At 40.1% G+C, this 45,924-nt stretch carries 51 protein-coding genes; 42 read left to right on the top strand and 9 right to left on the bottom strand.

The annotated features are described in order from the left end of the window. Positions 1–172: 172 nt before the first annotated feature. From VK179_14255 to VK179_14220, 8 genes are all read right to left on the bottom strand, one after another. Positions 173–718: a 2-oxoacid:acceptor oxidoreductase family protein gene (locus VK179_14255; GenBank protein ID HLO59906.1), complete on the bottom strand. Its 546-nt coding sequence runs from the start codon at positions 716–718 to the stop codon at positions 173–175. Between the two features lie 12 nt (positions 719–730). After that, on the bottom strand, positions 731–1,540 hold the full coding sequence (locus VK179_14250; protein HLO59905.1) for a thiamine pyrophosphate-dependent enzyme: 810 nt from the start codon (positions 1,538–1,540) through the stop codon (positions 731–733). A gap of 2 nt (positions 1,541–1,542) precedes the next feature. Next, the gene (locus VK179_14245) at positions 1,543–2,613 is read right to left on the bottom strand and encodes a 3-methyl-2-oxobutanoate dehydrogenase subunit VorB (GenBank protein HLO59904.1); all 1,071 of its coding nucleotides are present in this window, start codon (positions 2,611–2,613) and stop codon (positions 1,543–1,545) included. 10 nt (positions 2,614–2,623) lie between these two features. Continuing rightward, positions 2,624–2,854 carry a ferredoxin family protein gene (locus tag VK179_14240; protein HLO59903.1) on the bottom strand — a complete coding sequence of 77 codons (231 nt, stop codon included), beginning with the start codon at positions 2,852–2,854 and terminating at the stop codon, positions 2,624–2,626. A gap of 130 nt (positions 2,855–2,984) precedes the next feature. Beyond that, positions 2,985–4,301 (bottom strand): pyridoxal phosphate-dependent aminotransferase, encoded by a 1,317-nt coding sequence (locus VK179_14235; GenBank protein ID HLO59902.1) that lies wholly within the window; start codon positions 4,299–4,301, stop codon positions 2,985–2,987. A 10-nt stretch (positions 4,302–4,311) separates the two neighbouring features. Then, positions 4,312–5,613, bottom strand: coding sequence for a phenylacetate--CoA ligase (locus VK179_14230; GenBank protein ID HLO59901.1), 1,302 nt, complete (start codon positions 5,611–5,613; stop codon positions 4,312–4,314). A 4-nt stretch (positions 5,614–5,617) separates the two neighbouring features. Beyond that, positions 5,618–6,043 (bottom strand): hypothetical protein, encoded by a 426-nt coding sequence (locus VK179_14225; GenBank protein HLO59900.1) that lies wholly within the window; start codon positions 6,041–6,043, stop codon positions 5,618–5,620. Between the two features lie 132 nt (positions 6,044–6,175). Then, positions 6,176–8,233, bottom strand: coding sequence for an acetate--CoA ligase family protein (locus tag VK179_14220; protein ID HLO59899.1), 2,058 nt, complete (start codon positions 8,231–8,233; stop codon positions 6,176–6,178). 115 nt (positions 8,234–8,348) lie between these two features. Between VK179_14220 and VK179_14215 the strand changes: the two genes are divergently transcribed. The 9 genes from VK179_14215 to VK179_14175 all read left to right on the top strand — a co-directional run bounded on the left by VK179_14215 (position 8,349) and on the right by VK179_14175 (position 15,945). Beyond that, entirely contained in the window at positions 8,349–8,918 is a 570-nt protein-coding gene (locus VK179_14215) for a pentapeptide repeat-containing protein (protein HLO59898.1), read from the top strand. Positions 8,919–9,380: 462 nt separating this feature from the next. Next, positions 9,381–10,061, top strand: coding sequence for a hypothetical protein (locus VK179_14210; protein ID HLO59897.1), 681 nt, complete (start codon positions 9,381–9,383; stop codon positions 10,059–10,061). Between the two features lie 7 nt (positions 10,062–10,068). Then, positions 10,069–10,629 (top strand): hypothetical protein, encoded by a 561-nt coding sequence (locus VK179_14205; GenBank protein ID HLO59896.1) that lies wholly within the window; start codon positions 10,069–10,071, stop codon positions 10,627–10,629. A 170-nt stretch (positions 10,630–10,799) separates the two neighbouring features. Then, positions 10,800–11,780: a carboxypeptidase-like regulatory domain-containing protein gene (locus VK179_14200; GenBank protein HLO59895.1), complete on the top strand. Its 981-nt coding sequence runs from the start codon at positions 10,800–10,802 to the stop codon at positions 11,778–11,780. A gap of 153 nt (positions 11,781–11,933) precedes the next feature. Beyond that, on the top strand, positions 11,934–13,166 hold the full coding sequence (locus VK179_14195) for a transglycosylase SLT domain-containing protein (protein HLO59894.1): 1,233 nt from the start codon (positions 11,934–11,936) through the stop codon (positions 13,164–13,166). A gap of 673 nt (positions 13,167–13,839) precedes the next feature. Then, positions 13,840–14,445, top strand: coding sequence for a hypothetical protein (locus VK179_14190; protein HLO59893.1), 606 nt, complete (start codon positions 13,840–13,842; stop codon positions 14,443–14,445). Between the two features lie 170 nt (positions 14,446–14,615). Further along, the gene (locus tag VK179_14185) at positions 14,616–15,074 is read left to right on the top strand and encodes a hypothetical protein (protein HLO59892.1); all 459 of its coding nucleotides are present in this window, start codon (positions 14,616–14,618) and stop codon (positions 15,072–15,074) included. A gap of 351 nt (positions 15,075–15,425) precedes the next feature. Beyond that, positions 15,426–15,671, top strand: coding sequence for a hypothetical protein (locus tag VK179_14180; protein HLO59891.1), 246 nt, complete (start codon positions 15,426–15,428; stop codon positions 15,669–15,671). Next, positions 15,658–15,945: a type II toxin-antitoxin system RelE/ParE family toxin gene (locus tag VK179_14175; protein HLO59890.1), complete on the top strand. Its 288-nt coding sequence runs from the start codon at positions 15,658–15,660 to the stop codon at positions 15,943–15,945. The genes VK179_14180 and VK179_14175 overlap by 14 nt, the downstream gene beginning before the upstream one ends. A 198-nt stretch (positions 15,946–16,143) precedes the next feature. Here VK179_14175 and VK179_14170 read toward each other — a convergent pair whose 3' ends face one another. Continuing rightward, positions 16,144–16,779: an SDR family oxidoreductase gene (locus VK179_14170; GenBank protein HLO59889.1), complete on the bottom strand. Its 636-nt coding sequence runs from the start codon at positions 16,777–16,779 to the stop codon at positions 16,144–16,146. 423 nt (positions 16,780–17,202) lie between these two features. Here VK179_14170 and VK179_14165 point away from each other — a divergent pair, with 423 nt between their 5' ends. From VK179_14165 to VK179_14005, 33 genes are all read left to right on the top strand, one after another. Next, positions 17,203–17,838, top strand: a complete 636-nt coding sequence (locus tag VK179_14165; GenBank protein ID HLO59888.1) for a hypothetical protein — start codon at positions 17,203–17,205, stop codon at positions 17,836–17,838. Positions 17,839–18,086: 248 nt separating this feature from the next. Further along, complete coding sequence (locus VK179_14160; GenBank protein HLO59887.1) at positions 18,087–18,677, top strand: fibrobacter succinogenes major paralogous domain-containing protein; 591 nt, start codon at positions 18,087–18,089, stop codon at positions 18,675–18,677. A 190-nt stretch (positions 18,678–18,867) separates the two neighbouring features. After that, the gene (locus VK179_14155) at positions 18,868–19,737 is read left to right on the top strand and encodes a hypothetical protein (GenBank protein HLO59886.1); all 870 of its coding nucleotides are present in this window, start codon (positions 18,868–18,870) and stop codon (positions 19,735–19,737) included. 48 nt (positions 19,738–19,785) lie between these two features. After that, on the top strand, positions 19,786–20,535 hold the full coding sequence (locus VK179_14150; GenBank protein HLO59885.1) for a GNAT family N-acetyltransferase: 750 nt from the start codon (positions 19,786–19,788) through the stop codon (positions 20,533–20,535). A 59-nt stretch (positions 20,536–20,594) separates the two neighbouring features. After that, complete coding sequence (locus VK179_14145; GenBank protein ID HLO59884.1) at positions 20,595–20,948, top strand: hypothetical protein; 354 nt, start codon at positions 20,595–20,597, stop codon at positions 20,946–20,948. 123 nt (positions 20,949–21,071) lie between these two features. Continuing rightward, positions 21,072–21,548, top strand: a complete 477-nt coding sequence (locus tag VK179_14140) for a hypothetical protein (GenBank protein ID HLO59883.1) — start codon at positions 21,072–21,074, stop codon at positions 21,546–21,548. Positions 21,549–21,887: 339 nt separating this feature from the next. Then, the gene (locus VK179_14135) at positions 21,888–22,835 is read left to right on the top strand and encodes an alpha/beta hydrolase-fold protein (protein ID HLO59882.1); all 948 of its coding nucleotides are present in this window, start codon (positions 21,888–21,890) and stop codon (positions 22,833–22,835) included. A gap of 85 nt (positions 22,836–22,920) precedes the next feature. Then, on the top strand, positions 22,921–24,036 hold the full coding sequence (locus VK179_14130; GenBank protein HLO59881.1) for a redoxin family protein: 1,116 nt from the start codon (positions 22,921–22,923) through the stop codon (positions 24,034–24,036). Positions 24,037–24,092: 56 nt separating this feature from the next. After that, positions 24,093–24,560 (top strand): TPM domain-containing protein, encoded by a 468-nt coding sequence (locus tag VK179_14125; GenBank protein ID HLO59880.1) that lies wholly within the window; start codon positions 24,093–24,095, stop codon positions 24,558–24,560. A gap of 22 nt (positions 24,561–24,582) precedes the next feature. Beyond that, on the top strand, positions 24,583–25,317 hold the full coding sequence (locus tag VK179_14120) for a hypothetical protein (GenBank protein HLO59879.1): 735 nt from the start codon (positions 24,583–24,585) through the stop codon (positions 25,315–25,317). Between the two features lie 16 nt (positions 25,318–25,333). Further along, positions 25,334–26,782: a family 43 glycosylhydrolase gene (locus VK179_14115; GenBank protein ID HLO59878.1), complete on the top strand. Its 1,449-nt coding sequence runs from the start codon at positions 25,334–25,336 to the stop codon at positions 26,780–26,782. An 86-nt stretch (positions 26,783–26,868) separates the two neighbouring features. Beyond that, complete coding sequence (locus VK179_14110; GenBank protein HLO59877.1) at positions 26,869–27,654, top strand: hypothetical protein; 786 nt, start codon at positions 26,869–26,871, stop codon at positions 27,652–27,654. Then, a complete protein-coding gene (locus VK179_14105) occupies positions 27,651–28,259 on the top strand; it encodes a hypothetical protein (GenBank protein HLO59876.1) in 609 nt (202 codons plus the stop codon). Before VK179_14110 ends, VK179_14105 begins: the two co-directional genes overlap by 4 nt. Positions 28,260–28,298: 39 nt before the next feature. After that, a complete protein-coding gene (locus tag VK179_14100; GenBank protein ID HLO59875.1) occupies positions 28,299–28,826 on the top strand; it encodes a hypothetical protein in 528 nt (175 codons plus the stop codon). After that, positions 28,804–29,496, top strand: coding sequence for a hypothetical protein (locus tag VK179_14095; GenBank protein HLO59874.1), 693 nt, complete (start codon positions 28,804–28,806; stop codon positions 29,494–29,496). Before VK179_14100 ends, VK179_14095 begins: the two co-directional genes overlap by 23 nt. Before the next feature lie 128 nt (positions 29,497–29,624). Further along, positions 29,625–30,191: a dihydrofolate reductase family protein gene (locus VK179_14090; protein ID HLO59873.1), complete on the top strand. Its 567-nt coding sequence runs from the start codon at positions 29,625–29,627 to the stop codon at positions 30,189–30,191. Positions 30,192–30,289: 98 nt separating this feature from the next. Further along, positions 30,290–31,639 carry an ATP-binding protein gene (locus tag VK179_14085; protein ID HLO59872.1) on the top strand — a complete coding sequence of 450 codons (1,350 nt, stop codon included), beginning with the start codon at positions 30,290–30,292 and terminating at the stop codon, positions 31,637–31,639. A gap of 24 nt (positions 31,640–31,663) precedes the next feature. Continuing rightward, positions 31,664–32,326, top strand: a complete 663-nt coding sequence (locus VK179_14080) for a DUF1361 domain-containing protein (GenBank protein ID HLO59871.1) — start codon at positions 31,664–31,666, stop codon at positions 32,324–32,326. 5 nt (positions 32,327–32,331) lie between these two features. Further along, positions 32,332–32,709 (top strand): diacylglycerol kinase family protein, encoded by a 378-nt coding sequence (locus tag VK179_14075; protein ID HLO59870.1) that lies wholly within the window; start codon positions 32,332–32,334, stop codon positions 32,707–32,709. Positions 32,710–32,766: 57 nt separating this feature from the next. Beyond that, a complete protein-coding gene (locus VK179_14070) occupies positions 32,767–33,342 on the top strand; it encodes a DJ-1/PfpI family protein (GenBank protein ID HLO59869.1) in 576 nt (191 codons plus the stop codon). Between the two features lie 10 nt (positions 33,343–33,352). Continuing rightward, positions 33,353–33,784: a DUF3795 domain-containing protein gene (locus VK179_14065; GenBank protein ID HLO59868.1), complete on the top strand. Its 432-nt coding sequence runs from the start codon at positions 33,353–33,355 to the stop codon at positions 33,782–33,784. An 80-nt stretch (positions 33,785–33,864) separates the two neighbouring features. Then, positions 33,865–34,653 carry an alpha/beta hydrolase gene (locus tag VK179_14060; protein HLO59867.1) on the top strand — a complete coding sequence of 263 codons (789 nt, stop codon included), beginning with the start codon at positions 33,865–33,867 and terminating at the stop codon, positions 34,651–34,653. 47 nt (positions 34,654–34,700) lie between these two features. Continuing rightward, positions 34,701–35,909, top strand: a complete 1,209-nt coding sequence (locus VK179_14055; GenBank protein HLO59866.1) for a hypothetical protein — start codon at positions 34,701–34,703, stop codon at positions 35,907–35,909. A 66-nt stretch (positions 35,910–35,975) separates the two neighbouring features. Continuing rightward, positions 35,976–37,142, top strand: coding sequence for an alpha/beta hydrolase-fold protein (locus VK179_14050; GenBank protein ID HLO59865.1), 1,167 nt, complete (start codon positions 35,976–35,978; stop codon positions 37,140–37,142). A 289-nt stretch (positions 37,143–37,431) separates the two neighbouring features. Further along, on the top strand, positions 37,432–37,833 hold the full coding sequence (locus VK179_14045; protein ID HLO59864.1) for a VOC family protein: 402 nt from the start codon (positions 37,432–37,434) through the stop codon (positions 37,831–37,833). 92 nt (positions 37,834–37,925) lie between these two features. After that, positions 37,926–39,038, top strand: coding sequence for a hypothetical protein (locus VK179_14040; GenBank protein ID HLO59863.1), 1,113 nt, complete (start codon positions 37,926–37,928; stop codon positions 39,036–39,038). Between the two features lie 60 nt (positions 39,039–39,098). Further along, positions 39,099–39,446, top strand: a complete 348-nt coding sequence (locus VK179_14035) for a hypothetical protein (GenBank protein ID HLO59862.1) — start codon at positions 39,099–39,101, stop codon at positions 39,444–39,446. 154 nt (positions 39,447–39,600) lie between these two features. Beyond that, on the top strand, positions 39,601–39,876 hold the full coding sequence (locus VK179_14030) for a T9SS type A sorting domain-containing protein (protein HLO59861.1): 276 nt from the start codon (positions 39,601–39,603) through the stop codon (positions 39,874–39,876). A gap of 54 nt (positions 39,877–39,930) precedes the next feature. After that, entirely contained in the window at positions 39,931–40,488 is a 558-nt protein-coding gene (locus tag VK179_14025; protein ID HLO59860.1) for a class I SAM-dependent methyltransferase, read from the top strand. A 54-nt stretch (positions 40,489–40,542) separates the two neighbouring features. Then, positions 40,543–41,115, top strand: coding sequence for a TMEM175 family protein (locus VK179_14020; protein HLO59859.1), 573 nt, complete (start codon positions 40,543–40,545; stop codon positions 41,113–41,115). 19 nt (positions 41,116–41,134) lie between these two features. After that, positions 41,135–41,761 (top strand): HAD family hydrolase, encoded by a 627-nt coding sequence (locus tag VK179_14015; protein ID HLO59858.1) that lies wholly within the window; start codon positions 41,135–41,137, stop codon positions 41,759–41,761. 63 nt (positions 41,762–41,824) lie between these two features. Beyond that, the gene (gene ggt, locus VK179_14010) at positions 41,825–43,519 is read left to right on the top strand and encodes a gamma-glutamyltransferase (GenBank protein HLO59857.1); all 1,695 of its coding nucleotides are present in this window, start codon (positions 41,825–41,827) and stop codon (positions 43,517–43,519) included. Between the two features lie 180 nt (positions 43,520–43,699). Next, positions 43,700–45,823 (top strand): hypothetical protein, encoded by a 2,124-nt coding sequence (locus VK179_14005; protein ID HLO59856.1) that lies wholly within the window; start codon positions 43,700–43,702, stop codon positions 45,821–45,823. Positions 45,824–45,924 lie beyond the last annotated feature (101 nt).

The following is a 45,924-nucleotide window of genomic DNA, read 5'->3' as shown; positions in this document are numbered from 1 at the left end:
AAGAAAAGCTGTCTGAGTCCGATTCCTGCGGACGAGTTCTTTTCTTTTAGCGTAGTGAATTAATTTTTAGCGATTTTTTCAGCAGCGGCGGCATTTTTTGCTTACTTTTTTTTGCTGCAGAAAAAAAGTAAGTCAGGGCTTGGGGCTGAAAGCCCCAATTAGTTTATAGCAATCAAATAACCTTCTTCACGATCTCCATTCCCCTCTTAATCGCATCCTCATTAACCGGGATGAGATGGTGATGCCGGGCAGGCAGTGAATCTTTTAATCCGTGAAGTATGTTTTCAATGGCCACAAGAGGCTTGATTTTCAGGTAAGCCCCCAGCACAATCATGTTAAACGTTTTTGAAGTCATCATACGGGCCGACTCTTCAGCAGCCTCAACAATATATATCCGGATATCCTTTCTCTGCGGATGACGCGTAATTCCGTTTGAATCATATAACAACAGACCGCCTGGTTTCACCGAGGACTCAAATTTGTCCATCGACTGCTGATTGAGAATGATAGCCGTGTCAAACCGGTTCAGGATGGGACTGCTTATTCGTTCATCGCTGAGGATGACGGTAACATTTGCCGTTCCACCGCGCATTTCGGGACCGTAAGATGGCATCCAGCTGACTTCCATCTCCTGGAGCATTCCGGCATAAGCCATTATTTTACCCATTGATAAAACACCTTGTCCGCCGAATCCGGCTATGATGATTTCTTCATTCATGACATTAAAAATTTATTCAGCTTTTGCCGTTTTGGTTACCATTTCACCGTTGATCTTGATATCTCCCGGTGGAAAGAAAGGAAACATATTCTGCTCCATCCATTTATTGGCATCATTGGGCGTCATTTTCCATCCTGAATTGCAATTGGATACCACTTCAATAAACGACACACCTTTATTCAGCTTTTGATTTTCAAAAGCCTGTCGGGCTGCTTTTTTGAATTTCCTTACTGCCAGCGGTGTGTGAACTGAATGCCTTGCCACCATATAGGTACCGGGAAGCATGGCAACCAGTTCGGTTATCTTTAACGGATTTCCCATCAAGGCCACATCACGTCCGTATGGCGTTGTGGACGACCGCATACCCGGAAGAGTTGTGGGAGCCATCTGTCCGCCTGTCATACCATAAATACCATTATTCACAAAGAAAATGGCGATGTTTTCGCCCCTGTTGCAGGCGTGAATAGTCTCTGCCGTTCCTATGGCAGCCAGATCACCGTCTCCCTGGTAAGTGAAAACGAATTTTTCAGGCCAGCATCTTTTTATACCGGTAGCCACGGCAGGAGCACGGCCATGTGATGCCTGCTGCATATCGATATTCATAAATTCATAAGCCAGTACCGAACAGCCAACCGGCGCCACACCGATGGTTTCAGCCTGGATTCCCATTTCTTCAATCACTTCCATGATTACCCGGTGAGCCACCCCATGTCCGCAGCCCGGACAGAATGAAAGCGGTTTCTCAGTCATCAGCGGGGTTTTCCTGTAAACCAGGTTCTCCGGGCTGACAATCTGTGCATATAATGAATTCTTATCTTCCATAATTACTTAATTGAAAAGCTTTTTATCATTGCGTCTACCACGTCCTCAGGGGAAGGTACCATACCGCCCATCCTGTTATGCAGCGCCACCTTTACCTTACCGTCAACGGCGAGCCTGACATCTTCGATCATTTGTCCGGCGCTGAGTTCAACGGTGAGAATACCATTCAGCCTCGGCGCTTTTTCTGCCAGTATTTCCGAAGGAAACGGGAACAGAGTGATCGGCCTGATAAGTCCGGCCTTTATGCCTTTCGCCCGTAACAAATTCATCGATTTCTGGCAGATACGGGCACAAGATCCGTAGGCCACCATGATATAATCCGCATCATCACACTGAATAGCCTCATAACGGACCTCATTTTCACGCATCTTCTGATACTTTGCCTGAAGCATAATATTATGCCGCTCATGGCGGGCCGGATCAAGGTCGAGTGAGGTAATTATATTTCTTTCACGATCAGCTGTTTTGCCTGTAGTTGCCCACGACTGATCAAATTCTGTGAACCGGGCCTGTTGGGGGAACATCTCCACCTTTTCCATCATTTGTCCGATGATCCCATCGGATAACATGGTTACAGGATTCCGGTATTTGAAGGCCAGCTCAAAACCGAGCTTCACAAAATCAGCCATTTCCTGCACCGAAGCCGGGGCAAGCACGATCATCCTGTAATCGCCGTGTCCTCCGCCCTTTGTAGCCTGAAAGTAATCGGCCTGTGAAGGCTGAATGGTGCCGAGACCAGGACCTCCCCTCATTACATTGAGGATAAGGCATGGAAGCTGACTTCCGCATAAATACGACACACCTTCCTGCTTCAGGCTGATGCCGGGGCTCGAAGAGGATGTCATCACCCGTTTACCCGTTCCGGCTGCACCGTAAACCATATTAATGGCGGCCACTTCACTTTCGGCCTGAAGCAATACCATGCCCGTGCGCTTTTCAGGCTGCTGAACAGCCAGGTACTCCATAACTTCTGATTGCGGAGTGATGGGGTATCCAAAATAGGCATCACAGCCCGACCTGATGGCCGCTTCAGCAAATGCCTCATTTCCTTTCATTAATTTCTTATCACCCATAGTGGAAATTTTATTCGTCAAACTTCTTCCGGTAAACCGTTATAACCCCGTCGGGGCATACTACAGCGCAATTCGCGCAGCCGGTACAATTTTCAGGATGCTCTGCATAGGCAAAATGATATCCCTTACCGTTAACTTTCTTTTCCATCCTGATGACATCAGTGGGGCATGAAACAAGACAAACCTCGCATCCTTTGCACCTTTCAATATCAATTACAATAGCTCCTTTTATTTTTGCCATGATATTTTTCCATTATAAAAAGAACAAGTTCAAGAACTTAATTCTGGTTTCTTCAAATTTCTGAATCCGGTCTTAAAAAAAACAGGCTTAAAATCAGTATTTGTCAGAAAAATTCCAAAAATAACAAAATTCATGAATGATCCTTGTGAAATAGCTTTAACCTTTCTTCCAGAACCGGAATATCTGCCGTTTTGAACTGCGAAACACAAGCCCGTAAGCCCTCGGTTCGGGTACTTCCGGTGATACCCAGGGTAATGGCGCTGATGCCATAGCGTACAAGCTCATCCAGTAAGGCGGGCCCTGAAAACCCGGGATATGAAATGGTGAAATAAAATCCATCCGCTATGGGCTCATTCAGGTCCATATCATACACGATCCTGAATCCGTATTTCGTAAACAGGTCTTTCATAGCGTGTGCATTCTCACCATAGGCCTTAATGGCCTCAAACGGATTGTGTACGCCATCATTAACCGCTTTGAATAATGCCGCCAGGGCAATTTGTGCCGAATGAGAGGCCCCGGCCGACAGTGCGTATAAAGCGCCATATATAATGGTATGCCCGAGGACATCCGAATTGAAATACCGAAGCAAATCAGGATACCTTTTATTGAACAGCTTATCCGATACAGCCATCATAGCGAGTCGCTGCCCAGCAAAACTGAAGATTTTTGATGCCGAAATGAGCAAGATATAATTCCCGGTATACTTTGCCACAGTAGGCTGAAACGGAGCCATACCGGGTTTCGATATATCTCTCCTGAAATCCATGCCAAAATAGGCAAGATCTTCCAGAACCACCACGTCATATTCGTCGGCAAGCTTGCCGATAAGGGCCAGCTCCTCTTCATTCAGGCAAATCCATGACGGATTGTTGGGATTCGAATACAGCATACTGCTTATCTTCCCGGTGTCCAGATAGCTGCGAAGTTTGGCTTCAAGCTTTTTGCCGCGGAAATCGTAGATGTCGAACGACTGAAAATCGTGCCCGAGAACATGACACTGCTGTTTGTGAACCGGGAACCCGGGATCAATGAAAAGCGTTCCTTCTTTCGTCCTGTCCGTACGGTTCACGGTCAGGAATCCCGCGCATGAACCCTGCATGGATCCGCAGGTCGGAATGCATCCCTCAGCCTTAACATCCACATCCAGGAAAAGCTTGATAAAACGCGATGTTTCATTTTTAAGATCAGCCACACCTTCAATAGGCGGGTAAATAGATGAAACCCCTTTCTTAAGCGCTTCAATTTCAGCGTGTGTGGCAATTTCAGGTGCTTTAAGCCCGGGCACACCGAACTCCATGCGGATGTATTTTATTCCCGTGGCTTTTTCTACCAGGTTGACAAGATGCACGATTTCACGTATTGAAGCCCTGCCGGCCGGAGGAACTCCTGCTTCGGAAGCAATTTTTTGAATCAGTTCCCCGGCGATTGGAAGTTTATCCATCATCCTCTGTGCTTTAAAATTTCCTTTTATCGATCACCCTCTTCGATTTTCCTTCGCTTCGTTCTATCGTCTTGGGCTCAACCAGGTTCACCTTTATACCCAGTCCAAGGGCGCTTTCAAGATTTGTCTGGATTTTATTCCTCAGGTTCTGCAACTGGCTGATCTTGTCCTGGAAAAACGCCTCATCCACTTCAACCTGCAATTCCAGTGTGTCAAGATTGTTCACCCTATCGACAATCAGCAGGTAATGAGGTTTGATCTCGCTCATTTCAAGGATCACACTTTCAATCTGTGACGGGAACAGGTTAACACCCCTGATGATCAGCATATCATCACTCCGGCCGAGGCATTTTTCCATGCGGACCATGGAACGGCCGCAACGGCAACGTTCATAATTCAGGCGGGTAAGGTCGCGTGTCCTGTACCGGATCAGCGGAAGTCCTTCCTTTGTAATGGTTGTGAAAACCAGCTCCCCGGTTTTGCCCTCGGGCACAGGCTCAAGTGTTTTCGGGTCAATGATCTCAGGGAAAAAATGATCCTCGCTGATATGAAGCCCTTCCTGCATGAGGCATTCGCTTGCCACACCAGGACCGATGACTTCACTCAGGCCATAAATATCGATAGCTTTTATATTCAGTTTCTGTTCAATTTCTTTGCGCATATTTTCAGTCCATGGCTCCGCACCGAAAACCCCTACCCTGAGTTTCAGGTCTTCCCTTTTAATATGGGCTTCTTCAATGGCTTCTGCAATGAACAAGGCGTAGGAAGGTGTACAAGCCAGAACGGTGCTGCCAAAGTCAACGAGCAGTTGTAACTGCCTGATTGTATTTCCGCCTGAAACAGGGATAACCGAAGCCCCTATTTTCTCGCCGCCATAATGCAAACCGAGTCCTCCCGTAAATAATCCGTAACCATAGGCCACATGAATGAAGTCGTTTCTGTCAGCTCCGGCACAGGTCAGAGTGCGGGCCATCACTTCCGACCAGGTGGCGATATCCCTGCGGGTATATCCAACAACCGTGGATTTGCCTGTAGTTCCTGATGAGGCATGTACCCTTACAATCTCGCTCATGGGAACGGCAAAAAGACCGAAAGGATAATTGTCTCGCAGGTCCTGTTTTGTTGTAAAAGGAAGCTTATGCAGGTCATCAATGGTCTGTATGCTTTCAGGGCCGATTCCGGCCTCCTGCATCTTATTCCTGTAATAGGGAACATTGAAATAAACCCGTTCAACGGTTTCCCTGAGCCGTTCACTCTGAACCTTCCTGAGTTCAGTGCGGTCCATACATTCGAAATGCCTGTTCCAGATTTCCATGTTGCTATAGTTTATAAAGATCACTGGCTTTAATGAGATCCATTTCATGATCCTTCAATGCCTGAATAGCGGTTTCGGTATTGCTGCAACGCAGGATGATCACTGATTTTTCACCTACTGAAAAGGCATATGTATATTCAATGCTGATATCCCTGTCGGAAAGAATCTTCAGAACCATGGCATAATACTTGGCCTCATTAGGGGCCATTATCGAAATCACATCCGTGATATTCACCGTAAACTGTCGGTTTTTAAGCACTTCCTTGGCCCGGGCCGGATCCGAAACGATCATGCGCAGAATGCCGAACTCGGTTGTGTCGGCAACACTCAGGGCGGTGACCCTTATATTTTCGCCACCCAGTGCTTCAAGCACTTCGGTAAGGCGTCCCGATTTGTTCTCGAGGAAAACGGATAGCTGGTGTACAATCATGATTTTAGCTGTTTAGCTGTTCAGAGGTTTGGATGTTTAGATGTTTAGATGTTTAGATGTTTAAAAGTTTGGAGGTTTAGCGGTTCGAATATATATAAAATTGGATTGCATTGATTCAAAAAAATGAGTTTATCACTTTTCGATCCTTATCCGGGAGTCCACCACTGTGATATCTTCGGGATTACCAATAAGGGGATTCAGGTCCATTTCCTTAATTTCGGTGGCAAACCGGAGTAAAGTGGATAATCTTACAATGATTTCAGTGAATTTCTTTTCATTGATTCCCGGCTTTCCCCGGGTTCCCTGGATAATCCGGTAAACCCTCAGGCTCCGGATCATCGATTGGGCTTCATCAAAGGTAAGCGGGGCAAGTCCCGAAGAAATATCCCCCAGCACTTCCACAAAAATTCCACCCAGGCCGCACAGGATTACGTGGCCGAATCGCTTTTCATAGCTGGCGCCGATAAAAAGCTCGGTGCCGGTGAGCATTCTCTGCATGAGCACACCTTTTACATCCTTAATCCTCATCATGCGCTTAAACTCCGCCTGCAGGTGGGCTTCAGATTTTATGTTCAGCGTAACACCGCCCACATCCGATTTGTGCACCGGACCTACCACTTTGAGAACCATGGGGAATCCGATTTCCTTTACCGCTTTCTTTAATTGTGCAGGCCTCGATGCCACCTGTTCGGTCACCATGGGAATGCCGGCTGCACCAAGCAATTGCTGTATACTATGTGGCTCCAGGTAACCATCGGATGCCTCATCGATGATTTTACGGATGGCTTTCAGGTCAATATCCTCAAACATGATCTTTTCCTCGGCCGGGTAAGGCGTATTGGCAATACGGGTGAGAGCCCTGCCGAGAACAACCTCGTCGGGAAAATTCACGTTGCCGAGATTCATAAAAAATTCAAGTTCATCCCGTGAACTTGTAATGGAAGGAAGAATAGGCAGTACAGGTTTATTGCATTCCCTGATCTTTTTATGCAGAAGCTCGTAAATCTCGCGTATATCGATCATTCCGTTGCTGCCAAAAATAACGATTATGCTGTCGATTAACGGCAGCTGTTTGTCGGCATATTCAATCACGTTACTGAGTTGCTCGGGAGTGGCTGTGGCAATAAGGTCGATCGGATTATCAGCCGATGCACCCTGGTACATCATCGATTGAATGATGTCATGGTCTTTCCCTGTGATGCGTGGAATGTTCAGTCCGCCTGCCGATAGGGCATCGGTAAGCATCACAGCCGGTCCGCCGGCATGGGTGATGATGGCAATATTCTTGCCTTTAGTCGGCTTATGAGTAAACACGGAAGCCACCGTGGTAAGTTCTTCCCGGCCAAAACAGCGGACAATGCCCGCTTTCCTGAAAAGAGCTTCTACAGCTGAATCAGCAGATGCCAAGGCGCCTGTATGTGAAGAGGCGGCGCGGCTGCCGGCTTCGGTAGTTCCGGCCTTTATGGCTGCTATTCGGCATCCCTTGCGGATTAGCGATGAAGCATGATGCAGCAGTTTATCCGGGTCTTTTATATTTTCAATATAAAGTAGTTTTATGGGCGAGCTGATTCCTTCTCTGTAGCTGCTGTCCCAATACTCCAGGATGTCCTCAATGCCGGTCTGTGCGCTGTTCCCGACTGAAAAAACACTCGAAAAAGTCAGTCCTTTAGGCAATGATGATTCAATGATAAACACAGCCGTAGCGCCAGATCCGGATGCAAAATCACAACCTCTTTCACTAAGCCGGGGAACAGGGGAGGTAAAAACACCATTATAGGCGGGGGTTATCACACCGATGCAATTGGGACCGATAAGGCAGCCACCGGTTTCATTCACAATATCCACCACTTCTATTTCCAGTCGTCGTCCTTCTTCATTGTCCTCGCTGAAGCCCGCCGAAAGGATGATAAAAGCTTTTGTCTTTTTTGTTCCGGCAAGAATCCTGACAGCTTCGGGACAGTTGGGTGCAGCAATGGCAAGAATGGCCAGGTCAACTTCAGGGAGATCGTAAACGGAGGCGTGGGTTTTAATACCCTGCACTTGTTCGTCCTTCGGGTTGACAATATAAAGGTTGCCTTTGTAATTTCCCGAAAGGATATTCTGGACAATACGGCCACCCGGTTTCCGGAGGTTATTGGAACCGCCGACAACAACAATGCCTGACGGGTTCAACAGTGATTCGTTAATCATAGGCTTTTATGCATGGTAACCAAATTTAGGAATTTGAACCGTGAACATGAACGATAATTATCAGGTAACGACATGGTAAAAAATCAGGATTGCCGAAATATTTTATTTTTGCATTATGGGCTATATAGTTGACGAAAAATTCGAAAAAATCATTTTTAGCGAAAAACCGCTGAAACCAGGTGAATATGAAGAATGCACATTTGACCGGTGTGATTTCTCAAATGCCAGGCTGGCTGAGTTCCGGTTTATTGATTGTGAATTCAGGGATTGCAATTTGAGCCTGGTTGTATTAAACAACACGACCTTCCGCGATGTAAAATTTGTCGGCTGCAAGATGCTGGGATTGCATTTTGAAGATTGTGATTTGTTGGGATTTACAGTCTCGTTTGAAAACTGCAAACTGCAGAACTCGACATTCTTCAAAGTAAAAATGAAGAAAACGGTTTTAAAGAATTGCGATTTGAAGGAAACCGATTTTTCAGAAGCCGAAATGTCAGAGAGTATTTTTGATAACTGCGATCTTCACAGGGCAGTCTTCGATCACACCAACCTTGAAAAAGTCGATTTCCGTACCGCTTATAATTATACCATCAACCCTTCTCAAAACCGTATCAAAAAGGCCCGGTTTTCATTACCAGGGCTGCCGGGGTTGCTGGCGGAGTATGGGATTGATGTCAGCGATTAAGGAATTATGAGACCTATGGGACCTAGGACTTATACGACTGCCTCACTATCCCCTATAGAATGCCGCAGGCATTTCTTAGTGCCTTGAAGTCTATCAAACTCAAAAAAACTTTTCGTGTTTCGTACCTTCGTGGCTATATTTTATCTTTGTGTGCTTCGTGTGCTTTGTGAGCTTCGCGTGCTTCATGTTAATATGCCAAAATGCCGCAGGCATTTAATTACTGCCTTAAAGCGTAATTCAACAACACTTTTCGTATCCTCGCTGGTTATAAGGTTCAATCACAAAAATTCTTTGTGCCTTGGTGCCTTTGTGGTTGATTTTTTGCTATCTTTCGGAAAACACTCCATAACAAACTGCCAGTCAATTCAGTGAGGGCGATAGGGGAAAAGAGGTTGAAGTAAGCAATGGGACTGACGGTCGCTGTGCGCACCCGGAAGTGAACAAAACCACAAACAGTAAAATTTGAAAACACCATTTATTATATTGATGCTAATCTTATTTAATGTGATCGCTTCATCGCAGGATACTATTATAAAAATGAGTTCTTTTAAGACAGTTCCCAACTGTACCTTTTCACGAGATGATGTATTATTTAAGATCATAAAAGAAAAGGAATTCGATTACTGGGAATACAGATATGTATATGAAACACAGGTTAAAGATTGTCCAATGGATTCAATTGATTGTGTCCCACCTGTCCTCTTTAAATATGAGGTTCTTGAAAAAGGCAATTATAAGCAGGTTAATGATTCAATAGAGATTGGCAAGATTAATTGTAAAAAAGGATTTTGGTGGATTCCTCCTTCAGGTGGTGAACTTTATGTAGTGACAATAAAATCAAATCAACCTGATTCTATTGTGAATAAGGATGATTTATTACACTTGATATTGCCATTTAATTCCCTTGATAAGATTAAACTATATTATGACAATTATAAACCTGTCAGGTATTTAAGAAACAAGGATAATTTTGAGTTAATAGTGTATGATCAGGATAAACCCATCAGGTATTATGAGAATAAAAGAGGCAAGTTTAACGTTTTTGAAAAACTTTATCTTCGAATATATGAAGACGGGAGACTTTATAAAAAAAGCATCGGTGAATATCATTTAAAAGTGACCGAGCCAAATATTATAATTTAAGTATCCAATGAAAATTATATTGGCTTTATTATTCGTTATTTTCGAAATTAATAGTGCTGCACAGCATAAAGAGTTTAAACCAGATACTTCAATATCCGGAATAAAGTTGCAGGATTCAATTTCAATAAGATCAATTATTCCAGATTTCATAAAAAAAATTGATTATACTGGTACCGGTGCAAAAATAACTTTGGTAAATAAACATAAAACTGAAATAGCTACTTTAATCTTTCATTCAGGTTCAAATGCTGATTTAATCGCAGAGATCAACCTTAGTTCATTCATTGATTCCTTATATAATATGGACAAGACAATTAATGTGAATATAGATTATTTCACAACTGAAAGTAAAATTAAGTTAGGAATTTCAAAGGCCAAATTAATTCAGATTAAAGGGCAAGCTTTAAGTATTGAGAATTACGATGAGACAGAAATCCTCAAATACCGAATTGACAATTACAAAACATCTGCTTTCTTGATGCGATATAATTATCCAACCTATTATTCCATATATCAATTCAAAAGAAACAAATTGGAACATGTTTCATTTGGTTTTGAATACCCATAGTTTTCATAGAATCCTGTATTTATGCACCTTTTATGTTGGGTGTTATGTCAAAAAACAAAAAATTCCTTATATTACTTGATTTTAAAAAGGGAATTATCTATTAGATGGTTGTGTTATTACCTTTTACCGGACTTATGTCGCCTGAAGAATATGAAGTATTACATTATCAGATGAAAAAGATTATTACATTTTTATTTTGTTTTTCCTGTTTTATTACATCCAATTGTCAGATAATTAGAGGTACAGTTAAAGATATTCAAACGAAAGAACCTATTGAATTTGCCTCTGTATATTTTAGCGGGACATTCGCAGGTAAAACTACTGACCAAAATGGTAATTTTACTCTGAATGTATCCAAATACAGTACTATGCCATTGACCATAAGTGCCATTGGCTATTATTCTTCCGAAGTTTCGGTTTATTCGGCAGATTCACTGCTTAAAATTTATCTGAAGCCTAAGGTTTACGAGATCGAAGAAATAGTTATTCATGCGGATTCAATAATTAAGAAAAGAGAAGAAAATTTGAAACTATTCAAGGATGCTTTTCTTGGCACAACAGAAAATTCTGAGAACTGCAAGATCATCAATGAGGCTGATATATCATTCAATTATTTCTCCGATGAGGATACCTTAAAAGCATTCACTGTAAAACCATTACTAATTGAGAACAGATCATTAGGTTACAATATAATCTATTACTTAGACTTGTTTGAATACTATAAAAAAACTGAGCGTATTTACTTTTCTGGCAGAATTCTTTTTGATGATTCCCTGACATTTAAAGGTAGATCACAGCGGTACTATGACAGGCAAAGAAAATTAACCTATCTGGGTTCCAGGATGCATTTATTCAGAACACTATATTCTGAGGATTCTACGTCTACCGGTTTTACAATAGTTGATTCCACCAATCGAAAACTTAGTTTTAAAAACATAGTCATGCAGGAAACCAAAGGCCAGAAATATATTTGGAATTTGGGAAATTTAAGAATCCATTATTATCAAAAATTCAGCTTCATGAATATTCTGACTCCAAAACTATATTTTGATTTTAACGGTTACTTTGACCCCCAATCGGTTCAATGGTACGGAGAACTGGCTAATAAACGAATCGCTGATTGGTTACCCTACGAATATAAACTTGAATAATCACAATCCCTGACATTAAACGGCGACCAGTAATCAGTTTCAGGCCGGATCATTGAAAACGAAAAAACTTTAACATTTGGAATCATAACCTAATCCACGCGCCTTTCGTAAATATGCTTATATTGAACCCGTTTTTCAACTATTCGCATGTCCATGAAAAAAAGATCTTTAGCCCTTTTCATCGCTTGTTTACTTTTCGTTTCCTTTTCAAAGGCGCAATCTGAAAGCGATTCCCTGTTATCCAGGATCGATTCCATTCTGTTTTCACATACTGATACCTTGTTTACCAATAATGATACATTGGGTTTTTCGGACAGCCTGTTTCTCCTTACTGAAGGCGACCAGTTCATTCCCGGTTCCTATATCCCGGACTCCATTTATATGAAGCGGTTGAGCGCATTGCCGTTCACTTTTGATATGACGTATAACCCGACAGTCAGACGATTTATTGAACTCTATACGGTTAAGCTCCAGGACAAACTCGGTGTGATGCTGGGTTTAAGTTCGTTTTATTTCCCGATTTTTGAAGAGGTCCTCGATAGTTTTAACTATCCACAGGAATTGAAATACCTGCCGGTTATTGAATCTGCATTGAACCCCGCAGCCACTTCAAAGGCTCATGCAGCCGGTTTATGGCAATTTATACGAAGTACAGGATTGCAACATGGATTGGTTATTAACGGGTACATGGATGAGCGGCGTGGAATCCAGGAATCTACCGTAGCAGCAGTCAGGTACCTGGGTGATCTGTATGCACAGTTTAACGACTGGCAATTAGCCTTGGCTGCCTACAATTGCGGACCAGGTAACGTTAACAGGGCTATTGCACGATCCGGCGGGAAAAGAAGCTTTTGGGAAATCTATAAATACCTGCCCAGGGAGACCAGGGGTTATGTACCCGGCTTTATAGGTGCCGCGTATGCATTTAACTATTATAAAGCTCATGGTATTACACCCGTTCCCTCTGATCTGCCGGAGAAAATGGATACAATTAAAATAGACCGGAACCTTCACTTCAACCAGGTGGCAGAGGTTCTTTGCATCGACGTGAATACCCTGAAAATGATCAATCCTCAGTATATCAAAGATTTCGTGCCCTCCGATAACAAGAGACAATTTGTGTTGAATCTGTCAGCCTCCGATAAAGAACGCTTTGTGGCCATGCGTGATTCCATTTATGCCTATAACAGTGTATTCTACCAAAAGGAATGTGAAAATCTCCTGAAAACACCGGATTATGTAGTTCACCGGGTTAAATACGGAGAATGCATGTCGGTAATCGCCCAGCGTTACCATGTTTCCGTTTCAAGTATCAAGAAGTGGAACCGGATTTCAGGAACCTCTCTCAGGCAGGGACAAAAGCTGGTAATTTATCCCCGGGCGTAATATAACTCCGGCGGGCTCAGAGACTCAGAGATGGAGAGGCCTTACAAAGCCCGTCATTGCGAGGAGCTGGAAAATAACTGATTATAGTAATAATGTATTGCGACGAAGCAATCTGCCCGCACAGGCAGTTCCTCGCAAAGAGCATTTTTTAGCTTTTTGCCTGCGGCAGTTGGCCTCCGGCGGTTTCTCGCAGAGGCTCAGAGACGCAGAGGAACAGCCAGACTGCCATCGGCAGTCAGTGCACTTAGTGTTCTTTGTGTCCTTGGTGTTTATGGTTTCAAACTGCCGTAGGCAGATAGTCTATCGTAACACCTCACCCCTGCCCCTCTCCTTCGAGGAGATGGGTAAGAAGCCTGTAGATGCATTTTGACTTTTAAAAATCTAAATATTCGTGTTTAATTTTGCCAGTTCTCAAAAGTTTTCTAAATTTCGGAAAAGCCCGTAACAAACTGCCAGTCAATTCATGTGAGGGTGATAGGTGAAAAAGGTAGAGGTAAGCGATGTGACTGACGGTCGCCGTGCGCACCCGGAAGTGAACAATTGCAATTTTTTTTAGGAATACAAAATGTGCTTCTAAACATCCAAAAACAGTGTTTAGTAGTACATAATGTGCACCTATTAATGAGTTAGCGGTCATTGTAGAATAACAGATTCACTTACTAATAAAAATGCAATGAGATATTTTAAAATTATAATCCTTGGATTTGTTTTATTTAGTTGTAATAATCAAAATCCATCAAAGAAAGATGAAGCTCAAATTAAGAACTTAATAATACAAGTTCTGGAATGGGGTGATTCAAAAAATTCAATTGGCCTTTTACCGGTAGTTACTGACAGCAAGGATAGTGTTTACATTGGTTTTGATTTAGCTGCACATAGGAAAAACCTTGAACTACTAAAGCAAACCAACTTTTTTACTGATGAATTCATTGAAAATTATAATCAAATCATTTTAACCCTTGACAAAGGACTAAGGAATGGTGAATATGACACATGGCTCGTTGGTGATCTTCCCACGTTTATTTTTGCAAATGATTATAGTCCTTGGTGGAATGGTCAAGAAACCTTTACATTAGAACAAGGTACTATTGAATTAATAAGTTCTGATAAGAATAGTTGTGAATATTACTTTAAATGTGGTAATAAGGAAAATGAGTGTGAAGGAATGGAAAATTATAAAATGAGATTTAAAGTTTCAAAAGAGTCAAACAAATGGAAAATCTCCTACTTAGAGGGTTTTGAATTTAAAGAAAGTACAAGAAAGGATGGAGTATTATAAAACAACGACCCGCAACAACCGGTCATACGCAATTGCCGTGCAGTGCGGGTGCTAATGTCAGCTCACTTGGCTTCATTAGTGGGTAAACCGACCAGTAAGCGCTTCGAAACGGCAACATCGTATACCGGAGAGCGTTATGGGCAATTTAAAAAAATGCTACCTGATAAATTATGGCAACGAAAACCAAAATTAAGATAATAGACAACACTAATTTGCGCGCTGAGATTGATGAACTTTTTGAGCAAACAAGCCTGATTAATTTAGCTAAATGGGCGATAAAATGTGCAAAACATGTTCTGTCATTTACTGAATCTGAGAAAATTGATATGACCGCAATAGAAAATGGATTTAAAATTAATGAGCTATGGCAAATCGGAAATGCCTCAGTTCATGAAGTCAGGCAAGCAGGATTCAAAATACATGAAGTTGCCCGACAATGTAAATCTGAAATAGCGAAAAATGCAATTAGGACAGTTGGACAAGCTGTCGGTGTTGGCCATATGAGAGAACATGCAATGGTTTGTTCTGATTATGCTATAAAAACGATACAATTGGCATTTCCTGACCAGTTGGATAAAGTTACACAAGAACGGCAATGGCAACTTAATGAATTAAAACAATACAAATAATATTACTATGCTTAGAGAAAATGATAGAGTTCGATTTGTAGACGAAAAAATGGATAAACAATTTGGAGTTCTCATTATATTCAACATAAAAGTACAGCGCACAAGTCGTACAATGTATAAGCACAATGCTCTTGACCGTGGGTCTGCAACCATCGTTGCCTACCTCGGGCAAGCTCAGCCATCTACTTGACTCCTCAATTTTCAGATGACTTATCGCTCAGCGGTGGGTGTAAACTTGACACTGATACGCTCCCGAAGCCTAACTGTGCCTACACAGTAACATTGGCAACAATATTAGATAAATTTGGATCTGATTCAATTTTGATGTAAATTTGCATCAAAATAAAGATTATGGCAAGGCAAAGTATATCTTTTACGAAACCTAATGATGAGTGGTTAAAGGCACAGTTGGAAAATGAAGAGTATTCAAGCAAAAGTGAACTCATCAATGATTTGATTAGGCAAGCAAGAAAGCAGCAAGTTCAAATTGACTGGATCAGGGCGAAACTCGACCGATCTGAGAAAAGTGGCTTTACTGATAATACAAGCGAAGAAATATTAAAGCAATCAAAGTCTTTACTTAATGGCCAAGTATAGATTAAGTAATGATGCTAAAGAAGATTTAATCCGTATTCATCATTATGGGGTTGAAAAGTTTGGACTTTCTCAAGCTGACAAATATTTCAATACTTTTTTTGAATATTTTGATATTATTGCTCAAAGACCATTTTCATTTGAATCAGTAGATTATATTAGGACGGGTTACAGACGTTGTGTTTGTGGATCGGATAGCATTTACTATAGAATAAATAATGATATTGTTGAAATTATGGCGATTATCGGAAGGCAAGATATAAATAAAATCCTATAAAAATAATACTGTTACCAACAGCCGGTCATACACAATTATTCGGCAGAGCCTCATGAGCTTTTTACTGAGGTTTGGGTTCTTCGCGGGCAAAAAGTAGTTCGACATGCGAGTAACATCATAGACGATTGAAAAAACAGGATGCCCTCAGTCCGTGTGTAATGTTAAAAGGCGAGCCATAATGACCCGCCGTTTAATTGATCAATTTGCAATGAATGGAGTTTTCCTGATAAAATTATCATCGGATAATTGACTGATTAGAAAATTAGCTAAATCCGTTGAGCTAATTATTTTACCAGGACAATCGGTTAGACTGATTTTGATTTCACCTGACGATTTAGTTTGTTTAATTACAGGTAAGCGAATTACTGTCCAATTAAGATTACTTGCGGACAAAAATGAATACTCCTTTTGTTTGTCAGCAATGATATCCGGAAAACTCAACTTCATGATTTTCGAAAGTAATCTTGTCCTAAAACTTTTATTATCATGTATTGTATCAAGTGTTAAACCTGTAATCATTATGTACCTGTGGACGTTCAGAGCGTTCATGGCTTTAATAATATTGACAGTCGCCTGACTAAATACTGGACTTTCTCCTTTAGTCTGACCAAGTGTACTAATAACAGCGCTGCAACCTTCAATGAGCGAGTATACCGATTCGTAGTTTCTGACATCACCAGTTACTTTCTCTATTAAATGACTTGTGATTTCAAGTTTATCCGGATTTCGTAATAAGACCTTACTATTAAAACCATTATTGACTAATTGATTAACCAGATATTTACCAGCTTTACCGGTTCCTCCGATAACAGCGATTTTTATATGTTGTTCCATGATTATTTATTTATAGAAATTAAATACTTAGAATTGAACCAGACATAATTTATGACAGGTAGTAATTTAAAAACAATTCACAACCTGTCAAAACCGGAGTGGTTTCGAAAATAAACCGAGGTGTTATATTTTCTATAAAGATATTTCAATTCGACAAAGATATGAATTGATTTCTAAAATGGTTACATTCGCATTGAAATAATGCACCACTGCCAACAATAGCTGATTGTATCATTTCCTTTGTCTATTTTAGGAGTGATGCCATTGATAATAATTCTAAGTTCTGCTAATTAAACCGGAATGCGCTCTGAATCGCGAAACAGCTCATAACGGCGGACATTAGAATGCACTAACATTTCGTATCGCCATTCTTTAGCACGCAACAGCGTTTGCAGGCATACTCTGGGCATAATTATTAAATATATGAACAGATATAAATTTCTCCTAATATTGCTTGTAAGTTTTATAAACTTAACTTGTGATGACATTGGTATTGATAAGAATTACCCTATACCATCCAATTCTAAATTTATATTTAAACAGGGTGATACATTAATATATAAATGCGGAAATAAAATTGAAAAATACGATATTCCTATTTTAGTCAATGGTAAATATTATCAATACCGATCCGGAACATGTATGAAAGGCGTTCTTGATCTATTTGATTTCCAGGCCATATTTATTAAACCTGTAGATTCCATAGCAACTCCGGTAGGCATTGGAAATGCAGTATATGATTGTGATGGCCCTCCAATGGTTAAAGACTATTACATAAGTATAGTGAAAAATGTAGTGAATACATTTTATCATCACAGTACAGAATACGATGCAGATCTTTGTTGGTATAAGCAATTTCATTGTTTAGAATCAGAATATTCAGATCATTTTCAATCAATTATTCTTAATGAACGTGAATTTAAAAATATTTATGTTTATCAGGTTGATAATAATCTTGAAAAGGGATTAAGTAAACTTTATTACTCAAAGCAGTATGGATTCGTAGGATATATGCTAAATAATGGAGATATATTCAATCTGACAAATCCTTTAAGATAAAAATAACTGGGTAAAACAGCGTGAATAAATCCATTCATGGCAGGCCACAATACGGATTAAGACAATTAATTTTAATAAGTATAAACCATTATTTATAAAGTAAAATGAGCAAGAAAACAAACGTTACAATTTTCACTTTGCTGGTTGTATTTTTAGCAATTCCAAGTAGTTGCGAGAAAGATGATGATAATAATCCAACCAATGGAAAAACAACAGCCTTATTCAACCCAAATGTAAGTTATGGTCAAATGACCGACCAGGATGGCAACGTGTATAAAACTGTTACTATCGGTACGCAAACATGGATGGCCGAAAACCTGCGCACTACTAAGTACAACGATGGTACCGTAATACCTAATGTAACTGCAAATAATGAATGGGCAGCTTTAACAACAGGAGCATATTGTAACTATAAGAATACAACTTATATCGATACAATTGCCACTTATGGACGGTTGTACAATTGGTATGCCGTAAACACAGGCAAACTCGCCCCTAATGGATGGCATGTGCCCACCGATGCCGAGTGGAGAACCTTAACTACTTTTTTGGGTGGTGATATTGTTTCGGGAGGTAAACTAAAAGAGACCGGAACAACACATTGGTTAAGTCCAAATACACGCGCAACAAACGAAACCGGCTTCACAGCCCTTCCGGGTGGCAACCGTGACTATGATGGGACATTTCTCTGTATTGGCAGCCACGGTCGCTGGTGGAGTGCTACGGAGGGTGATGCCACAGAAGCATGGACCCGTAACATGCTCACCTTTGACAGCAATGTATACACTTCCGATAACTTAAAGGAGTTAGGTTATTCTGTCCGTTGCGTCAAAGATTAGCGAATTTTACATTACAGGAGCAGACGCCATTACCTGCATGAAATCAACTGTATTCAATATGTGCAAGGATAATTATAAAGTTACCGTCTTATCAGATTGTTTTACGAGTTATGATAAAAGGAAAATTGACGTTGTTCAGGAACGCAACTTTGGAAACATGAAAAACATCTATTCTTAAAAAACAACTGCCATGAAAACCCAAAATTTCGTTTTAATAATTGGCTTTATTTTAAGCATGTTTTCCTGCGAAAAATTTACTAATCAGGACTCTTCTGAATTCAGACTTGTATTCTCTGATGGTAGTGAAATTGCGCAAAGTGATATACAATTTTATGACAGCTCGACTCATCTTCTGTTCTTAAAAAAGGACTTTGATCTTAATAACTTTGCCCCCCATTTCAGTGTTTTAGTAGGCAATGATACCATATACCAGGGGGTTAAATATTCCTGCTTGTTATCGTATCCTCCTTCCGAGCCGTTCTATATTTTAGATTGTTTTCTTTATGGCAGGGATATTATTGATATTGGGTTTCATCCATTATCCAAAGACTTGCGTAATGATCCACGAATCATCAATTCTTTCAAAAACAGCAATTTACTACGTACTGGAATAAGTTGCACTATTGATAAGATTACAATAAAAAGCTTTGACAACTATTCTGAAGTGTCCTGCAAAATTACAATAACAAATAATGACAGGATCAGTTACTATATTCTTGATCCCCGTAAAATGGGAGAGTTGGATTTCAATTATTTTACCGGCGGATTGATTTTTGAAAATATTGATGCGCAAACAAGTTCATTTTTGAGGTGGTCTGCTGAAAATCCGGATTGGGACAACCTAACGATGAATGATTTCACTGTTCTTTCAGGTAAGTCAGAAATATCGTATACCTTCAAATCATCCGATTATTATAAAATGGATAAAGGATTATATACGGCAAGATTCAGCTTTTGCGGTCCACAACATAAAACTTCGGAATTTGAATTAAATCGGTTAAATGGAAGGATTTGGGTTGGAAATGCATTATCAATAAAGGATAGCTTATTAGTTGAATAAAATGAGACTTGTACTTTTACAATTTTGATCGCAGAAAAGTGAACTATTATGACACGATTAAATGTCATACGCCGGTTTGAAGAAATATCACTGAATGCCTGGCCGGCACTGCATACCCTTTATTATGACGGATGGATTGCCCGTTTTGCAAACGGGGTGACCAAGCGGGCCAATTCAGTGCATATGATGTATGAATCTACCCTGGAAACCGAATCCAAAATCAAACACTGTGAAAAACTTTATACCCGTCAGAATTTACCGGTATGTTTTAAGATCACTGAAATTGCATGTCCTTCCAATATTGATACAATTCTTGACAATCATGGTTACAGGCACGAATTTGATGTATCGGTTCAGACAATGGATTTAAAAAACTCCGGGATCATTAATGACAATAATTCAATCATTGTTGAAAAGTCAGATGATAAATGGCTGGATAATTACATTAAAATGAACGAAGTTCACCCCTCAAAACGACCCGTCCTGCAAAAGATAATTGACAATATTTTATGTGATAAAGGTTTGTTAACCTACCGGGTAAACGGGATACCCGTTGGCTGCGGATTAGGAGTTGTTGAGGACCGGTTTATCGGCTTATATGATATTGTAATTGATAAAAATTTCAGAAACCGGGGCTGGGGTAAAATCATGATTGAAAATATTATGGGTTGGGGAATCAGTAAAGGCGCTGAAATGGCTTACCTGCAGGTTCTCGCAGATAATGCTCCCGCATTGAGGCTTTACGAAAAGGTCGGATTTAAAGAAGAATACAAGTACTGGTACAGGATTAAGTTCTGATGTATTTAAAACATTGACTCTTGTGTGCTCAATGAAAAAAAGACACATACCGATAGAAAATGTATGAATTAAAAAGATATATTGGATGTTGTGGAGCTTACTGCAAGACATGCAAACCTTTTATTGAAGGATTTTGCAAAGGATGTAAAATAGGCTTTGACACCGGTGAACGAGATATCTTAAAGGCAAAATGTAAAATTAAATTATGCTGTTTTAAAGACAGGAAACTAGATACATGTGCAGACTGTACTGATTTGAACGGATGCCAATTATTAAATGGCTGGTTTGGTAAGAATGGTGCAAAGTACAAGAAGTACAGAGAAGCTATCTATTTCATTAAAGAGCACGGTTATGATGAGTTCGCTGTAAAGGCTGACAAATGGAATAATGCATACGGAAAATACAATAAATAGCTCATTAATAATACCTGAGAACGTTGGAGAACTTTTCAGAATAAAATTCAAATCGTATTATTACACTTACTTATCTTATGTAAGTTGAATTCAAAACCGAACGAAATTTCATTCAAAAAAACCATGAAAAAATCAATTTATTTAATTCTCCTTTTTTTAGTTATTGGGGCCTCGAAAGGTATTTCGCAATCCCTGAATCCAATTGAATCTTTCCTGGTAAAAATTGACAGTTGCCTCAATGAACTCAGTAAAAATCCAACATTAATATACGTGTCCGATGGCACGCATAACAGAAAAGCCAGGCTAAGCGGAAAGTTCAATGAACATTACAGATTTAAACAGAGAAATAAATATTACAGGAGCTCAAACAACAAAGAAAAGATTACCGTAAAGTACCTGGCTCCTAAAAAGCCTTTGCCAGTGCTTAGGATTGTCTTGATCAACGATGAATATTTCTATATAAAATACATTTCTTATAATGAAAAGTATCACAAAGAATCTGAAGAAAAGCTGATCGATAACAAAATATATGTAAAAACGGATAAAAATGGGAAAGCATTTAAATATCCCACAAGATTATATGTTTGGAACTTAAAATAAAGGATTTTTATTCGGGTCAGGCAATGAAATGAATGTCAGAAAGAACTCAAATATATCAGCATCATGAAAAGGCTATTTACAATATTAATTGATTCACTTCTTATTATTTCATGCAATAAGGATGACATGAAATACCATTCAATTTAACATGCCAATATTTAATTCTGCCATGAATACAGTTGAATTGAGTTATCTGAAATTTGGCAGTGATACGATATTTAAACAACAGATTTTGGAAAGAACAGACTCAGGCTGGGTCGAAAAGGAATTTAATTATTTGCCGGGCGAGGTTGATAAATTGAATTTACTACATTGCCAATTTAATTCTTATTACATAAAATGATTAACCGACTTTTTACAGTTTTACTTATAACTGTTACAATCACTCAATTTTGCCTCGGGCAGAATGATTCGACAGCAGGTACACCAAACGCACGCAGGGGTGGCTTCGGTGGCCCTATCGAACTTGGTCCGGATGATAAGCCTGCCTTCCCCGACCCGCCGGCAGGATTTAATATCCAGCGTAGTGATATTCATCACGGCGTGTTGACCTATATTCAATATGATTCCAAATCACTTGGGAAAAAGAGGGTAATGCGTGTGTATACACCCCCGGAATATTCCAATAATAAGAAATATCCGGTTTTATACCTGCTGCACGGACTGGGGGCAGACAATGGTCAATGGACCGAATGGTGCCAGGCGGATAATGTCATTGATAACCTGATAGCCGATGGTAAAATACTACCAATGATTGTGGTTTTCCCGAATTGTGATGCAAAATTGACCTTTTCCGATACTCTGAAAGCAAACCTTTCAGGCAGGCAGGATGGATTTGAAGGCTACGGAAAACTATTTGAAGACGATTTGCTGAAGGATATCATTCCATTTATTGATTCACACTACCCGGTATATTCCGATGCCGATCACAGGGCAATAGCAGGCTTATCCATGGGAGGCGGCCAGGCATTAAACATAGGACTTTCCAACATTGGCACTTTTGGTTATGTGGGAGGATTTTCATCTGCTCCCAATACAAATAAAGTGGGTGGCATGTATTTTAATGTTGAATTAGTTCCCGATATAGAAACTGCCAAAGAAAAACTTAAGCTATTGTGGTTAGGATGCGGAAATAAAGACGGGCTTATCAGGGTAAGCCAGGGTGCTCACCAGTATTTCATGGAAAAAGGAATTCCCCATATCTGGCATGTTGATGGAAATGCCCATGACAATACAGAATGGGATAATAATTTGTATTTATTTGCACAGCATCTTTTTAAAAATTAATCAGCATTGTAAATTACGTGAATTATTTCCTACTTTGAACTGATTTTCTGATTCATTCACATTTCTACAATTCCGAATAATGAACATGAAAACAATCCTGACTTTACTATTTCTCATTACAGGAATAGGTACGGTTACTGCTGACGGACCAAAGACTCTTGAGATAGGAAGTCCGGCACCTGCATTCTCACTGCCGGGTATTGACGGAAAAACCTATACTCTCGATGATTTCAATAATAACAAAATACTTGTCATTATATTTACTGCCAATCACTGTCCTACGGCGCAGGCTTATGAAGAACGGATAAAAAAACTGTATCTTGAATTTAATTCCAAAGGCGTGGGGTTTGTGCTAGTATCGCCCAACCACCCGCAGGCGGTTTGCACTGAAGAGATGGGATATTCCGATATCGGCGACAGTTTTGAAGAAATGAAAATCAGGGCAGCTGACAAAAAGTTCCCCATGCCCTACCTTTATGACGGCGACAACCAGGAAATGGCCAAAGCGTATGGCCCGACTACCACTCCTCATGTTTTTATTTTCGACGCACATCGTGTACTTCGTTATTGCGGAAGAATCGATGAGATGGAGAACCCCTATCAGGAAGCTAAACAACATGATACACGCAATGCCATAGTGGCTTTGCTCGAAGGGAAACCGGTACCTGTTGAAAAAACCAAAACCTTCGGGTGTTCAATTAAATGGGCTGAAAAGGAAGAATGGAGGAACAAACTGGATGCCGACTGGAAGAGCAAACCTGTTGAAATTATTGAGGCCAACCTGGATACCATAAAACAAGTCATCTCCAACAAATCAGGCAAATACAGGCTCATCAATGTATGGGCTACGTGGTGCGGCCCATGTGTCATTGAATATCCTGAATTTGTAACCATGCAACGGATGTATGGAGCCCGTGATTTTGAGTTTGTTTCAGTTAATTTGGACGGACTTAAAAAGAAAGATCGTGTATTGGAGTTCCTGAAAGATAAGAATTCTGCAGTGAAAAATTATCTATATACTTCAGACGATAAATACCCGCTTATCGAAATGGTCGATAAAAACTGGTCCGGATCCCTGCCATATTCCCTGCTGATATCGCCCGAAGGTGAAATTGTCTGGTCGAATAGCGGTATCATTGATGTGTTGGGGCTCCGGAAGGAAATCATGCAGAAGATCGGCAGGTTCTTTGCTGATGATTGATGATTATTTAAACGCTCGGTTAAATTTTTTTTCAATACTTGAATGAGAGATAAAATATGAGAAACTACCTCCTTTTAACAATTATGGTATCACTTGTATCTTTTTCCTGTGACAACAATAAACAAAATGTTTCACCGGTATTTGATTTCGAGGACATATTAACAATTAAACAGAAAAGAAAACTGTCGGGTATTATTTCTGATTATGAAAAGAAAACAGCGAATCAGATAATAATTCTCACTTCAAAAGATCTTGAGGGCTTTGAGAATGCTGTCCAGTATGCTGACATTTTCGGAAAGGAGCAGGGTATATTCAGTATCGGTAAAAAAAATGGCCTTGTTATATTTGTAAGTGATAGTTTAAAACAAACTTCCATAGCCACCGGATACGGGACTTACCGATCTCTTAATGATCAGATCACAAAGGAAATCGTAGATTCATGCATGATTCCCTATTTCAGAGTGGAAAAGTATTATGAAGGTCTTAAGGCCGGAGTTGAAGAATCAATTAAAAACTGGAAATAGAAAATTTTATAAATATTTCAAAATGGATATCAAACGAAAAATCGTATTGTTTGCATTTAGCCTTGTCATACTTTCAATAAACGGATCACAGCCATCTTCCGCCATGCCGGGCTGCCCTGATGATTCCTTTGTAAAAAGTGATACTGTAAAAAGTATGTTGCCATATTTTACACCTGCTACAAACGCAAAGAAAACACCGGATGCCGAGGGATTCATTCAGCGCTGGTTGCTCCTTGAGCCCATTAATAAACCCAACCGCAGCAACACTGTGTTCACTGACACTTACGTCAGAACGGAATTTGCAAAGGAGTACATCCCCAATCAATTTACAGTTGTGCCTAAAGACGGTGAAAAAGTTAAAGCCGGTGAACAGGAACTCACGTGGCATGCGCTGGAAAGCACCAATTTTAATGTCAAGCTATTTCGTTTTGCATCCCTGCTGGATAAACAAGAATATGGCGTGCTATTCTGGGCTGTGACGGTTGTCAATAGTCCGGTAGAAATGAAAAATGTCCGGTTGGCGGTTGGTTCCAATTCCGCATCGATGTGGTGGATAAACGGACAGGAAGCAGTGATCCTTTCCGGAGACAGGCGCATGGTTATGGATGACTGTGTCTCGCCCCGCCTTACCTTGAAAAAGGGGAAAAATATAATTCGCGGAGCTGTTATCAATGGCCCGGGAATGAGTGATTTCTGTGTCCGTTTTCTCGATGAAAACGGCAAACCCATTAAAGACATTACAATTAGTTGCGAATAATTGATCAGACTTCAGTATGAAAAAAATATATACAAAAATCAGTGCAGTCATCCTCTTATCTTTGTGCTTAGCTGGTTATGCAAGTGCCCAGAAAGGCAAACCCTTTATCCATGATCCGTCAACCATCATGTTGTGTGACGGAAAGTATTACACCTTCGGGACACGAGGCGGTGGTCTGATATCCGAAGACGGATGGATATGGAACAGTGGTGCAGAAAGACCGGGCGGAGGAGCCGCTCCCGACGCTGTAAAAATCAGCGATCGTTATCTTATCGCTTATGGGGCAACAGGTGGCGGATTGGGAGGCGGACATAACGGGAAAATTCTTACCATGTGGAACAAAACACTCGATCCCAAATCACCTGATTTCAAGTATTCTGAAGCTGTTGTGGTTGCATCATCCGATGGCATGGAAGACAATGACGCCATCGATCCCGGTCTCCTGCTTGATCCCACCGACGGACGATTATGGTTATCATACGGCACTTATTTCGGATTTATCAGGCTTGTAGAACTGGATCCAAAAACCGGTAAACGGGTAGAAGGCAATGAACCCATCAATATTGCCATTGATTGTGAAGCCACTGACCTGATCTACCGCAACGGATGGTATTACCTCCTGGGCACTCACGGAACCTGTTGTGATGGCGCCAACTCAACCTACAATATTGTTGTCGGCCGTTCAAGAAAAGTAACCGGTCCTTACCTTGACAATATGGACAGGGATATGTTAAAAGGCGGTGGTAAGATGGTAGTCGGAGCCGGCAACCGGCTTATCGGGCCCGGGCATTTCGGGTTATGGGATCTTGGTAACGGAGTACAAAAAATGTCGTGTCATTATGAAGCCGACCTTGATCAAAGCGGACGCAGTGTGCTGGGCATCCGTCCGTTACTGTGGAAAAACGACTGGCCGGTGGCAGGAGATAATTTCATGGAAGGAACTTATGAAATCGAATCCGAAAGAAGAGGATATGCTCTTGAGCTGGCTGTAGACTTTGTAAGAATGCCGGGTGGCATGCGCTTTCCACCCAACATTGATGAGCCCGTAAAACCGGTTCCTTCACAGGAATTAGCCGATGTAATCAATACATGGCCTACCGGAAACATTGGCGTACGCATCGGGGATTATATGTTCCGTCCCCATCAGAAATGGACTATCACAGCTATCCCCGATGCAGGAGGATACCCGGGAGGACCCTGGTATAAAATAGTGATTGCAGGAACCGAAAGGGCATTGGCAGCAACCGCAGATGATGAAGTTATAACAGTTCAGGCCTTTACCGGCGAACCCGAACAAATGTGGCGAATTGACCAGCTAGTTGACGGAACATACAGAATCATGCCAAGAACGGTGTCTGGTTCAAAAGGAAAGTTGGCACTTGTCTCTTCAGGAGACAGCACACCCACACTGGCAGAGTTTGATTTTAACAGCGATAATTCGAAATGGAATTTTAAAACCCATTAACCGTTTTGAATGTAAATGATGCATAAAAATTATTGACCTGCGCAACCTTTGCAGGCACAGGAACATCTTTATATAAACCTTATCTTATGAAAATCAAAACCGGGTTACTTCTTCTGGCCCTTGGAACAATTTTTTACCCTTTATCAGCCCAGCAAACACGCCTAAAGTATTTAGGCATCGAAACAGGCCTGACCTTTATTGAAAGTGAAATTTCTGATATCGACTATATCAGGGGTGAAATGCCTACCTACTATATGGGATATACAACAGATGCCATTACAAGCTGGTCCTATAAGGATTTTGTGGGGATAAAATATGAAATTCTTTCTTTAAATGACCGGTTTGGTTTGCTGGGTGGTATCAGGTTCTCCTTTATGAATAGTTCGATTGGTAAAAACCGGTATTTTTACCATAACACCAATTACTTTTATTGGTTATATCGCCAGGATGGAATCAATACAGAATTTTTAAAAGTAAAAGAAATCAATCAGAAATCAAGTTATATCGGAATTCCTGTCGAAATAAAATATTTTACCGGCAGGAGACCACACTTGTTTCAATTATACTTTAAACTCGGTTTCGAAGTTAACTGTCTCCTGGGATCCGGTACGGATATCATTTTTTTAAATCCAGCCATGGAAACGTATGAAGACGATATCCACTCACAGCTGAAAAAACCCGGCAGAATAAATGCTGCTGTTTATGGAGGAGGCGGGTTTAGAATTGGCAGAGATATGAAACCATCCTTAAGCATTGAAGCCTGCATGCCTTACCTGGTTATTAATTCAGGCACATCGGGCATGCTTAAACCGTTATATGGAGGAGGTTTCCAGGTTAATTTTCAGATTCCCATTAAATCCAGTGCAAAATGAAAACATTTATATCCGTAATTCTTATATCTCTGGTTCTTACCTCGTGTATGAAAGATAATGAGCTGAAAAAATCGGTTTATATCAATGACCCCGAAAATTTTGAATTACCGGCTTATTCCGAATGGGGATACAATACTTTTGGGGCGTATTATGACCGTGAGTTATTTGTATATAGTGATGAGTTAGTCCCGGCGAAAATTATCGTTTCAGACACTGCTTCAACATTTCTTCTTGACGGTCATAAAGGGCCATCCGGATACTATTATGATGGCTACCCTGAAATGATGGTATCTTTTAGATTCTCAGGATTTACACCTGAGGATTACGCTGACCTGGCCCTTCTTAATGATTCGGTCATTGACCTTGAGAATCCGGCCTGCCATGTTTCCGTTACTATCGATACCACTATATATCCGGCTGAAATTCTCGAAGGTGAACTCAATTTTAAAAGGGTTCAGATCCTGAAGGTGGACAATCAACTTGTGGAAGCCATACTTTCAGGATATTTCGACTTTAAAGCAATCATAAATAATAAGCCGGTAACCATTTCGGACGGGCGATTCGATGTGGGTATTGGTCCGGATAATTTCTATCGTAATAATTAAAAAGTTCGTCTTTTCCAGGTATCATAATAAGAAACAACTATGAAAAAAGTATTTCCGGTGGTTTTGTTTATAATGCTGATCAATTGTTCGTTCGGACAGGAAATGAAAACTTTGATGCAGTTACGCGAACTTTCAATTTCACTGGGCTGCGCTGAAAACACAGAGTTAGATACTTTGTTTCTGAAGGCAAGGGTTGGCAAAATGGATATCCGGATATCGGAACAATTACTTTATCTTATAAGAGCTGCTGAGTTACATAATGCAAGTGATTATCAGAATTCGATTCGTTACTTAAGAAAAGTCGGGATCAATGACCGATATCCGGAGTATTATAACATGAAGATGCAATTGTATATCCGAAATTTTGCCAGTTTAAAAGATCTTGAAAACACGGTCAGGTTCTTTTATATAGTAAATAAGGGCTCAATTTACCCTTATAATCTGACAACCATGAGAAGTATAATCAGAGATAATTTCAAAAGAAAAGAATTTGATAACGAGCTTGCTCATTACTACTATTATCACCGGCGTTTAAAACTGCTTGATGAGATTGGATTTACTGAATAAAGAAGAACTACCAGGGAATATGATAAAAAAGATATTCTTAATTCTGGTTTTCTTAATTGGGCTTAAATCATACGCACAATCTGACAGAAACCAGTTTTTAGGATTAAATATTCTTCAGCTTCCTGCTTCAACCATTAATTTTAACTATTCAATTGAATTAAAACCATTTCTGACTACAATAGCGGATTTGGGATACGCATTTGGGTACCATGATGAATATGATGTAATAGGATATATTTTAACTCGTCATATAGATCTATATGATGGATATAGTTTAGAAAAACAATCAGGCGGATATATAAAAATTGGTGGATATTATAACCTGCGAAGTGTCTTTGAAAAACAAAATTATTTTCATTTAGGACTTTTTATCACCAATTCAATAGTACATGAAAAAGGGTTGTTCATGTCATTGAATGATTCAAGACCTTATTCATATGCACAAGAGATAGAACACACTGTTTATCTGCCGGGACTAAATGCATCACTCGGATATGAATTAAAAATAGCCAACCGATTAAAAACTTCTGTTGATTTTCAATTATCAACACCTACTGACAGGTATTTAAAACTGTATAGTTATTCAAATTTTATTCCCGGTATGGGATATAAAGGTTCATTGGACAGGTGGTTTCCGATGCTGATTTTGAATCTAAAATACCGTCTATAAATCCGACTCCTGGTTTTCCCAAAGTTATACTTTGTTTATCTGTTTTTTTGAATCCGAACTATCCGGAGTTTACAAATGAATGGAACAAACCGGGAAAGAACTTTGTTTAAGTTCCAAAGGAAAAGCTAATGAGAAACCTTGTATTTTTTATGCATGCTTCACTTGACGGTTTTGTGGCCGGTTCAAAAGGTGAATTAAACTGGGTAACCGTCAATGATGAAATATTCGATTTTGTATCCACAATGACCGACAAGGCTGATACTGCTCTTTATGGAAGGGTGACCTACCAGATGATGGAGGCATACTGGCCGGGGGCAGGTGAGCAGCCCAATGCAAGCAAACACGATAAGGAACACTCTGTCTGGTATAAAAATGTTTCAAAGGTTGTTCTGTCAAAAACAATAAGTGAAACCGGATCAGAAAACACTACTGTCATACGTGACAATCTCACAGAAAATATAATCCGGTTAAAACAACAACCCGGTAAAAATATTCTGATTTTTGGCAGTCCGCGCGCTTCACACTCCCTGTTAGAACTTGGTTTAATAGATGAGTATTGGATATTTCTGAATCCGGTTTTATTGGGACAGGGTATTCCCTTGTTTAAAAACATTAAGGAAAGGACCAAACTGAGGCTCCTGGAAAATAAACCTTTTACTTCAGGAGTAATTGCACTCCATTACAGTAACCAATAAAGGATAAAACCAGATTATACCTTCATTTAAGTTTCCCTTAAAAAATCACCCCAAATCAGGAATGTTTTGTACCTTGTAAATTGATTACACAGGCAATAATGAATTATTTTAAGAGTATTCTCAACAATCGCTTCAAAAAAGATATCCTTTTCACCATTGCCTTTGGTGTTCTTTCTCTTATTTTTCAATTTATTTATTTCAATATTCCCGGGGTAAAAGGAGTGCAAAGCGATCTCAGGGAATTACCTTTACTGATTGCTATCATTCATCTTTCAAACCCTTTTTACAGTATAGGTTTAAGTGCGATTTCTTCCATTAATTTTTCACTTAGCTTAAACGATTACTTTCATAATTTCATAGGGCACGCAATTCCCTTGTTTATCTTGTGGTATTTTTTCAATATGCTGAACAGGCAACAATTTAATATTGTAAAAAACGCCATTGCAAGCGTGGCCCTTGTTCTGATTTATTACCTGATTTCAATTCAACTGGCCCTGATTTCATTTAATGGATTCATTGTTTTAACCAGCGTTGAAAGTTACACTCAGCATCTCAGCAAATTATTTGTCGGAGTGCAATATGAAATGACTTATACGGCCATAGCCATTTCTTTTTATTATGTGCAACACAAATTACGGATCGAGCTGCAGAATCATCAACAGGCTCTTGAAAAGACTGTGAATGAAAGAACAGAGCATCTGCATGTTGTTATCGAAGAACTTAAAAAGGCCCAGAATCATCTTGTTCAATCCGAAAAGATGGCCTCATTGGGCACACTTGTCACCGGAGTTGCCCATGAAATCAATAACCCGCTTAATTTCATTTCCGGTGGAATTCATATCATGAAAGATATTAAACCTGAGATTGAAAAGAGCGTATCGGATGAATTGAAGGAATCCTATACTTTGGCCACCAATATTATCAATGAAGGATTTGATCGTTCAGTCGATATTGTCAATGCGTTAATGTCTTTTTCAATTAAAGGCGAATCAAGGAAAGAATACCTGAACATACACTCCATCATTGATAATACGTTATTATTCATGATGTCTATTATTCCAAAAGACATCGTTATTTCAAAAGAATTTGCATTAGCAGTACCCGTTCCCGTATATGTTGAAAAATTGCATCAGATATTCATAAATCTATTTAATAACGCTGTCTTCGCGTTGAATTCAGACCGGATCAAAGAAAAAATGATTTTAATTAAAACTTCCAGAAAGGACAATAGTGCTGTAATTGAGATTTCAAATTCCGGACCGCCAATCGCAGAAGAACACCTCAGCCAGATTTTTGATCCATTCTTTACCACCAAGGATCCGGATAAAGGCAAAGGACTGGGATTATCAATTTGCTATACCTATATCAATGAACATAAGGGAAAAATCAGCGCAGTTAATATTGAAAACAGCGTGAAATTCATTATTGAATTACCTTTGAATGATTAAGAGCTTAGAAGAACTTATTACTTTATGATTCGTGAATTAAAAGAGTCAAACCGTTATAAGGAAACCATATTTCTTGGTGCACTGAGTATTCTGTGTTTTAGTCTTTCAATTTTCCGGCTGTTGTATTCGGACACCCGATTATTTCTCTTTCTTAACTGGAATCTTTTTCTGGCTTTTCTCCCCTGGTTGTTTACATCGTTAATACTTGTATACCCGAGATTCCAGAATGTAAAACTGAATTTCATTTTAGTGATTTTATGGCTGTTATTTTTCCCAAATGCCCCTTACATCCTTACCGATTTATTTCATTTAAGATTGAATTCAACCATGCCGATATGGTTCGACCTGGTTCTGATCCTGTCGTTTGCATGGACAGGATTGATGTTCGGATTCATGAGTCTGTGGGATATTGAAAACTTATTAAGCAAAAAAATCAATAAAAAGTTAATTCCTTTTATTTCCCTGAGTTTGCTGTTTCTCGGAAGTTTTGGTATTTATATCGGAAGGTATTTACGTTGGAACAGTTGGGATGTAATAAGACAACCCTATTCATTGGCTTATGATATCGGGGACAGAATTATAAACCCGTTTCACCATCGGCAAACGTGGGGAATGACACTATTTATGTTCATATTCTTAACCATCATTTACTGGTCGTTTAAGTTTATTAAGAAAAGGGATAATTAGACGGAATGAAACAAAATAGATTTTTGGTAGCCGAACGGCTGAAAAGCTTCAAACATGCCTTTAACGGGTTAAGGATCCTGTTTAAAGAAGAGCATAACGCCCAAATTCATTTCTTTGCGGCAGTGAGCGCAATCCTTGCGGGGTTCCTTTTCGACATATCCGTGTATGAATGGCTTGCCATTGTTTTTGCAATAGGATTCGTGATTACCATGGAAATAGCCAATACAGCAATTGAGGGTATATCAGATTTTGTATCACCCAAAAAGAATGACAAGATTAAAAGAATTAAAGATTTGTCAGCAGCAGGCGTTTTGGTAAGCGCTATAACAGCATTGATTATTGGATTAATCATATTTGTACCAAAATTTCTCAGTCGGTTTTAACTATCCGGTCCATAACCGTGTTTGCCAGAACTTATAAAACCAGATATATTCAGATACATGAAGAAAGTATTATTGCTATTGGCCGATGGCTTTGAATCCTTTGAGGCAAGCGCATTTATTGATGTGATCGGATGGAATCATGCTGAAGGCGATATGTCGACAGAACTGTTTTCCTGCGCCCTTAAAAAGGAAATTAAGAGCTCATTCAACCAGAAATTTATTGTTGATTATTTACTAGATGAAATTGATATCCATTCATTTGATGCCCTGGCGATTCCGGGAGGATTTGAAATTTACGGCTTTTATAATGATGCCTACAATGAAAAGTTCCTGGATGTGATCCGGAGGTTCAAAACAGAAAATAAAGTGATTGCGTCCATTTGTGTAGGTTCACTGCCTGTGGCGAAGAGCGGTATTCTGATAAATAAAAATGCAACAGTTTATGACAGTGTCAAAAGGAGAAAAGAACTCTTGGAATTTGGAGCCAATGTATTGGATCAGCCAATCGTTTTGGATGATAATATCATCACATCCTGGAATCCTTCTACAGCAATTAATGTAGCCTTGTTATTACTTGAATTGCTAACCTCAAAAGCAAATTCAGATAAAGTAAGAAAACTGATGGGATTTTAATTATAGTATCATGACAGCTCAAAATCAGATTATTTCATTTTGCGGAGATGTGTGTTCATTGTGCCCGCGCTATGTTGCAACACGGAACAACGATATCGAAGCCTTAAAAAGATTTGCCGCTTTGTGGTTTAAATTGGGATTCCGGCCTGAAGTCATTGACCCGGAGCAAATGAAGTGTTATGGTTGCAACCGGGATATGGCCTGCAGTCAAGGGATTAATGACTGCATACACCTTCAGAACATTAACAATTGCGGAGAATGCCAACATTTTCCCTGTGATAAAATAAATGCCGTGTTCGAAAAAACGGATAAAACCAATACGATCTGCAAAGGAAAATGCACAGAAGAGGAATACAATGTTCTTTGTAACGCGTTTTTACTGAAACGGGAAATTCTTACAAGGATAAACACAGAACACCGAAACAAAAACCATTTTCATTAAACAATAATTTTGAATTTTTAACCCAAAACAAGAACCAGATTGTGATAAATTAAATTGCATTAAATAACCATATCAGCATTATGAAACTCGATTACATTATCAAAGGTACAGGCGATATTTCGCTTTTATTTGTCCACGGTGCATTTATTGATAAGGATTATTGGCAGGAACAGCTTGAATATTTCAGCAAAACCTATAAAGTAGTACTAGTCGATTTAGCCGGTCATGGCAGATCAGACAAAAATCGTGATAACTGGTCAATTCAGTCGCTGGGTGATGATATTATTTCTGTTATTGTTGAATCAGGCCTTTCCAATATTATTTTAATCGGGCATTCGCTTGGCGGTGATGTCATTTTAGAGGTTGCCGATAAAATACCGGATTTAATTACTGGCTTTATTGGTATTGACAATTTTAAATATGCCGGAACAGCATTGCCACCAAGTATTACCAAACAGATTGAACAGGCACTGATTATGATGAAAAGTGATTTCCCTTCTGTCTCGGAAGCATTTGCGCGACAATCCTTATTGACAGACAGTACTGATGACCAGATAAGGAATCGCATTATAAAGGATTACAAAAACTTTGACCCTGAAACAGGAGTTGCATTATTAACATCGAGCTTCACCTATTTCAACCGTGAAAGGGAATTATTACAGCGATTGCGATTTAAATTACATTTGATTAATGTTGATTATGTGCCAACCAATGAAGACTTACTGAAGTTGTATGCACACTCCGGTTATTTAGTCATGAATATTAAAGGTACCTGTCATTATCCCATGATTGAAAATCCATCGGAATTCAATCATCTTCTGGAAACGGCAGTATTGAATATTCTGTCAAGCCAAAAATCTGCTTTTTAGTTAAAGTTTGAATGTGTGATGACTCAATATTAAGTCATATACTAATTATGCGTTCAATAATCATCCTGGTTACATTACTTCATTTTGCTTTATTAAGTACTCATTCTCAAAACAGTTCATTCTATCCTTATTATAAGGTTAATCATGTAATAAGGAATAATGGACTGCTGCTTGCCGACGGTGTTGTAGCAGAAGAAAAGCAGAAATGGGATGCCATGAATAATAAAATTGAAACGTTATTTTACCTGGAATCGGTTGATGACAGTACCTGGCAATGGATAAAACCCACCGGTATAACGGTTAATACAAACGGAGATACCTTAAAATATGAAGCCTTTCCAAGAAATATCGTTGCTTTTAAAAACTACTTCATTTCAATTATTGATGTGGGTGAAAACCCTGACAGGATGCAGGTGATTCATTATTCCCGCGATGGCATTCTGTGGATTTCAACCGGAATTTATGTTACATCAATTCATGTAATTAACGATAAAATTATAGCAGAACATAATTTATCACTGGCTGTGTCTGAAGATGGCATACACTGGAAACTTTATGCTTACTTCAACTGGGATAATTCTTACCCGGAATATACAAATCAAGTCCCTGCAGAAAACCAGACGATTTATGTCTTCAGTTTTCCGGATACGGCAATTAATTTCAATAAAGAGGAATACCCGTATATATCATATGACTGGTTTTCATTGAAAGGCTATTACAGGGATAGTGTTTACATTCTGACTGATACCACTTCATTTATGGCTGTTTCAGATGATGCCATCAGGTGGAATTATATCGAAACACCCACAAAAGCTGATTCCAATCTAAATCTCCAATATGCACATGGCAAAGTTATTTATTTAGCAGCAGCAAAAGATTCTTATTACCTGTATGAGTCAACCGATTTCAGAAATTGGACCAGGACAAAAATTGAAACTGACAGCAGCGATTTTGAAAACGGATTCTATATTGAAGATGCTTTTGTGCTAGACACTTTGTTGTACTTACAGGTTTCAACTTTCTATGGCGATGAGGAAAACGGATTACATGAATATTCAGTAACCTTATGTTCGGAGGATAGCAAGCATTTCAGACCATGCGATGCAACTTCAATAGCCCTGGCCGGGGCTATTGATGCACCTGCAGCAAGTATAATGGAATATAATTCCAAATCTATGAACAAAATACATTTCATATTTAAGGAATTAAGAAATGGAAGATTAGTCGGACTGGATTCTGAAAATGATAATCCTTAGATCGAAGAGAACTGTGAGTACAAACGGGCTCTGAATTGTATTAGTTTACATACAATCAGCAACACCATGAAATCTAAACTTATTTCTGTCCTGATTCTGAGTTTTATTTTAAGCACTATTATAAAGGCTCAGACTTTACCTGAAAACACCGTTAAAGCCGACAATTGCCTTCCCGGAAGATCGTATCCGCGAATTTATGATGACGGTAGAGTAGTGTTTCAACTGGTTGCTCCCGAAGCCACACAGGTTTCGGCAGATATTACAGGCAAAAAATTCCCTCTTCAAAAGGACGACAAGGGAGTGTGGACAGGTACAACAGAGCCCATTGTGGAAGGCTTTCATTACTATGCTTTCATTGTTGACGGCGCAAGAGTTTCTGATCCGTCAACTATCACCTATTTTGGGGCCGATGCTGCAATGAGCGGGATTGATATTCCGTCTGCCGACATGAAGTTTTTTCAGCCGCAGAATGTCCCGCATGGTGAAGTAAGAGCCAGGTATTACTATTCACCTGTACGCAAAACAACACGTCGTTGTTTTGTTTACACTCCCCCCGATTATGATAAGAACCCGGATAAAAGATATCCTGTACTGTATCTTCAGCACGGATGGGCGGAAGACGAGACAGGATGGAGCAACCAGGGCAAAATGAACTTCATTCTTGATAACCTCATTGCCGAAAAGAAAGCAGTGCCCATGATCGTCGTGATGGATAACGGCGATATCTCAGGATTGCAGTTTAACGTGGTCAACTGGGATATCCCTCAATCAATAACTTCTACCGGGAAAGACAAAATTGAATTCCAGGAGCTGATCATCAGGGATATCATTCCCATGATCGATTCATGTTACAGGACACTATCCGACCGTGATCACCGGGCTATGGCAGGATTGTCATGGGGAGGACTTCAAACATTTGAAATTGTGTTTAATAACATCGATAAATTTGCCTACATGGGTGCCTTCAGCGGTGCGCTGATGGTAAGAGAGAATATTGATATCACTACACTTTATGGTGGATTACTGAAACGGCCCGATGAGATCAATTCGAAAATGAAACTCATCTGGATGGGAACGGGAACCGCAGAAGGGAACTGGTCGCAGAGTTTCAGGGATAAGCTGACAGGATTGGGCGTGAAGAATATTGTCTTTTATGAATCACAGAATACAGCCCATGAATGGCTTACCTGGAGAAGATGTTTGCACGAGTTTGCGACGTATTTGTTTAAGTAGGCAGTTGGTCTTCTGGTCTTCTGGTCTTCTGGTCTTGTCTGGGACCTATGGGACGAATGGGATTATTGGGATTATTGGGATTAATGGGATTATTGGGATTAATGGGATTGATAGGATTGATAGGATTGATAGGATTGATAGGATTTCTGGAGTGGCTAAAATCTGCGTTAGCGGATTAATGTGAATAGCGCCGGCTGAAAGCCGGTGTTATTGGCATTCACAGTTCACAACCGCGGTAGCGGTTGAATTTGAACAAACACGGAACACTGATAGTTTAACTATCAAAACCATGACTGAAACTAATCGTACTGTTTTTGCGCCGCAACTGTTTATCCCTGAAGGAACAATGGATATTTCCTTTTATACTAAAGCATTCAATGCAACAGTAATCAGGGAATTCCGGAATGATGACGGCACCCTGCTTGTGGCAGAACTGTCGATTGGCCCGACCCTGTTTCACCTGCATGAAGAGAGACCGGCAAAGGGACAGTTTGAACCCCGAAAGATAAAGGGGGTCACAACCCTTATCGGACTATTTGTTGAAGATGTGGATTCAGTTGTAAAGAGTGCGCTGGATGCAGGAGCCAGGTTGCTGAATCCGGCTCAGGATTATGATTATGGCTACCGGCAGGCAGAAATTCTGGATCCTTTCGGTCATCAGTGGATGATTGAGAATAGGCTCACTCAGTGATCAGGCTTCGGCAAGCTCAGCGACCGGTGATACCTTATTAAGCAAGCATGACTTCGACAAGCTCAGTCATGCAATTTTTCACAATTTTAAGGATGAGAATAAAATTTCTACTGATAACCTTCTTATTTTTCATACCATTATCCGGCCAGATCAGGAAAATACGTTTGGAATATAGCAACGGAAAAACCCTGGCAAAAGGCCGGGTAGTTACCTGCAAAGGATACCCCTGCATTGGTTCTGCTTGCAAGAATATCGGAAGGTGGACTTACTATTATCAAAATGGTAATGTTGAAAGAAAAGAAAGTTATCAGAATATTAAAAATTGTGACTCAGAAGAAACCCGGACAGGCTGGTGGGAATACTATAATGAACAGGGACAACTTCTTAAAAGAGAAGAATACAGGAATAACATTCTCTGGAATTCAGAAATTGCAGAATATTACGATAACAAAGAACTAGCAGGAAGAATCAAAGTAATCAACGGCACCAGGGATACTCTTGAGATAATACAGGATGATACTCTCAATTTAATTAAAAACGGAGACTTCTCCTTTTACTTTGGACCTCCTGAAATGGAAATCAAGGATGGTCAAAGTCAGATTGAAAAACAGATTCCATTCTGGCATTCTCCTGATAATCATACACCCGATTACTACAATTCTCTTCGCCGTCTTAAAAACGTTCCTGATAACATGAATTCTGAAGGCCGGAATGATTATGATTATGTAGGTCTGATCTTATTTCACAATCCTACCGGTGAATATATGGAATTCATTACCGGAGAATTAAAGTCCCCACTCATAGCCGGTAAGACTTATTGTTTAAAACTCGTTATCTCTTTGAGTCAGAATTCAGGTTATTTAACAGATCAATTTGGTGTACAGTTTTCAACAGACAACCATTCATTTGACCTTGTTAAAAACAGAACACCTGATATCCTTTTTAATAATTTGCCATCTTATTCGAATCGGTGGGATACGCTTTGTTCAGAATACATTTCAACCGGAGAAGAGAAATATATTACAGTGGGCCGCTATATTGATACTGATAAAATTAAAGTTTTCAGAAATACCATTGTAAAAACAAGTGAAGGCGATTTTAATGTATCCGCGTATTACCTGATTGATTCTATACAATTAATGGAAAAACATTCAGGATGCCTATGCAAAACTGAAAATTCAAAAGAAGAAAACAGAACATTATGAAAATTCCTTTTAAATAACGCTGTCAGGTCCTTCGGACGCTGACAGGTCACATCGTGCAAAATGGAAAAATTCTATTGGGAATTTCTGAATAAAAGTAAAAATATGTACTGGAGGGGAATCAGTAATAAGGACAGGAATGTAGCTATTTATGAAATTGAGAAAGTGGCAAACCGCTATGGTTATATAACCGATTTTCATATGTTTTCCGACCTCGAGATTTCCATAAAAATCGAAACCGTTGAACAAAAACTAACTGCCTTATACGCTGATCTGAAAAACTATTTAACTTTAAATGAAATTCTCCTGAATAACTCTGATTCAAATAATGAAGTTCCTGTTTTTCTGAGTATAACATTTATAAAGGGAACCGGTGATTTAAAAATTGAAGTTCCGGCTGTGCCGGGGTAGTCGTTTGAGGTTTGACGTCTGATGTTTAGAAGTTCAGGGGTTCAGATGTTTGAGGATGTCTGAAATCGTTTGAAAGTTTAACTTCTATTCGCACCCTAAAAATGAAATTTAAAGTTTTCTTTTCAGGATTTCAAATGATGCTCATTGTTTCCAGGTGATTCGTCCGGATGATAAAGTGATTGTGAATGAAAATAACATTCCTGAGAACAGTCTGAAAGCTTTTAAAAGAAACAATGTGCTCTATATTGAAGGAATAACTGACCATGCCGATCTGTCGATTTTTGATGCTGCAGGAAAACTGATTCTTAAAAAGAGAGTCTCTGGCAATGAAGATCAGGTATACACAGGTAATTTAGCTAAAGGATTATATACTGTATATATAAGTATCAACGGAGAACAGGAATATAAATGTTTTAAATTTATCAGGTAAAGTACAGGTGTTCACCTTTTGAGGTTTGATTTTTATTTCTAAAAATTTCAAAAAATGAGCCAGGAAAAATACATGGTTTGTCCTGTCGGAGTTGCTTTCAGCTTCGATAACCGTTTAAGGAAAATATTTCAGGATCCGGTTAATATTCTCAGGCCTTATATTCAACCCGGTATGAAGATTCTTGACCTTGGATGCGGCCCGGGATTCTTCACGCTTGCCATAGCCTATCTTCTGCATAATTCAGGTGAGGTAATTGCTGCTGATCTTCAGCAGGGAATGCTTGATATAATTTATAATAAAATAACCGCTACCCGGCTTGCTTCAAGAATAAGGCTTCATCCCTGCAAAAAAGATACGATTGGCCTTGCTGAACAGGTGGATTTTACGCTGGCCTTCTGGATGGTTCATGAGGTACCGGATCAGGACAGATTGTTTTCTGAGCTCTATTCATTGCTGAAACCGGGCGGATTACTTTTCATTATAGAACCAATAATCCATGTCAAAAAGAAGGATTTCGAAAAAATGCTCGGAAAAGCAATATCAGTCGGGTTTGAAGTTAAAAATACCCCCCGTGTGTTCTTTAGCAGGTCAGTACTGATGGCCAAGAGTTGAAGTTTAAGGTTGAAAAAATAAAAGTTATGGATTAATTTTGGATAAACGGCAACCATGCAAAAAGGTCGGGTTGAAGCATTCAGTGACGGAGTACTGGCGATTATCATTACCATTATGGTACTTGAAATTAAGGTGCCCCATGGAAATGAGTTCAAAGATCTGATACCGGTCATTCCGATTTTCCTCAGTTATGTCCTCAGTTTTATTTATGTCGGAATTTACTGGGTTAATCACCATCACCTGCTTCATACCATTACAAAAGTTACGGGATCGATACTCTGGGCTAACCTGCATTTGCTTTTCTGGCTTTCCCTGGTTCCGTTTGTAACCGGGTGGATGGGCGAAAATCACTTCAGCAGGAACACTGTGGCGTTATATGGTGTTATCATGTTCATGGCAGCCGTTTCATACTATATTCTTCAGCAGATCATTCTCAAAACCCAGGGAAACGACAGTATGCTGGCAAAAGCCATAGGAAAGGACCTTAAAGGCAAACTGTCGGTTATATTATATCTTTCGGCAATTATCCTGAGCTGGGTAAACTCATACCTTGCAGGTTTTATATACGTGCTGGTGGCTTTGATATGGCTGATACCCGACAGGCGCATTGAGAAAGCACTTAAGTAGGAATTTCGGAAACTGAAAGATGAACTACAGTCACTTTATTTTTGATATAGACGGCACAATGCTTGATACCGAAAAGGCTGTCCTGGTCTCTTTACAGGATACTCTTAAAGAAGTTGAAAGCAAGGACTATGACCTGAATGATCTGAGGTTTGTCCTTGGAATACCCGGAATTACCGCACTCAACAAACTCAATCTGAAAAATGCTGAACATACTTATTTCATCTGGAACGAATACCTCAAGAAGCATCTCGATGCAGTAACCTTATTCCCGGGTATTGAAGAACTTGTAAAAAAGCTCAGGCAAAAAGGAATAAAACCGGGTATCATTACTTCGAAAAACAGGTTTGAATTTAACCAGGATTTTGTGCCTTTCGGCCTGGCTGGTTTCTTTGAAACGGTAATCTGCATGGAGGACAGTGAAAGACCTAAACCTTCTGCTGATCCCATGCTGGCATACCTTAAAAAAGCAGGAATTAGCAATAAAGAGGCTCTCTATATTGGGGACACCGCTTATGACAGGCAATGTGCCTTTTCTGCGGGGGTCGACTTTGGCCTGGCGCTATGGGGTTACAATGCGACGGAAAGGATTGATGCGACGTATTATTTTACTTCGCCGAAGGAAGTGTGGGAGAGGTTTAGTGTTTGAGGTTTGAAGTTTGAAGTTTGAAGTTTGAGGTTTAGAGGTTTAGAAGTTTAGAACGAAAAAGACATGCGATTTTTTTCAATTTTTCTGATTGGCCTTTTAGGTTGTATACCTGCAGGGCTTACCCAAACAGGCGATGCGGTTTCAGGCAAAAACGGAATGGTGGTTTGTTCTGACCGGAATGCTTCTGAAATCGGGCTGCAAATCCTGAAAAAGGGAGGTAATGCCATTGATGCTGCCGTTGCCATGTCATTTGCGCTCGCAGTTACTTATCCTGAGGCCGGAAATATCGGGGGAGGAGGATTCCTTATATATTACCGGAATGACGGGCTCATAACAAGTATCGATTTCAGGGAAAAAGCTCCGCTGAAAGCCGATTCAGCCATGTTTCTGGATACCGAAGGAAAAATCAAAGACAATAGCAACCACGAAGGTGTTTTGTCAGCCGGTGTTCCCGGAACAGTTGCGGGATTGGAATTAGCGCATAAAAAATATGGTAAGCTTGACTGGAAGGAACTGGTTGAACCGGCTGTTAACCTTGCTGAAAACGGCTTCGCGATCACTGAAAATTTATCAAGGAACTTTAATTATGGAATTGATAATTTTCTGAAGTATCCGTCAACAACAAAAGCATTTTTGAAAAAAGATAACTCCGCATATTTGCCCGGAGAACTCTGGCGTCAACCCGACCTTGCTTCTACTTTAAAGAGAATTCAGGAATCCGGCATGGAAGACTTTTACAACGGAAAAACCGCGCAGTTGATTTGCGAATTTATGAAGAATAACGGGGGAATGATTACTGCTGAAGATCTGAAACAATATAAGGCTGTTGAAAGAAAACCGGTTCATTGCAATTACAGGGGCTACGATGTATATTCAATGGGGCCGCCAAGTTCAGGAGGAATTGTAATTACTGAAGCGCTGAATATTCTCGAAGGTTTTGATCTGAAGGGAATGGGCCATAACTCGGTTCAATATTTACATTCATTATCAGAGGCCATGCGGCTTGCTTTTCTTGACCGCGCCAAATACCTGGGGGATCCTGATTTTCAGAATATTCCGGTGCAAAAACTATGTAGTAAGGAATATGCACATACACTTCAAAAGCTCATTCTTCCTGATACATCCTTAGCTTCCAAAGCCGGGGATGTAAATCAATTGAACGAAGGTCCTCATACTACCCATTTATCGGTTATGGATTCTCATGGTAATGCCGTATCACTCACTTATACCATTGAAGGCTGGTTCGGATCAGGTATGGTTGTAGAAGGAGCCGGTTTCCTTCTCAACAATGAGATGGGCGATTTCAATCCGATGCCCGGAATAACTGACAATTTTGGTAACATTGGTACAAGACCGAACCTGGTTGCACCCGGAAAAAGGATGTTATCCAGTATGAGTCCAACCATTGTACTGAAAGATGAAAAACCGTTCCTGGTCATTGGTTCGCCCGGAGGCCGGACGATACCCAATACGGTACTTCAGGTTGTGCTGAATGTAATCGATTTTGATATGAATATTTCGGACGCCCTTACTCAAAAACGTATACATCATCAATGGATGCCGGATACCACCATACTGGAATATAATACGCTTTCAGATGCCTCCCTTAGAGAGTTCCGTAAAATAGGGCATGAAACGGATACTGGCAATGGTTACAGGCTTGGAGAAGCCATGGGTATCCTGTTTGATTCAAAAAATCATATCTATTCGGGAAAAGCCGATCCCCGAAGTCCCGATGGAACGGCTTTAGGGTACTAGTTCGTTAATCGGTGTTCGGTATTCGGGAATCGGTAATGGTATTCGGTATTCGGTAATCGGTAATCAGTAATCGGTATCGATAATAGGTAATAGGTATCAGTAATCGGTAAAATTTTGAGTTTTCCCCAATTCTGTGTATTTTGGCGGCGTGTTGAAACGTGAAGTTGTAATTCCATTATCATGAAAATCAGAAGTTTGCTTATTCTAACCCTGTTCATTCCTTCCCTGATCAACGCCCAAACCGAAAGCCCGAGTATTTTCAGTACAATTGAGATCCGCACGGATTCAGGTGTGTATAACAGTAACAAGAATTCTTTGATGAGCGGTGGTGAAAAGCTGCTCTATTTCTTCTACCGTGAAGAGAATGAAATTGCCGAAATTACACTCACTCCAAAGGAACCCATGACACAACTGCACCTGATTCCCTCAGGTGATTACGAGATCATTGACTCCCTGCTTTTATTCAATAATGCCTGGCATTCGAAAGTGCGATTTAAAAACCTTACGCAATCGCGATTTTTGAAGTTGCAGGTCAGTTATAGTACAGCAGAGACCTCAGGATATCAAGCCATTGGCTTGTTTCCCTGTACAAAGACAACGGTCAGTATCAAACCTGCCTCCGATGATCTGTTCCTTGGAGAAGAAAAAGTTTTCGAAATCATTACAAATAACGCAGCTAACCTGAGATTTGCCAGCGAATGGACATCAGGACTGCCAATGGATTACCGGCTTGAAAACCTGAATAACCAGCTGATCCTGCATGTTATGCCTAACCAGACAGGCTTGCAGCGTCTGAAGTTAAACCTCCATACCGATAAACCGGATATGGATCTGAACACAAACACTCCCCTTTCGCAGCTTCCACCGCTTGAATGTACTTTTTCGGTGAAGACAAGCAGGCTTCAGTACCTGAATACAGATAAGAAGGATGTTACAATGGATGAAAAAGCCCGTACCCAGGGCGTTGAAATCCAGCTTGACAATAGCCGGAATCTTCAGATCAACAAAACCTACAGGGTAGAAAACCAGGAAGAACCCGGCGGAGTGCTGATTGCAGAAATATTTACACGAAATTACCTGACGGACAACCGGGTATTGTGTTACCTCAAAACGTACAATTATCACCGCAGCACTGAAGGATACCTTTATATAAAAGAAGGTGATGAGGCCAGGTTTATTTCGAACTTTAATATTACGCCCGCCACTGCTATCACGGCAATTTCTGTAATGCGCGATGGCGGCGAGTGGAGCCGTGATCTGTCGGTTTACCCCGGTGAGACAGTGAGTGTGAAAATTGAAGGCACTGCTCTTTATAAAGCCCGTTTCCATTTTGAAGACCTTGTTGATATTACATCAGACACGCTGATACAGAATGAACAGCAGGTTATAATGAGACTGAGAGTCCCGCTTGATATCAATAAAAAACGGGTCGGATTATATAGCAATTCAGCGAATACCGGTCAGGCCCTGACTATCAGGGAATATGAAAATCCAAGGCCTTTTGATTACATCATGCTCAATTATGGCGACATAAACCGGGTGGTTTCCGGTGTGCGCGGGCCGATCCTCTTTGACAAGACAATCCGTGACATTGTGATATCTTTTAATGAAAACCGGATTGATGTGGATGATAAACTATATGGCAGGCAATATGTGAGCGTCGATCTCAGGGTTACAGGACCCGCAAATGAGCTGATCGATATGAAAACTCTTCCGGCAATGACGGTCTGTCCCGGTGAAAATTCGCCCCGGTACAACTATTACGATAAACGCAATTGTAACCAGGGAGACATCAGCCTCAACAAGTTTCTGAGCCGGACAACAAGTGACCTGGACGACTGGTCGAAGATACATCTTACCTTCCGCAATACTCCGGGTAAATACGGCGAAGTGCAGCAGGAAAAAGAAATTGATATCATACTGAAGAAGAAAATGAAATTTGACATCGATGTTTCTTTCCCTGCCGGTTTGCTCACAGTTTCCCATGATCCGGAGAATCCGGGCAAAACCACATTCAATAACCTGTATGGTATCAGCATGGCCATGGTGGCGCAGTTTGCCTTTTATCACCCGGAAAAGATTGCCAAGCTGAGGCCTTACCGGTTTGGAGCTGGTTTTCTCGCACTTGATGCCTTTAATTTTCAGAGTGAACGGCAGGATTTGGCCATTGTTGCGCTGGCCAGTCTTTATCCCACTTCACGAGGTAAAAAGCTGGCTTTCCCGCTATACTTAGGAGGGGGTTACCAGTTTAAGGCAAACACCTGGATGTTGCTGATCGGACCCGGGATATCCGTGAAGTTATAATTGTTGGTCTTCTGGTCTTCTGGTCTTCTGGTCTGGGACCAATAGGACCTCTGGGACGTATGAGAGAACTTCACACCGTCACCCCGTCACCCCCTCTCCCC

The sequence above is a fragment of the Bacteroidales bacterium genome (assembly GCA_035299085.1).
Classification (GTDB): domain Bacteria; phylum Bacteroidota; class Bacteroidia; order Bacteroidales; family UBA10428; genus UBA5072.
Note: the sequence above shows the minus strand (reverse complement) of the source record. Positions and strands in the feature narration are given on the sequence as shown.

Coding starts and splice junctions, on each gene's coding strand:
- VK179_14255 (HLO59906.1), bottom strand. CDS start 718: ATGAATGAAGAAATCATCATAGCCGGATTCGGCGGACAAGGTGTTTTA.
- VK179_14250 (HLO59905.1), bottom strand. CDS start 1,540: ATGGAAGATAAGAATTCATTATATGCACAGATTGTCAGCCCGGAGAAC.
- VK179_14245 (HLO59904.1), bottom strand. CDS start 2,613: ATGGGTGATAAGAAATTAATGAAAGGAAATGAGGCATTTGCTGAAGCG.
- VK179_14240 (HLO59903.1), bottom strand. CDS start 2,854: ATGGCAAAAATAAAAGGAGCTATTGTAATTGATATTGAAAGGTGCAAA.
- VK179_14235 (HLO59902.1), bottom strand. CDS start 4,301: ATGATGGATAAACTTCCAATCGCCGGGGAACTGATTCAAAAAATTGCT.
- VK179_14230 (HLO59901.1), bottom strand. CDS start 5,613: ATGGAAATCTGGAACAGGCATTTCGAATGTATGGACCGCACTGAACTC.
- VK179_14225 (HLO59900.1), bottom strand. CDS start 6,043: ATGATTGTACACCAGCTATCCGTTTTCCTCGAGAACAAATCGGGACGC.
- VK179_14220 (HLO59899.1), bottom strand. CDS start 8,233: ATGATTAACGAATCACTGTTGAACCCGTCAGGCATTGTTGTTGTCGGC.
- VK179_14215 (HLO59898.1), top strand. CDS start 8,349: ATGGGCTATATAGTTGACGAAAAATTCGAAAAAATCATTTTTAGCGAA.
- VK179_14205 (HLO59896.1), top strand. CDS start 10,069: ATGAAAATTATATTGGCTTTATTATTCGTTATTTTCGAAATTAATAGT.
- VK179_14200 (HLO59895.1), top strand. CDS start 10,800: ATGAAAAAGATTATTACATTTTTATTTTGTTTTTCCTGTTTTATTACA.
- VK179_14195 (HLO59894.1), top strand. CDS start 11,934: ATGAAAAAAAGATCTTTAGCCCTTTTCATCGCTTGTTTACTTTTCGTT.
- VK179_14190 (HLO59893.1), top strand. CDS start 13,840: ATGAGATATTTTAAAATTATAATCCTTGGATTTGTTTTATTTAGTTGT.
- VK179_14185 (HLO59892.1), top strand. CDS start 14,616: ATGGCAACGAAAACCAAAATTAAGATAATAGACAACACTAATTTGCGC.
- VK179_14180 (HLO59891.1), top strand. CDS start 15,426: ATGGCAAGGCAAAGTATATCTTTTACGAAACCTAATGATGAGTGGTTA.
- VK179_14175 (HLO59890.1), top strand. CDS start 15,658: ATGGCCAAGTATAGATTAAGTAATGATGCTAAAGAAGATTTAATCCGT.
- VK179_14170 (HLO59889.1), bottom strand. CDS start 16,779: ATGGAACAACATATAAAAATCGCTGTTATCGGAGGAACCGGTAAAGCT.
- VK179_14165 (HLO59888.1), top strand. CDS start 17,203: ATGAACAGATATAAATTTCTCCTAATATTGCTTGTAAGTTTTATAAAC.
- VK179_14160 (HLO59887.1), top strand. CDS start 18,087: ATGACCGACCAGGATGGCAACGTGTATAAAACTGTTACTATCGGTACG.
- VK179_14155 (HLO59886.1), top strand. CDS start 18,868: ATGAAAACCCAAAATTTCGTTTTAATAATTGGCTTTATTTTAAGCATG.
- VK179_14150 (HLO59885.1), top strand. CDS start 19,786: ATGACACGATTAAATGTCATACGCCGGTTTGAAGAAATATCACTGAAT.
- VK179_14145 (HLO59884.1), top strand. CDS start 20,595: ATGTATGAATTAAAAAGATATATTGGATGTTGTGGAGCTTACTGCAAG.
- VK179_14140 (HLO59883.1), top strand. CDS start 21,072: ATGAAAAAATCAATTTATTTAATTCTCCTTTTTTTAGTTATTGGGGCC.
- VK179_14135 (HLO59882.1), top strand. CDS start 21,888: ATGATTAACCGACTTTTTACAGTTTTACTTATAACTGTTACAATCACT.
- VK179_14130 (HLO59881.1), top strand. CDS start 22,921: ATGAAAACAATCCTGACTTTACTATTTCTCATTACAGGAATAGGTACG.
- VK179_14125 (HLO59880.1), top strand. CDS start 24,093: ATGAGAAACTACCTCCTTTTAACAATTATGGTATCACTTGTATCTTTT.
- VK179_14120 (HLO59879.1), top strand. CDS start 24,583: ATGGATATCAAACGAAAAATCGTATTGTTTGCATTTAGCCTTGTCATA.
- VK179_14115 (HLO59878.1), top strand. CDS start 25,334: ATGAAAAAAATATATACAAAAATCAGTGCAGTCATCCTCTTATCTTTG.
- VK179_14110 (HLO59877.1), top strand. CDS start 26,869: ATGAAAATCAAAACCGGGTTACTTCTTCTGGCCCTTGGAACAATTTTT.
- VK179_14105 (HLO59876.1), top strand. CDS start 27,651: ATGAAAACATTTATATCCGTAATTCTTATATCTCTGGTTCTTACCTCG.
- VK179_14100 (HLO59875.1), top strand. CDS start 28,299: ATGAAAAAAGTATTTCCGGTGGTTTTGTTTATAATGCTGATCAATTGT.
- VK179_14095 (HLO59874.1), top strand. CDS start 28,804: ATGAGATTGGATTTACTGAATAAAGAAGAACTACCAGGGAATATGATA.
- VK179_14090 (HLO59873.1), top strand. CDS start 29,625: ATGAGAAACCTTGTATTTTTTATGCATGCTTCACTTGACGGTTTTGTG.
- VK179_14085 (HLO59872.1), top strand. CDS start 30,290: ATGAATTATTTTAAGAGTATTCTCAACAATCGCTTCAAAAAAGATATC.
- VK179_14080 (HLO59871.1), top strand. CDS start 31,664: ATGATTCGTGAATTAAAAGAGTCAAACCGTTATAAGGAAACCATATTT.
- VK179_14075 (HLO59870.1), top strand. CDS start 32,332: ATGAAACAAAATAGATTTTTGGTAGCCGAACGGCTGAAAAGCTTCAAA.
- VK179_14070 (HLO59869.1), top strand. CDS start 32,767: ATGAAGAAAGTATTATTGCTATTGGCCGATGGCTTTGAATCCTTTGAG.
- VK179_14065 (HLO59868.1), top strand. CDS start 33,353: ATGACAGCTCAAAATCAGATTATTTCATTTTGCGGAGATGTGTGTTCA.
- VK179_14060 (HLO59867.1), top strand. CDS start 33,865: ATGAAACTCGATTACATTATCAAAGGTACAGGCGATATTTCGCTTTTA.
- VK179_14055 (HLO59866.1), top strand. CDS start 34,701: ATGCGTTCAATAATCATCCTGGTTACATTACTTCATTTTGCTTTATTA.
- VK179_14050 (HLO59865.1), top strand. CDS start 35,976: ATGAAATCTAAACTTATTTCTGTCCTGATTCTGAGTTTTATTTTAAGC.
- VK179_14045 (HLO59864.1), top strand. CDS start 37,432: ATGACTGAAACTAATCGTACTGTTTTTGCGCCGCAACTGTTTATCCCT.
- VK179_14040 (HLO59863.1), top strand. CDS start 37,926: ATGAGAATAAAATTTCTACTGATAACCTTCTTATTTTTCATACCATTA.
- VK179_14035 (HLO59862.1), top strand. CDS start 39,099: ATGGAAAAATTCTATTGGGAATTTCTGAATAAAAGTAAAAATATGTAC.
- VK179_14025 (HLO59860.1), top strand. CDS start 39,931: ATGAGCCAGGAAAAATACATGGTTTGTCCTGTCGGAGTTGCTTTCAGC.
- VK179_14020 (HLO59859.1), top strand. CDS start 40,543: ATGCAAAAAGGTCGGGTTGAAGCATTCAGTGACGGAGTACTGGCGATT.
- VK179_14015 (HLO59858.1), top strand. CDS start 41,135: ATGAACTACAGTCACTTTATTTTTGATATAGACGGCACAATGCTTGAT.
- ggt (HLO59857.1), top strand. CDS start 41,825: ATGCGATTTTTTTCAATTTTTCTGATTGGCCTTTTAGGTTGTATACCT.
- VK179_14005 (HLO59856.1), top strand. CDS start 43,700: ATGAAAATCAGAAGTTTGCTTATTCTAACCCTGTTCATTCCTTCCCTG.